This window comes from Maritalea porphyrae (assembly GCF_027213965.1).
GTDB classification, from domain to species: domain Bacteria; phylum Pseudomonadota; class Alphaproteobacteria; order Rhizobiales; family Devosiaceae; genus Maritalea; species Maritalea porphyrae_A.
This window is the reverse complement of sequence record NZ_JAPWGX010000006.1, coordinates 114,269-166,361: the sequence shown is the minus strand read 5'-3', so window position 1 is coordinate 166,361 and position 52,093 is coordinate 114,269. Positions and strand designations below refer to the sequence as shown.

61 protein-coding genes and 2 tRNA genes (1 of these 63 only partly in view) are annotated in these 52,093 nt (G+C 50.6%); 32 read left to right on the top strand and 31 right to left on the bottom strand.

Translation table 11 applies throughout. From position 1 onward, the window contains the following. Positions 1–259 precede the first annotated feature (259 nt). Both O4H47_RS16685 and fumC read left to right on the top strand, forming a co-directional pair. On the top strand, positions 260–667 hold the full coding sequence (locus O4H47_RS16685; RefSeq protein WP_269395147.1) for a hypothetical protein: 408 nt from the start codon (positions 260–262) through the stop codon (positions 665–667). A gap of 8 nt (positions 668–675) precedes the next feature. Further along, the gene (fumC, locus tag O4H47_RS16680; protein WP_269395146.1) at positions 676–2,067 is read left to right on the top strand and encodes a class II fumarate hydratase; all 1,392 of its coding nucleotides are present in this window, start codon (positions 676–678) and stop codon (positions 2,065–2,067) included. 8 nt (positions 2,068–2,075) lie between these two features. Here fumC and O4H47_RS16675 read toward each other — a convergent pair whose 3' ends face one another. Both O4H47_RS16675 and gloB read right to left on the bottom strand, forming a co-directional pair. Next, positions 2,076–2,348 (bottom strand): hypothetical protein, encoded by a 273-nt coding sequence (locus O4H47_RS16675; protein ID WP_269395145.1) that lies wholly within the window; start codon positions 2,346–2,348, stop codon positions 2,076–2,078. Positions 2,349–2,483: 135 nt separating this feature from the next. Next, entirely contained in the window at positions 2,484–3,248 is a 765-nt protein-coding gene (gene gloB, locus O4H47_RS16670; RefSeq protein ID WP_269395144.1) for a hydroxyacylglutathione hydrolase, read from the bottom strand. 119 nt (positions 3,249–3,367) lie between these two features. Here gloB and O4H47_RS16665 point away from each other — a divergent pair, with 119 nt between their 5' ends. The 3 genes from O4H47_RS16665 (at position 3,368) to O4H47_RS16655 (ending at position 6,262) form a co-directional block, all read left to right on the top strand. Further along, the gene (locus O4H47_RS16665; protein ID WP_269395143.1) at positions 3,368–4,114 is read left to right on the top strand and encodes a class I SAM-dependent methyltransferase; all 747 of its coding nucleotides are present in this window, start codon (positions 3,368–3,370) and stop codon (positions 4,112–4,114) included. A gap of 115 nt (positions 4,115–4,229) precedes the next feature. After that, a complete protein-coding gene (gene hisC / locus O4H47_RS16660; protein WP_269395142.1) occupies positions 4,230–5,315 on the top strand; it encodes a histidinol-phosphate transaminase in 1,086 nt (361 codons plus the stop codon). A gap of 14 nt (positions 5,316–5,329) precedes the next feature. Then, entirely contained in the window at positions 5,330–6,262 is a 933-nt protein-coding gene (locus O4H47_RS16655; protein WP_269395141.1) for a prephenate/arogenate dehydrogenase family protein, read from the top strand. A 15-nt stretch (positions 6,263–6,277) separates the two neighbouring features. On the opposite strand, the gene O4H47_RS16650 is transcribed toward O4H47_RS16655, so the two are convergent. Then, complete coding sequence (locus O4H47_RS16650; RefSeq protein WP_269395140.1) at positions 6,278–7,225, bottom strand: DUF2125 domain-containing protein; 948 nt, start codon at positions 7,223–7,225, stop codon at positions 6,278–6,280. A 143-nt stretch (positions 7,226–7,368) separates the two neighbouring features. Here O4H47_RS16650 and O4H47_RS16645 point away from each other — a divergent pair, with 143 nt between their 5' ends. Continuing rightward, positions 7,369–7,905 carry a gamma-glutamylcyclotransferase gene (locus O4H47_RS16645; RefSeq protein WP_269395139.1) on the top strand — a complete coding sequence of 179 codons (537 nt, stop codon included), beginning with the start codon at positions 7,369–7,371 and terminating at the stop codon, positions 7,903–7,905. Here O4H47_RS16645 and O4H47_RS16640 read toward each other — a convergent pair. The 4 genes from O4H47_RS16640 to ftsE form a co-directional block, all read right to left on the bottom strand. Next, on the bottom strand, positions 7,902–8,255 hold the full coding sequence (locus O4H47_RS16640) for a hypothetical protein (RefSeq protein WP_269395138.1): 354 nt from the start codon (positions 8,253–8,255) through the stop codon (positions 7,902–7,904). The genes O4H47_RS16645 and O4H47_RS16640 overlap by 4 nt on opposite strands. 136 nt (positions 8,256–8,391) lie before the next feature. After that, positions 8,392–9,180 carry a lysophospholipid acyltransferase family protein gene (locus O4H47_RS16635; RefSeq protein WP_269395137.1) on the bottom strand — a complete coding sequence of 263 codons (789 nt, stop codon included), beginning with the start codon at positions 9,178–9,180 and terminating at the stop codon, positions 8,392–8,394. 15 nt (positions 9,181–9,195) lie between these two features. Next, complete coding sequence (locus tag O4H47_RS16630; protein ID WP_269395136.1) at positions 9,196–10,128, bottom strand: cell division protein FtsX; 933 nt, start codon at positions 10,126–10,128, stop codon at positions 9,196–9,198. After that, the gene (gene ftsE / locus O4H47_RS16625) at positions 10,115–10,774 is read right to left on the bottom strand and encodes a cell division ATP-binding protein FtsE (RefSeq protein ID WP_269395135.1); all 660 of its coding nucleotides are present in this window, start codon (positions 10,772–10,774) and stop codon (positions 10,115–10,117) included. Before ftsE ends, O4H47_RS16630 begins: the two co-directional genes overlap by 14 nt. Before the next feature lie 139 nt (positions 10,775–10,913). On the opposite strand from ftsE, the gene O4H47_RS16620 reads away from it, so the two are divergent. The 3 genes from O4H47_RS16620 to O4H47_RS16610 all read left to right on the top strand — a co-directional run bounded on the left by O4H47_RS16620 (position 10,914) and on the right by O4H47_RS16610 (position 13,249). Further along, positions 10,914–11,927, top strand: a complete 1,014-nt coding sequence (locus O4H47_RS16620; protein WP_269395134.1) for a zinc-ribbon domain-containing protein — start codon at positions 10,914–10,916, stop codon at positions 11,925–11,927. 4 nt (positions 11,928–11,931) lie between these two features. Further along, positions 11,932–12,339: a response regulator gene (locus tag O4H47_RS16615; RefSeq protein WP_269395133.1), complete on the top strand. Its 408-nt coding sequence runs from the start codon at positions 11,932–11,934 to the stop codon at positions 12,337–12,339. A gap of 196 nt (positions 12,340–12,535) precedes the next feature. Beyond that, positions 12,536–13,249, top strand: a complete 714-nt coding sequence (locus tag O4H47_RS16610; protein ID WP_269395132.1) for a DNA helicase — start codon at positions 12,536–12,538, stop codon at positions 13,247–13,249. 36 nt (positions 13,250–13,285) lie between these two features. Here O4H47_RS16610 and lysA read toward each other — a convergent pair whose 3' ends face one another. After that, complete coding sequence (gene lysA, locus O4H47_RS16605; protein WP_269395131.1) at positions 13,286–14,554, bottom strand: diaminopimelate decarboxylase; 1,269 nt, start codon at positions 14,552–14,554, stop codon at positions 13,286–13,288. 3 nt (positions 14,555–14,557) lie between these two features. Then, on the bottom strand, positions 14,558–15,952 hold the full coding sequence (argH, locus tag O4H47_RS16600) for an argininosuccinate lyase (protein WP_269395130.1): 1,395 nt from the start codon (positions 15,950–15,952) through the stop codon (positions 14,558–14,560). Between the two features lie 24 nt (positions 15,953–15,976). On the opposite strand from argH, the gene O4H47_RS16595 reads away from it, so the two are divergent. After that, complete coding sequence (locus tag O4H47_RS16595; RefSeq protein ID WP_269395129.1) at positions 15,977–16,660, top strand: TlpA family protein disulfide reductase; 684 nt, start codon at positions 15,977–15,979, stop codon at positions 16,658–16,660. Here O4H47_RS16595 and O4H47_RS16590 read toward each other — a convergent pair. From O4H47_RS16590 to O4H47_RS16580, 3 genes are all read right to left on the bottom strand, one after another. Next, entirely contained in the window at positions 16,657–17,244 is a 588-nt protein-coding gene (locus O4H47_RS16590; protein ID WP_269395128.1) for a sugar O-acetyltransferase, read from the bottom strand. The two genes, O4H47_RS16595 and O4H47_RS16590, sit on opposite strands and share 4 nt — an antisense overlap. Before the next feature lie 85 nt (positions 17,245–17,329). Then, positions 17,330–17,797, bottom strand: a complete 468-nt coding sequence (ybaK, locus tag O4H47_RS16585; protein ID WP_269395127.1) for a Cys-tRNA(Pro) deacylase — start codon at positions 17,795–17,797, stop codon at positions 17,330–17,332. A 101-nt stretch (positions 17,798–17,898) separates the two neighbouring features. Next, positions 17,899–18,111 carry a hypothetical protein gene (locus tag O4H47_RS16580; RefSeq protein WP_269395126.1) on the bottom strand — a complete coding sequence of 71 codons (213 nt, stop codon included), beginning with the start codon at positions 18,109–18,111 and terminating at the stop codon, positions 17,899–17,901. Positions 18,112–18,312: 201 nt separating this feature from the next. On the opposite strand from O4H47_RS16580, the gene O4H47_RS16575 reads away from it, so the two are divergent. Genes O4H47_RS16575 through O4H47_RS16565 form a run of 3 tightly spaced genes read left to right on the top strand, consistent with a single transcriptional unit; the run spans position 18,313 to position 20,190 of the window. Further along, positions 18,313–19,008, top strand: coding sequence for a hypothetical protein (locus tag O4H47_RS16575; RefSeq protein ID WP_269395125.1), 696 nt, complete (start codon positions 18,313–18,315; stop codon positions 19,006–19,008). Next, positions 19,008–19,637 (top strand): GNAT family N-acetyltransferase, encoded by a 630-nt coding sequence (locus O4H47_RS16570; protein WP_269395124.1) that lies wholly within the window; start codon positions 19,008–19,010, stop codon positions 19,635–19,637. The genes O4H47_RS16575 and O4H47_RS16570 overlap by 1 nt, the downstream gene beginning before the upstream one ends. Next, positions 19,624–20,190, top strand: coding sequence for a TetR/AcrR family transcriptional regulator (locus tag O4H47_RS16565; RefSeq protein WP_269395123.1), 567 nt, complete (start codon positions 19,624–19,626; stop codon positions 20,188–20,190). Before O4H47_RS16570 ends, O4H47_RS16565 begins: the two co-directional genes overlap by 14 nt. Here O4H47_RS16565 and O4H47_RS16560 read toward each other — a convergent pair. The 4 genes from O4H47_RS16560 to O4H47_RS16545 are packed head-to-tail and all read right to left on the bottom strand — an operon-like array spanning position 20,187 to position 22,611. Then, on the bottom strand, positions 20,187–20,867 hold the full coding sequence (locus tag O4H47_RS16560; RefSeq protein WP_269395122.1) for a rhomboid family intramembrane serine protease: 681 nt from the start codon (positions 20,865–20,867) through the stop codon (positions 20,187–20,189). The two genes, O4H47_RS16565 and O4H47_RS16560, sit on opposite strands and share 4 nt — an antisense overlap. A 29-nt stretch (positions 20,868–20,896) precedes the next feature. Then, positions 20,897–21,472 carry a cob(I)yrinic acid a,c-diamide adenosyltransferase gene (locus tag O4H47_RS16555; RefSeq protein ID WP_269395121.1) on the bottom strand — a complete coding sequence of 192 codons (576 nt, stop codon included), beginning with the start codon at positions 21,470–21,472 and terminating at the stop codon, positions 20,897–20,899. A gap of 13 nt (positions 21,473–21,485) precedes the next feature. Further along, on the bottom strand, positions 21,486–21,680 hold the full coding sequence (locus O4H47_RS16550) for a twin transmembrane helix small protein (protein ID WP_269395149.1): 195 nt from the start codon (positions 21,678–21,680) through the stop codon (positions 21,486–21,488). 19 nt (positions 21,681–21,699) lie between these two features. Beyond that, the gene (locus tag O4H47_RS16545; RefSeq protein ID WP_269395120.1) at positions 21,700–22,611 is read right to left on the bottom strand and encodes a LysR family transcriptional regulator; all 912 of its coding nucleotides are present in this window, start codon (positions 22,609–22,611) and stop codon (positions 21,700–21,702) included. 101 nt (positions 22,612–22,712) lie between these two features. Here O4H47_RS16545 and O4H47_RS16540 point away from each other — a divergent pair, with 101 nt between their 5' ends. Beyond that, positions 22,713–23,690 (top strand): NAD-dependent epimerase/dehydratase family protein, encoded by a 978-nt coding sequence (locus tag O4H47_RS16540; RefSeq protein WP_269395119.1) that lies wholly within the window; start codon positions 22,713–22,715, stop codon positions 23,688–23,690. On the opposite strand, the gene gluQRS is transcribed toward O4H47_RS16540, so the two are convergent. After that, positions 23,687–24,586, bottom strand: a complete 900-nt coding sequence (gene gluQRS, locus O4H47_RS16535; RefSeq protein ID WP_269395118.1) for a tRNA glutamyl-Q(34) synthetase GluQRS — start codon at positions 24,584–24,586, stop codon at positions 23,687–23,689. The genes O4H47_RS16540 and gluQRS overlap by 4 nt on opposite strands. Before the next feature lie 38 nt (positions 24,587–24,624). Between gluQRS and O4H47_RS16530 the strand changes: the two genes are divergently transcribed. The 3 genes from O4H47_RS16530 (at position 24,625) to O4H47_RS16520 (ending at position 26,613) form a co-directional block, all read left to right on the top strand. Beyond that, positions 24,625–25,278: a DNA-3-methyladenine glycosylase family protein gene (locus O4H47_RS16530; protein WP_269395117.1), complete on the top strand. Its 654-nt coding sequence runs from the start codon at positions 24,625–24,627 to the stop codon at positions 25,276–25,278. 2 nt (positions 25,279–25,280) lie between these two features. Continuing rightward, complete coding sequence (locus O4H47_RS16525; RefSeq protein WP_269395116.1) at positions 25,281–25,958, top strand: alpha/beta hydrolase; 678 nt, start codon at positions 25,281–25,283, stop codon at positions 25,956–25,958. A 97-nt stretch (positions 25,959–26,055) separates the two neighbouring features. Continuing rightward, complete coding sequence (locus O4H47_RS16520) at positions 26,056–26,613, top strand: HNH endonuclease (RefSeq protein ID WP_269395115.1); 558 nt, start codon at positions 26,056–26,058, stop codon at positions 26,611–26,613. A gap of 132 nt (positions 26,614–26,745) precedes the next feature. Here O4H47_RS16520 and O4H47_RS16515 read toward each other — a convergent pair whose 3' ends face one another. Then, positions 26,746–27,249, bottom strand: coding sequence for a disulfide bond formation protein B (locus O4H47_RS16515; protein ID WP_269395114.1), 504 nt, complete (start codon positions 27,247–27,249; stop codon positions 26,746–26,748). Positions 27,250–27,274: 25 nt separating this feature from the next. After that, the gene (locus O4H47_RS16510; RefSeq protein ID WP_269395113.1) at positions 27,275–27,856 is read right to left on the bottom strand and encodes a YqaA family protein; all 582 of its coding nucleotides are present in this window, start codon (positions 27,854–27,856) and stop codon (positions 27,275–27,277) included. A gap of 132 nt (positions 27,857–27,988) precedes the next feature. Between O4H47_RS16510 and O4H47_RS16505 the strand changes: the two genes are divergently transcribed. Beyond that, positions 27,989–28,073, top strand: a tRNA-Leu gene (locus O4H47_RS16505). 43 nt (positions 28,074–28,116) lie between these two features. On the opposite strand, the gene O4H47_RS16500 is transcribed toward O4H47_RS16505, so the two are convergent. After that, positions 28,117–28,680 (bottom strand): NADPH-dependent FMN reductase, encoded by a 564-nt coding sequence (locus O4H47_RS16500; RefSeq protein ID WP_269395112.1) that lies wholly within the window; start codon positions 28,678–28,680, stop codon positions 28,117–28,119. 339 nt (positions 28,681–29,019) lie between these two features. Here O4H47_RS16500 and O4H47_RS16495 point away from each other — a divergent pair, with 339 nt between their 5' ends. Next, on the top strand, positions 29,020–31,032 hold the full coding sequence (locus O4H47_RS16495; protein ID WP_269395111.1) for a methyl-accepting chemotaxis protein: 2,013 nt from the start codon (positions 29,020–29,022) through the stop codon (positions 31,030–31,032). A 55-nt stretch (positions 31,033–31,087) separates the two neighbouring features. Here the strand turns inward: O4H47_RS16495 and O4H47_RS16490 are convergent, their stop codons facing one another. Next, positions 31,088–32,164: a serine hydrolase domain-containing protein gene (locus tag O4H47_RS16490; protein ID WP_269395148.1), complete on the bottom strand. Its 1,077-nt coding sequence runs from the start codon at positions 32,162–32,164 to the stop codon at positions 31,088–31,090. A gap of 151 nt (positions 32,165–32,315) precedes the next feature. Between O4H47_RS16490 and O4H47_RS16485 the strand changes: the two genes are divergently transcribed. Next, positions 32,316–32,897 (top strand): winged helix-turn-helix domain-containing protein, encoded by a 582-nt coding sequence (locus O4H47_RS16485; protein WP_269395110.1) that lies wholly within the window; start codon positions 32,316–32,318, stop codon positions 32,895–32,897. 85 nt (positions 32,898–32,982) lie between these two features. Further along, positions 32,983–34,080 (top strand): D-alanyl-D-alanine carboxypeptidase family protein, encoded by a 1,098-nt coding sequence (locus O4H47_RS16480; protein WP_269395109.1) that lies wholly within the window; start codon positions 32,983–32,985, stop codon positions 34,078–34,080. Positions 34,081–34,095: 15 nt separating this feature from the next. Here the strand turns inward: O4H47_RS16480 and O4H47_RS16475 are convergent, their stop codons facing one another. Next, positions 34,096–34,317: a tautomerase family protein gene (locus tag O4H47_RS16475; RefSeq protein ID WP_269395108.1), complete on the bottom strand. Its 222-nt coding sequence runs from the start codon at positions 34,315–34,317 to the stop codon at positions 34,096–34,098. A gap of 145 nt (positions 34,318–34,462) precedes the next feature. Between O4H47_RS16475 and O4H47_RS16470 the strand changes: the two genes are divergently transcribed. Further along, the gene (locus tag O4H47_RS16470; protein WP_269395107.1) at positions 34,463–35,146 is read left to right on the top strand and encodes a winged helix-turn-helix transcriptional regulator; all 684 of its coding nucleotides are present in this window, start codon (positions 34,463–34,465) and stop codon (positions 35,144–35,146) included. Here O4H47_RS16470 and O4H47_RS16465 read toward each other — a convergent pair. The 5 genes from O4H47_RS16465 to O4H47_RS16445 form a co-directional block, all read right to left on the bottom strand. After that, positions 35,143–36,198, bottom strand: a complete 1,056-nt coding sequence (locus O4H47_RS16465) for a bifunctional transcriptional activator/DNA repair enzyme AdaA (RefSeq protein ID WP_269395106.1) — start codon at positions 36,196–36,198, stop codon at positions 35,143–35,145. The two genes, O4H47_RS16470 and O4H47_RS16465, sit on opposite strands and share 4 nt — an antisense overlap. Positions 36,199–36,261: 63 nt before the next feature. Then, positions 36,262–36,477 (bottom strand): sulfurtransferase TusA family protein, encoded by a 216-nt coding sequence (locus O4H47_RS16460; protein ID WP_269395105.1) that lies wholly within the window; start codon positions 36,475–36,477, stop codon positions 36,262–36,264. Positions 36,478–36,482: 5 nt separating this feature from the next. Next, positions 36,483–36,947 carry a CAP domain-containing protein gene (locus O4H47_RS16455; RefSeq protein ID WP_269395104.1) on the bottom strand — a complete coding sequence of 155 codons (465 nt, stop codon included), beginning with the start codon at positions 36,945–36,947 and terminating at the stop codon, positions 36,483–36,485. 113 nt (positions 36,948–37,060) lie between these two features. Beyond that, positions 37,061–37,537 carry a DUF1203 domain-containing protein gene (locus O4H47_RS16450; RefSeq protein ID WP_269395103.1) on the bottom strand — a complete coding sequence of 159 codons (477 nt, stop codon included), beginning with the start codon at positions 37,535–37,537 and terminating at the stop codon, positions 37,061–37,063. 76 nt (positions 37,538–37,613) lie between these two features. Further along, complete coding sequence (locus O4H47_RS16445; protein WP_269395102.1) at positions 37,614–38,165, bottom strand: DUF924 family protein; 552 nt, start codon at positions 38,163–38,165, stop codon at positions 37,614–37,616. Between the two features lie 150 nt (positions 38,166–38,315). Here O4H47_RS16445 and O4H47_RS16440 point away from each other — a divergent pair, with 150 nt between their 5' ends. Beyond that, positions 38,316–39,662, top strand: coding sequence for an NAD(P)H-dependent oxidoreductase (locus O4H47_RS16440; RefSeq protein ID WP_269395101.1), 1,347 nt, complete (start codon positions 38,316–38,318; stop codon positions 39,660–39,662). Here O4H47_RS16440 and O4H47_RS16435 read toward each other — a convergent pair. Further along, positions 39,645–40,601 carry a zinc ABC transporter substrate-binding protein gene (locus tag O4H47_RS16435; RefSeq protein WP_269395100.1) on the bottom strand — a complete coding sequence of 319 codons (957 nt, stop codon included), beginning with the start codon at positions 40,599–40,601 and terminating at the stop codon, positions 39,645–39,647. The genes O4H47_RS16440 and O4H47_RS16435 overlap by 18 nt on opposite strands. A gap of 155 nt (positions 40,602–40,756) precedes the next feature. On the opposite strand from O4H47_RS16435, the gene O4H47_RS16430 reads away from it, so the two are divergent. From O4H47_RS16430 to O4H47_RS16405, 6 genes are all read left to right on the top strand, one after another. Then, complete coding sequence (locus O4H47_RS16430; RefSeq protein ID WP_269395099.1) at positions 40,757–41,578, top strand: metal ABC transporter ATP-binding protein; 822 nt, start codon at positions 40,757–40,759, stop codon at positions 41,576–41,578. Next, positions 41,571–42,383 carry a metal ABC transporter permease gene (locus tag O4H47_RS16425; RefSeq protein WP_269395098.1) on the top strand — a complete coding sequence of 271 codons (813 nt, stop codon included), beginning with the start codon at positions 41,571–41,573 and terminating at the stop codon, positions 42,381–42,383. Before O4H47_RS16430 ends, O4H47_RS16425 begins: the two co-directional genes overlap by 8 nt. Then, positions 42,384–42,779 carry a Fur family transcriptional regulator gene (locus O4H47_RS16420; RefSeq protein ID WP_269395097.1) on the top strand — a complete coding sequence of 132 codons (396 nt, stop codon included), beginning with the start codon at positions 42,384–42,386 and terminating at the stop codon, positions 42,777–42,779. A gap of 8 nt (positions 42,780–42,787) precedes the next feature. Beyond that, on the top strand, positions 42,788–43,441 hold the full coding sequence (locus O4H47_RS16415; RefSeq protein WP_269395096.1) for a 5-formyltetrahydrofolate cyclo-ligase: 654 nt from the start codon (positions 42,788–42,790) through the stop codon (positions 43,439–43,441). Between the two features lie 124 nt (positions 43,442–43,565). Further along, on the top strand, positions 43,566–44,522 hold the full coding sequence (locus O4H47_RS16410) for a sensor domain-containing diguanylate cyclase (RefSeq protein WP_269395095.1): 957 nt from the start codon (positions 43,566–43,568) through the stop codon (positions 44,520–44,522). A gap of 198 nt (positions 44,523–44,720) precedes the next feature. Beyond that, positions 44,721–46,565: a DUF4214 domain-containing protein gene (locus O4H47_RS16405; protein ID WP_269395094.1), complete on the top strand. Its 1,845-nt coding sequence runs from the start codon at positions 44,721–44,723 to the stop codon at positions 46,563–46,565. A gap of 41 nt (positions 46,566–46,606) precedes the next feature. Here the strand turns inward: O4H47_RS16405 and O4H47_RS16400 are convergent, their stop codons facing one another. Beyond that, positions 46,607–47,038, bottom strand: a complete 432-nt coding sequence (locus O4H47_RS16400; protein ID WP_269395093.1) for a hypothetical protein — start codon at positions 47,036–47,038, stop codon at positions 46,607–46,609. 111 nt (positions 47,039–47,149) lie between these two features. On the opposite strand from O4H47_RS16400, the gene O4H47_RS16395 reads away from it, so the two are divergent. Continuing rightward, the gene (locus O4H47_RS16395; RefSeq protein ID WP_269395092.1) at positions 47,150–48,892 is read left to right on the top strand and encodes a DUF4214 domain-containing protein; all 1,743 of its coding nucleotides are present in this window, start codon (positions 47,150–47,152) and stop codon (positions 48,890–48,892) included. Positions 48,893–48,938: 46 nt separating this feature from the next. On the opposite strand, the gene purU is transcribed toward O4H47_RS16395, so the two are convergent. Further along, on the bottom strand, positions 48,939–49,823 hold the full coding sequence (purU, locus tag O4H47_RS16390) for a formyltetrahydrofolate deformylase (RefSeq protein WP_269395091.1): 885 nt from the start codon (positions 49,821–49,823) through the stop codon (positions 48,939–48,941). A 124-nt stretch (positions 49,824–49,947) separates the two neighbouring features. After that, positions 49,948–50,024 (bottom strand) — tRNA-Arg (locus O4H47_RS16385). Between the two features lie 164 nt (positions 50,025–50,188). Between O4H47_RS16385 and O4H47_RS16380 the strand changes: the two genes are divergently transcribed. Both O4H47_RS16380 and O4H47_RS16375 read left to right on the top strand, forming a co-directional pair. Next, a complete protein-coding gene (locus O4H47_RS16380; RefSeq protein WP_269395090.1) occupies positions 50,189–50,962 on the top strand; it encodes a thermonuclease family protein in 774 nt (257 codons plus the stop codon). Between the two features lies 1 nt (position 50,963). Further along, a protein-coding gene (locus O4H47_RS16375; RefSeq protein WP_269395089.1) for a M48 family metalloprotease crosses the window boundary here: on the top strand, positions 50,964–52,093 show its 5' portion. The gene runs 322 nt beyond the window's last position; only the first 1,130 of its 1,452 coding nucleotides appear in the window; its start codon is at positions 50,964–50,966; its stop codon lies off the right edge, out of view.

Here is a 52,093-nt window from a genome sequence, read left to right as displayed (position 1 = left end):
GCAAGGGGATAGAAGGGTTTAGCACCTCGGGGTATTTCAGTTTTAAGGCAAAAGCCATTTCACGCGAGGCGTTTAACCTCTCATTCTTACTACCAAATAACACGAGACCTTAATCGCCTCGCGTGTCTGCAAAATTGTAAAACTCCTTACGAAACTATCGTAAGGGGATATTGGCGTTGCTCTGGTTTGCAATTGCCTTGCGTCGTCGCGCGAATAGGGAAATGATGGGGCACAATTTGATCCCATAAAGGACAGTCCAATGATTTGGAAAATCCCGCTGCTTGCGCTTCCCCTTCTCATTTACAATCTGGTGGCGTTCGACATTGTTGGCGACAAGGCGAACGGATGGGCCTCGCCGGTAATGTCTTTGGACATGGTTTCGGGGGCTGTGTGGACCCTAAGCGTTGGCGATTTGCTGGTGGTGTTGGCGCTAGCGCTTTTGTTTGTTGAGGTGCTCAAGTCCACCAAAGTGGGTAGCGCATCGATTGTTGATCATATGCTTTCAACCCTTGTCTTCATTGCCTATCTGGTTGAATTCTTGCTGGTGCCTGCGGCGGCCACCTCCTTGTTCTTTACTTGCATGGCCATGTCGCTGGTGGATTTGGTTGCAGGCTTTTCGGTTTCCATTCGGTCTGCGTCACGCGACGTTAATTTTGGCGGCCACTAGGAGTTTGCATGAATTATCGCATTGAAACCGATTCAATGGGCGAGATTGAAGTGCCCGCCAATGCCTATTATGGGGCGCAAACCGCCCGCTCTATGATGAACTTTAAAATTGGTATCGAGCAGATGCCAATTGAGGTGATCCAAGCCTTCGGGGTGCTCAAAAAGGCGGCGGCATTGACCAATTATGAATTGGGTAATCTTGAGGGTGAAATCAAGGATTTTATTTGCGCGGCTGCCGACGAGGTGATCGCGGGCAAGCTTGACCAGCATTTTCCGTTGGTGGTGTGGCAAACCGGGTCTGGCACCCAATCGAACATGAATGTGAATGAGGTTATTTCAAACCGTGCCATTGAAATGGCGGGCGGTGAGATGGGATCAAAAGCCCCAGTGCATCCCAATGATCATGTGAATAAGTCACAAAGTTCAAACGATACGTTTCCCACCGCCATGCATATTGCTGGGGTTACGATGATCGAGCGCCAGCTTATCCCCGCCATCACAGATTTACGCAATGTGCTTGATCAAAAGGCCAAAGATTCTTCAGACATCGTGAAAATCGGCCGCACGCATTTGCAGGACGCAACGCCCTTGACCCTGGGGCAAGAGATGAGCGGTTGGGTGGCGCAACTTGATTTGGCGCTTGAAGCGATTAAGGCGACCTTGGGGCAAATGCACCAATTGGCGCTTGGTGGCACAGCGGTTGGTACAGGGTTAAACACCCATCCGGATTATGCGCCAAAAGTGGCAGCAAAAATCGCTGAACTGACAGGTTTGGATTTCAAAACAGCAGATAATAAATTTGCCTATTTGGCCGCGCATGATGGGCTTGTGGGCACCCATGGGGCGCTCAAACAATTGGCTGTGGCCTGCATGAAAATTGCCAATGATGTGCGTTGGCTCGCCTCTGGTCCTCGTTGCGGGCTTGGCGAGTTGAGCTTGCCCGAAAATGAGCCGGGTTCGTCGATTATGCCGGGCAAAGTGAACCCCACCCAGTGTGAAGCGCTAACAATGGTGTGTGTGCAGGTGATGGGCAATGACGCGGCGATGGGGATTGCGGGCAGTCAGGGCAATTTTGAACTAAATGTCTATAAGCCCCTAATGGCCTATAATCTTATTCAATCGGTGCGTTTGCTCGCTGATGCGGCGCAAAGCTTTACCAAAAATTGCGCGGTTGGCATTGAGCCAAACCGCGATAAGATTAGCGATCACTTGAACAATTCATTGATGTTGGTAACAGCGCTTAACCCCCACATTGGTTATGACAATGCGGCAAAAATTGCCAAACATGCCCATAAAAAGGGTCAGACGTTGCGCGAAGCAGCGATTGAACTTGGGATGATGAGCGGCGAAGCGTTTGATGCGGCGATAAAGCCCAATGAGATGGTTGGGCCGAAGGCTTGATGTTCGTCTTAAGCGCTTAGCGTGCGCAAATAGCCCATGGGCATGCGGATGATTTTGCGTTGGTTGTTCTGCTCATAAGCCGTCTGCGCTTCACCAACACTGGCACGGCGCTTTGCGCGAAACATGGGGGCGTTGGTTTTGCCCGCAATCACCTGGGCAACAAAGGACGCGTCTGGGCGATAATTGGCATTTGAAAACCGACGACGGGGCGCTGGCTCCAAAACCAAAGGAAGGTTTTGTGCCGAATTGGGTCGAGATGTGCCGTTTTGGTCGTAACTCATGACGCGCTCCGTTAAAAACAGCGAGCCATGTTTCATTTTGGTACAGAATTGGTGGCTCACACCCATATTATTGCAATGAGCGTGCCAATTATAAAGGATTTGTTAACTTTTAACCCCAGAATTGGGGCGATATGGTTAAAATTGGTCTTTAGCCTTCCGCAAGGCGGCAAAGGTTGCGACAGGGTCAGAACCGTCAAGTCCAAGCGCATGAGCGATCCCTATTTGATCTGCGCGCAAGAACGGATTGGTCAGCTTTTCGTTACCTAGCGTTGTGGGCAGTGTTGGGCGGCCATTGTCGATTTGAGTTTGGGCCTGTTCGATCCGGGCCAGAAGCGCCTTGTTGGTGTGGTCGATGGTTTGGGCAAATGCGCCGTTCGATAGCGTATATTCGTGACCGCAATAAAGTTGGGTGGCGTCTGGCAATTCGCGTAGGCGCTTTAAACCAGCCCACATTTGGTCCGGCGGCCCATCAAACATGCGCCCACAGCCCAAAGAGAAGAGCGCATCGCCCGCAAAAAGCGTAGGCTGCTCAACAAGGAAATAGGCAATATGGCCAAATGTATGCCCGGGGGTGGCAATGACGTTAAGATGGCCATCGCCAAATTCAAGCATGGCGCCGGGTTCTACCTCCATATCCAATTGACCGATTTGTTCCGCTTCGGCTTTGGGGCCATAAATGGTTAAATCAAAATGCTCACGCAAAGGGGCAATACCATCCACATGGTCCCAATGGTGGTGGGTGACGAAGACTTTGCTTGGGGTTAGCCCCAGTTCTTTGCACGCATTTAAGATGGGCGGGGCGTCGGGCGCGTCGATCAGCGCCACTTCGCCGGTCGTGGTGCATTCAAGGATTAGGGCAAAATTTGTTTCTAACGCTGGAATTTGATGGATTTTGAACATGCGTTTAAACCTAACCCTTGGTGTTGATGTTTGCGTTCTGAATTCTGACTTTAATAAAGCGAAAGATGAATGCATAGTGTGCCATGCTGCACCTAGCGCAAAAGTGAAAGTCATAATTGATGTTTGTCGCCATTGACGAATTGCTGCAATTCTATCGCTCACCGTTGGGGCGTATTTCACGCCGTCTGATCCAAGATGTGATTGCGCAAATGACGGATAGTGCGTCGGGGCATCGTGTGCTTGGGCTTGGGTATAGTGCGCCCTATTTGAAGCGGGTGACGCAGAATGCTGAACGGGTGTTGGCATTTATGCCGGCTCGACAGGGAGCGCAAGTTTGGCCAAAAGACGGGCCAAGTTGCACCGCTTTGGTTGATCCGCTTGAACTTCCATTGACCGACAGTGCGGTTGATTTGGTGATTGCCAATCATTTATTTGAGTTTGCGCGCGAACCAGAAGAATTGATGCAGGAACTATGGCGAATCACAGCGCCTGGTGCGCGGTTGGTCATTGTTGTGCCCCGTCGTAGAGGACTTTGGGCGCAGCGAGATAATACCCCGTTTGGGCACGGCCACCCATTTTCACGCAATCAATTGCACCGCTTGTTACAAGACCATTCTTTCACTCCAGAAATTTGGCGTGAAGCCCTCTATTTGCCGCCGAGCAATTTCGGCCCGCTTTTAAAGTCCGCACGCATTTTTGAGGGCTTGGGGCGATTCGCAGGTCCGGCCTTTGCTGGGGCGCTGGTTGTTCGGGCACGCAAGGAAATGTTTCCTGCGGTGCCACGAAAACGGCGTATTCGTCAGTTGGTGAAAATGCCAGAATTTGTGACCCAGCCGGCCTATCCAGCACAATCAAACAAGAACTAGGCTTAGCAATTGGTCAAAACCGTACGGATTGATGCTGGTTTGCTTTGCGCAAATGCTCTGCTGTCATTAAGGTGCGGCGCTGCGAATATAGTTCAACAAAAAACGAGCAGTAAAAGTGACAAACCGTCCTGAGGTTAATCCCTCCATATTGGAAATCGCTGCTTACGTACCTGGCAAGTCTAAAGCTGCGCCGGGTATTGAGCCGATTAAATTAAGTGCAAATGAAAGCCCGTTGGGCGCGAGCCCGAAGGCGCAAGAAGCCTATCGATATCATGCACATAATTTGGCGATTTATCCGGACGGTGCTGCGACCCAATTGCGTGAGGCGATTGGTGAAGTGCATGGGCTTGATCCCCAAAAAATTGGCGTTGGATCCGGGTCAGATGAATTGTTGCACCTGATCGCGCAGCTTTACCTTCAGCCCGGTGATGAAGCGGTGATGAGTCAGTTTGGGTTTCTGGTCTATCCAATTGTGACGCGCGGTGCAGGTGGCACCCCCATTTTTGCGGCTGAAACCGATTTGAAAACAGACGTAGATGCCATGTTGGGGGCGGTGACTGAAAAGACCAAGGTGGTTTATTTGGCGAACCCCAACAACCCAACGGGCAGCTATTTAACGGCTGACGAATTGGATCGGTTGCACGCGGGCTTGCCCAAAAATGTGCTGTTAGTGATCGACGCGGCCTATGCTGAATATGTGGATGCGGCGGACTATAAGTTGGGCATTGATCTGGTCGATGCGCATCAAAATGTGGTGGTTACCCGCACGTTCTCCAAGATCGGCTTGGCGAATTTGCGGGTGGGCTGGCTTTATGGGCCGGATCATTTCATGGATGGGTTCAACCGATTGCGCGGTCCGTTCAATGTGAATGGGGCAGCCATGAAAGCTGCGGAAGCTGCGGTGCGCGATGTTGAGTTCACCGCGCAGTTGAAGGCGCACAACAAGCGATTACGCAGCCTGTTGGAGGCGGAGTTGCAGTCCAATTGGTATCGTACGCGGCCAAGCCAAGGTAATTTTGTGTTGACCGAATTCTCCGAGGAACCCGGCCATACGGCAAAGGACGCTTTTGAAGCGTTGTTGCAAGAGGGCTTGGTGGTGCGTGAAATGGCATCTTATGGATTGCCAAACGCGTTACGGATTTCCATCGGTCATGAAAAAGATATGAAAAAACTCATGCAGGTGCTGCAGAGTTTGAACTAAGAATTGAAAATTAAATGTTTGAAAAAATCGCATTAATTGGGATTGGGCTTATTGGCTCATCCATCGCGCGCGCTATTAGAGAACAAAAGCTCGCGCCCCATGTTGCCATTTCAACCCGCTCACAAGTAACGCTTGATAAGGCTGAAGAATTGGGGCTGGGCGACAGCTATTCTGTTGATCCAACCGTTGTGGTCCAGGATGCAGACTTGGTGATCATTTGTGCACCTGTTGGTGCTTATGAAGCGATTGGTAAAGCCATCGCCTCACATTTGAAGCCGGGTGCAATTGTGTCGGATGTGGGCTCAGTAAAAGAACATGTGGTTAAAGCGCTACAGCCGCATTTGCCGGATAATGTTCACTTTATTCCTGGTCACCCGATTTCGGGCACTGAGAATTCTGGTCCAGAAGCGGGCTTCGCTTCTTTGTTTGAAGGTAAATGGTGCATTTTGACCCCGGTTGAAGGCACTGACCAAACGGCCTTGGACAAATTGACCGCACTGTGGCGCGCATTTGGCAGCGACGTAGAAATCATGGACGCAAAGCACCATGATATGGTCCTAGCAATTACCAGCCACGTGCCGCATTTGATCGCTTACAACATTGTGGGCACGGCAGACCATTTGGAAAGCGTGACCAAATCTGAAGTGATCAAATTCTCGGCCGGTGGTTTTCGTGATTTCACGCGGATTGCAGCATCGGACCCTGTTATGTGGCGTGATGTCTTCCTCACCAACAAAGAAGCGGTGATGGAAATGCTTGGTCGGTTCTCTGAAGATTTATCGATGCTGCAACGTGCGGTGCGCTTTGGGGATGGGGAAATGCTTGAGGAGCTATTTACCCGCACCCGCAATATTCGCCGCTCGATCATTGATGCGGGGCAAGAAACGGATGCGCCAGATTTTGGCCGTCATGTGTCTACGCCCGAGGAAGCTGAAAAAGAGGCTTAGAACGCTGCGCAATATCTAAAATAGTGCTGGCACAAAAAAGAGGGGCGCGACGCCAATACTCACCGTGCCAGCGCTTGCTTGCCAAAGCGATTTATATTCACCATCTGCATTGGCCACACCAAAAATGGTTGGGGCTAACAATCCATAGGCTTGAGGGTCAAACAGTTCGACAAGGCCTTTGGATTGGGTGGTCACTTTGCCATTGAGTTGGCCTTGGGCGTCCAAGTTGAGTGTGCCATTTGCGGTGAAGCGCATATCTTTGGCGGAAAAATCAAGGGCATGAACAACCAGTTCGCCGTTGGCCATTTGCCATTGGCGCAGGATGTCTGGATATTGCCAGCTGTTGATGCCCCGGATTAAGTTGGTGGCCTCAAGTTCAATTGCCAGATTGGCGCTTTGCGTGGCCAAATCGATATGGTTGGCGTCGCTGATCCTAAAGAATGCTTGCAGGCCCGTGTCGGCATTTTGGGTGGCGATCAGGTGCGCTTCGATGGTCTTGGCATTGGCCAATTGAATGGGGGTGATTACCGTGTCCGACAATTTAAGGTCTTCGGCAATGGCCGAAATCCGTTCGATTTCCAAATTCCAATTTAGCCGGCCACTGATCTGCATGCTCGAAAATTCAAGTTCGCGTTCGCTGCCGTTAAAATCGTCTTTCCAAAATAGGGGGCCATCGGCAAAGGCAATAATGTGGGTGGGGCTATAGACCCGCACGGTTGCTTTGACGTTTTTGACGCTGATGTGCTGATCCCCATCGTCCACCGTGGTGTTGGCGCAGTACAGATCATAACGAAACGGGAACCCGGTAATCGAGCGATTGATGCATGAAATCTGAGGCTGTGCGCCAGCAGTTGCCAGCTGATCCAGCTCGTTGCCAAGGCGATTTGCGCCATAAAACCACGCGGCCGTGTAGGCAAGGCAGACGAGTAAAACGGTGATGATCAGTACTTTGAATTTGGTCATAAAAACGGTCTAGCGTGGCTTTGGTTGCTTGTCACCCAAAATGGCATCTTGTGTTGTGAAATTCGGGTTGTTGCCGCTTGGCTTCTTGGGTCTTATAAGAACCTCAAGGTAGGTTCATTTCTGATGAAAATTATGGTCACATTATGAGTTATTGGGTGTTTGGCTATGGATCGCTGATTTGGCGCCCTGGCTTTGATTATGTGCAAGCGCAGCAAGGTTTGGTGCGCGGGTTGCATCGTCAATTGTGTGTTTATTCATTTACGCACCGCGGCACAGAAGAACACCCCGGTCTGGTGTTTGGGCTAGATCAAGGCGGCGCATGCCGTGGCATGGCGTTTGAAGTTGAACCTGGTATTTGGGATGAAACCCATGCCTATTTGCGTGAGCGTGAACAGGGCAATAATGTCTATAAGGAGAGTTGGCGCAAAATTGCTTTGGCCGATGGGCAAGTGGTTGAAGCGCTGACATTCGTCGCTGACAGAACACACCGCCAATATGCGGGGCGTTTGCCGCGTGAAGAGCAATTGCGATTGGTGCGCCAAGGTGTTGGTCATTCGGGTGAAAACCCGGAGTATGTGATCAATACTTATGCGCACCTAGCCGAGATGAACATCAAAGATGATGCTCTGAAATGGCTACATGATGCTTTGATGAAGGGTGATGAGGCCGCTTTATCTTAAGCGGCGTGGCGCTCCGGGTTTCGGTGAGCTGCCTCCAAATCCCAAATCATGGTCAAAGGGGGCATTTCATCATCTGCCAGCTCAAGCACATAAGCCTCTTGTGCCACGTGCACCGCTTTCAAAAAGGCGCGCCGGCTTTGCTCATCATGGATTAGGTTATCACCTGTGCCCACCCACAAAGCATCTTCGCCGCTATCGCTATGTTGGGACAAAAGGCAGAGCTGGTTGCCCGCCATGTTCATATCGGTCAAACTGGTTCTTTTGAGGGCGTAGACACGACCCGTACGGCCCTGCCAATCCACGAGTTGGTTGGAATTGGGTAGGCTCATTAGCCGAATTGCTTCTGACATTTTACATTCCCCGATTCTTAGCTATTCTTTCTAAGAAGAACAAAAATAGAACAAATAGCGCCATCTGTCAATGCGCCAATCGGCGTCCAACCACATATATGGGTTTGTAAGGGGTAGATGTCAATATATGGTGTATTTATCGACGATGGGCATCAATTCTGGCTTGCAGTGCTTTGTTGATCGGACGGGCAATTCCTTTGTCGATATCTTCCATCAGCATTTTCGTGGTTTCAGGTTCAATGCGCTCTTGGATGGTTTCGTGAAATGTATCTAAATCCAAACCAGAAGGGATGGGCTTTAAATATTTGGCGCGAGCGGTGCCGGGCCACAGGATGAGCGAATTGCGCGGCCAATAAAGCCCAGACGTTAGGGCGACAGGCACAACGGGCACATCAAGTGCTTCATACATTTTGGCGAGGCCCCATTTGTACTTGGGCTCATCCAGTGGTGGACGGCGTGTGCCTTCGGGGTAGATCACCACCCGGCAGTCTCGCGCAATGGCTTCTTTGCCTTGGGTGATCATTTGGGGCAAAGCAGCGCCGCCATTTTTGCGGTCAATCCTAATGGTGTGAAAGTTTTGCATACACCAGCCAAAGAAAGGAATATCCAAGAGTTCCTTCTTGGAGATGAAGGTTGGCCGCCCCTTGGTCGCAGGCAAGAGCGCAAAAATGTCCCAGTCTGACATATGTTTGGAAGCAATGATAAAAGGGCCATCTGGCAGATTCTCTTGCCCAGTGATTTGGGTTTTGATGCCAACCACCCAGCGCAACAAAAACAGATTGCCCACATACCAGGCTTTGACCACCCACCAGCCGGTCATCTTAGGGCCGAACAGCGAATAGATGCCGAACGGAATGGCAAGCACTGCAGTATAGCCGATAAATAGCGCGTAAAAAATCATCGAGCGGATGGCTTGGATAATCATTAAGTGGGCCTTTGATTAGGGAGCGATTTGAGCCAAAAAGCGGTGCACAGTGACCCGAGACGTAATTGCGGTCAATATAGCAATAGTGACCACCACTAGAATTAGTCCAAACAGACCCAGCCACCCTAGGGTGAATTGGCCAAATAGCAATTCAACTTGTGTGGCGCTCTGGTTCGGCAAAATCGCGCTGGTGATGGTGCTTGCGACAAAAAAGAACACAATGGCCATTGCGCCACCCGCTGCGCCACCCTGCATGCCGATGGCCAAAAACCGTTCTTGAAAGGCGCCCGCGATATAGGTGTCTGAGGCACCTATAAAGTGCAAGACGTCGACGATTTCTCGGTTGCTTGCCATGGCGCCGGCTGTTGCAAAAACAATGGCAAGAACTGTGGCGGTGAGGATGAGTATAAGCGCCAGCGCGCCGGAAAGCACCACGGTGCCTGCCATGGCGTTGAGTTGTTGTTGCCACAATTCGTGGGTGTCTAAACTGGCCTCGGGGATCGCGTCTGTAATTTTTGCCTTTAAGGCCTCAAGGTCAAATTTTGCTGGGTCAGCCAGCTGCACAACAACCAAACGGGGCACATCAAAAGCGCTAATGTCAAACTGTTCACCAAGCCAAGGGCTAAGCAGTTCTTCGCTGTCTTTGATCGTCAATTCAAATGCGCGGGCGACACCGGGTGATTGCTCAGAAAGGCTGATTGCTGTGCGGATATCGGACAACATTTGCTCGTCTTCAACCTGCTGCAATTGAATGGTGAGTTCGCGCCCCACTTCAGACGACCATGCAAGGGTTGAATTTTGCACCAAAAATACAGCGCCAAAGGTCACGCAACTCAAAAAGGTCATGATGGCAACAAGCAATGCCAAGGTGCGCCCGGCAATGGACTGAATTGGAACAATGGGAAACGGGGTTTTAGGCTTGGGCAAAAATTGACTAATTAGAGACATTGATGCCTCCATCTTTGAGTTGCAAACGCGGGAACTTGAACTTGTTGAGCAAATGCAATTCGTGGCTGGCCAAAATAATGGTTGTACCCATGCGATTGAGTTCGACAAAAAGATGCAACAAGCGCTCAGATAACTCCGGGTCCACGTTGCCGGTAGGTTCATCTGCCAACAAGAGATCCGGCTTTGCGATTACGGCGCGGGCGATGGCGGCGCGTTGTTTTTCACCGCCAGACAAAAGCTCAGGGCGCACATGCATTTGATGGCCTAAACCAACCCAGTCGAGCAATTCTTCAACGTTGGATTTATAAGAGCTTTCTGGCTCACCGCGAACCACCAAGGGCAAGGCCACATTTTGAAATGTGGTCAAATGGTCGAGCAGGCGAAATTCTTGGAACACAATGCCAATATGCTGTCGCATTTGCATCAGCTCGGCTTTGCTCAAATTTGTGGTGCTATTGCCAAACATTTCCATCTCACCTGCGGTGGGGCGCATGGAGAGCAACAATAGGCGCAAAAGCGAGGTTTTGCCTGAACCTGAAGGGCCGGTGAGAAAATGAAATGACCCCGGATCAATGTTGAAATTGAGGTTCTTTAAGATCTCTGGCCCGGCCCCATAATGAAGCCCGACATTTTTAAACTTAATCAAGACCTGCTCCCGAATCACTATTTGGAAACCATATTATCAGCGATGCACAATTTGGCGCTTATTCGTTGTCCGTTTTTTCGGAGTGTTAACATAATCAGCGTTACATTTGGGGCGGAAGTTATGCATCGGTTCGCACTAAATGATAATTGTATGTCCAAATTGCAGCACGCGATATGAAGTTGCCGCGCAAGCGATCGGCGATCATGGCCGATCTGTGCAATGCGCCAACTGTCAGCGCTCTTGGCATGCGCAAGCCCTTGTAGAGGACGACTTTGGTGCCCTTTTGGGTGATGCTCTGAATGAGCCACCAAAAGAGAAAAAACCCAAGGCAAAAAAAACAACGCCCGCTGATGAAGACGAAATGGATGTGGCGTTTTCAGCTGAAGAAGACAATGCAGCATTAGATAAGGGTGATGATTCGAATCGCATAGGCGATTTTGAATTGCCCGACGATGATGACCCATTTGGCAATGATGACGATGGCTCCATGAGCGCCCGCACGGCCGTGGGAAGCGCCATTGATGCGGCGCAAGACGTGATGAATGCGATCAATGAGGACAATGAAGTTGAGTTGTCCTCATATGCGGCGCGGCGGCGCCAGCAGATTGAGCGGATGAAGCGCTCGCGGCGAATTGCAAAGCGGCGACGGGAAATTGCCCGCGCTTTGCCCATGGCTAAATTGCGCCGTAACATCAGTTTTGGGGCGCTTGGCGTCTCCTTGTTGTTTATTGCTGTGCTGTTTGGATTTAGTACCCGCATTGTTCAATTCTACCCCGATATGGCGGGCTTTTATCGATTGTTTGGCCAGTCGATTAATGTGGTGGGGCTTGAATTTGCGGATGTGAAAACCGATCGCGTTTGGAGCGACGGGCACGAAGTGCTGACGGTGCGCGCAAAAATTGAAAATGTAACCGAGCGCATGATCTATTTGCCGCCAATTCGTGTGGCGCTGCTCGATGAGAATTCGAGCGTGATTTATGAGTGGAACACCACCCCGGGATTGGCCGTGCTTGAGGCAGGTGGGTTGTTTGATTTTAAAGCAGAACTGTCGTCACCACCAAACGATGTGCGGCGGGTAAAACTAAAATTCTTGGATTGGCAAAATGACACGTCAAAACCGTCTATGCTCAACCAAGTCAGTGCAGGAGAGTAGCGCAATGGCAAAGATTTTATTGGCAGAGGACGACCCCAGCGTTCGTGGTTTTGTGAGCCGCGCTTTGGAAATGGACGGCCATGATGTCACTGTGACCGAAGATGGTGGCTTGGCCGCAGAAGCGGTGCTTGAGCATGAAGGCAATTTCGATTTGCTGCTTTCAGACATCAAAATGCCGGTGATGGACGGGATTGCCTTGTCCCTTAGCGTTGCGGCACAATATCCAGACATTACGATCCTCTTGATGACCGGTTTTGCCGATCAGCGTGAACGGGCACATGGGCTTGATGCTTTGGTGCATGATGTGGTGCCAAAACCGTTTACCCTCGCCGATATTCGCGCCAAAGTGGCCGAAGCGCTCGCAGGTGGTGAAGTGGTGAAAGAAACGTTGGCGAAGAAGTTCGGGGCGTAAGTCTGCATCGGCAGCACCAAAGGACTTACAAGAATCAAAACTGTTTGCTAGATTTTGGTGCGGCCCGACCCGTGCCACCTCCCTCCATCCGGGAAAGTATTTTGCATATGGGGTATATTGTTTCTCAAATCTTATAGTTGGGGCATTCGCATAAGGGGGGAAATGCGTAATTGGTCCGCAATTATGAGGTTTTGAAATGAAACTTTCTGCACCCATTCATCAATTAAAACGCCAAGCGAAACTGCTCGCTCGCCAAGATAATATTGCCCTTCATCAGGCGCTTGACAGAGTTGCTGCATCTGAAGGGTTCGGCGGCTGGAGTTTGCTGATCTCTAAATCCAACAACATTTGTGCAGCGGAAAACTTTGCGAAAAGCTTAGAGCCCGCTGACATGGTGTTGCTCGGTGGTAGGCCCGGACATGGCAAAACTGTAACCAGTTTGGAAATCGCATTTGCCAAACTGGCGGCCGGGCAAGACGCCTATTTCTTTACGCTTGAGTATCACGCCAGAGAGTTGAATGCGCAGCTAGTTGAAATGGGTTTTGGTGAACTGATGTCTGACGCAAAGCTGGTTGTTGATACATCAGATGAAATTTGCGCAGAATATATTGTTCGCCGCATGGATGGAGCGAAAACTGGCTCGGTTGCTGTGATCGATTATCTGCAAATCCTTGATCAGCGCCGCACAACGCCTACGCTGGACGCCCAGCTAAGGCAACTGCATAGCTTTGCTCGCCAAAACGGCGTGACCCTCTTGCTTATCTCGCAAGTTGACCGGTCGTTTGAACAGTCAGGAAAGGCCTTTCCAGAATTATCTGATATTAGGCAACCAAACCCAATCGACTTAGACCTGTTTAACAAAGCCTGCTTTGTGCACGATAAACAGATGCGCTGGAACAAAGCGGCCTAGGAAAACCGGGTGAGCGGGGGCAGATGCCCCGCTTCCCTATTCCAACCAATCCGGTATGCTGTCTAAATCAATCAGCGCGTCCAAGTTTTGGCGCTCGCGGATCACGTGGTAACGGTCGCCGTCAACCAGCACTTCGGCGCATAAAGGCCGCGTGTTATAGGTGCCGGACATGACCGCGCCATAAGCGCCGGCGCTCATGATGGCGATATAGTCGCCCTCTTTGACTTCTGGCAACCTGCGGTTGCGGGCAAGATAGTCGCCTGTTTCGCAAACGGGGCCAACGATATCACCACGCTTTTCTTGCAACTGATGGTCTTCAATCAGCGGCATAGTTTCGTGATAGGCTTCGTACAATGTGGGGCGGATCATATCGTTCATGCCCGCATCGACAATGATGAACCTGCGTTCTGCGCCTTCTTTGACATATTCAACTTTGGTGACGAAAATGCCTGCGTTGCCCGCAATCATGCGGCCCGGTTCAAGCACCAATTCACAACCCAAATCCTTGACGTTTTTGAACACCACTTGAGCATAAGCCATTGGATCTGGCGGCACGTCGTTTGAGCTGGAATAGGAAATGCCCAAGCCGCCGCCTACATCAACGTGGCGGATGTTGTGGCCTTCTTGGCGCAATTCGCCCACAAGTTCGGCAAGCAGTTTGAATGCATTATCAAACGGTTCAAGCTCGGTGATTTGAGATCCGATGTGCATGTCGATGCCGGTGGCGTCTAAGTGTTCGAGTTCTGCGATGCGTTTGTAAACCGCGCTGGCGCGTTCAAACGGAATGCCGAATTTGTTTTCCGCTTTGCCGGTTGAAATTTTGGCGTGTGTTTTGGCGTCCACATTTGGGTTGATGCGCACGGAAACGGGTGCGATTTTGCCCATGGCTTTGGCCACCTCATTGAGGCGCTCAAGTTCTGGTTCGCTCTCCGCGTTAAAGCATTTAATGCCCGCTTCTAGCCCCAGTTCCATCTCTGCGCGGGTTTTCGCCACGCCGGAAAAAACGATTTTGCTGGCGGGAATACCCGCTTTAAGCGCGCGTTTGAGTTCACCCAGGGAAACCACATCTGCACCTGCGCCCATTTTGGCGACAAGTTTGAGCATGGCTTGGTTCGAGTTGGCTTTCATGGCGTAGGCAACCAGCGTGTCGACGCCCTTAAAGGCTTCCTGCATCACTTTGATATGGCGGGTGAAAGTGGCGGTTGAATAAACATAAAATGGCGTGCCCACGTCGCCTGCCAATTCGGTCAGGTCAACGTCTTCGGCGTGCAGTTTGCCGTTGTGATATTGGAAGTGATGAACCATTGTCTATTCTTCTTCGCCTGCAGCCAATTGTTCACGCCAGCGCGCAACTTGGGCGCGCACATTGTTTGGCGCGGTGCCGCCATAGGAGGTGCGCGATTTCACGGAGTTTTCAACGCTTAGAACTTTGAACACGCGGCTGTCGATACGTTCATCAACTTGCTTGAAATCCTCAATGGTCAGGGCATCAAGGTCGCAGCCTTTTTTCTCAGCCAGCGCCACAGCAGACCCGGTGATATGGTGCGCGTCGCGGAACGGTACATTGGCTTCGCGGACCAGCCAATCGGCCAAATCAGTGGCGGTTGAAAAGCCAGAACCTGCCGCTTCACGCATGGCGTCACGGTTGACTTTGAGATCGTTGATCATGCCGGTCATTGCGGCAAGCGCTAGGCCCAAACTGTCAAACGCATCGAAGGCGACTTCTTTGTCTTCTTGCATGTCTTTGGAATAGGCGAGGGGTAGGCCTTTCATCACGATCATCAGCGAAGTGAGTGCGCCCATGATGCGGCCAATTTTGGCGCGGATTAGTTCAGCAGCGTCTGGGTTGCGCTTTTGCGGCATGATCGAAGAACCGGTTGAGAACTTATCGGACAGGGTCACGAACTTAAATTGAGCGGTTGACCAGATCACCAATTCTTCGGAAAGGCGGGACAAATGCATTGCGCAAATTGAAGCACAGCTTAGGGCTTCAAGCACAAAGTCACGGTCGGCTACTGCGTCCAAAGAATTGGCGGTTGGGCGTTCAAAACCAAGCGCTGTTGCAGTCATGTTCCGATCAATGGGGAACGAGGTGCCCGCCAAAGCTGCGGCGCCCAATGGGCATTCGTTTAAGCGTTTGCGGGCGCCATGAAAGCGCGATGCGTCGCGGCCCAGCATTTCCACATAGGCCATCATGTGGTGGCCAAAGGTGACAGGCTGTGCGCTTTGTAGGTGCGTAAAGCCAGGCATGACTGTGTCAGCTTCTTGTTCGGCGCGGTTGATCAATTCCAATTGCAGGGTTTTGATCTGGGTGATGAACATATCAATGGTGTCGCGCACATAGAGTTTGAAGTCTGTCGCCACTTGGTCATTGCGTGAGCGGCCTGTGTGCAAGCGACCCGCAGGTTCGCCGATCAGGTCTTTCAAACGTGCTTCCACATTCATGTGAATGTCTTCAAGCGCACGCGAAAAAGTGAACGATCCGCTATCGATTTCTGATTGGACCTGATCTAGACCTTTAACGATTGCATCCTTATCTTCACTTGTAAGGATGCCCGCGGCAGCGAGCATTGTGGCATGGGCTTTTGAGCCTTCTATATCTTGTTTATAGAAGCGCTTGTCGAAATCGATGGAGGCGTTTATTTCCTCCATGATGGCGTCTGGCCCAGAAGCGAACCGGCCGCCCCACATTTGATTGCTCATACTGACCTCTCTTTAGGAGAAATTATGTCTCAGGAACCACAAAATGAACCCGCAAAACCACATCAAAACAAGTGGCGTTTGGGCGTAATCGTGGGCGTTGTGGTAGCTATAGCGACAGCAGTTTGGGTTAGCAATGGTGCGAAGCTGCAAAATAGTTCGGCTGATGGTGCCGCTTATGCACCTCAACCGGCCATTGCGATCGCACTCGATGAAGCCGCACAGGGCGAGTTGGCGGCGTTTCGCGCAACGGCTAAGGGCGAGGGGTACCCCGAAATTCGTTTCGTTTCCGATCAAGGCGAACAGGTGGGCTTTGACCATTTTGACGGCAAAGTGACGCTTGTGAATTTTTGGGCCACATGGTGCGCGCCATGCCGGGCGGAAATGCCCGCGCTTGATGCGCTGCACGCCAAATATGCAGATCAAGGCTTTCAAGTGGCCACGATAAATTTGGACGTGGGCGAAGATGGGATCGAAAAAGCCAAAGCCTTTATGGATGAGGTTGGGTTGAAAAACCTTCCGCTACACGCTGATCCAACATTTGAAGCCTTTGAAGTTCTGAAAAAACGCGGCACCGCGCTTGGTTTACCAGCAACCATTTTGCTTGGTCCAGACGGACACGAATGGGGTGTGTTGGCCGGGCCGGCGGAGTGGCACAGCGAAGACGCATTTGTGTTGATTGAAGCTGCATTGGCGGCGGCGAAGAGTTAGAGCTTTTTCACCACGCGGGCCGGGGAACCTACTGCCACGCAATCTGAAGGGATGTCTTTTGTCACCACGGCGCCCGCGCCAATGGTGGTGCGGTCGCCAATGGTGACGCCGGGTAGAATGGTTACGCCAGCACCGATCCAGCAATTATCGCCAATGGTGATGGGCGCGGCTTGGTTGACAAAATTCATTTGATCTGGGGCGTCTGGATAAGGATAAACACAACGCTCATCTGCTCGAATGGGGTGCCCTGCGGTGAGGATTTGCACGTTTGGTGCGATTAAGGTTTCGCATCCGATTTTGACAAAGTGATTGTCCATAATGGTGCAATTGCGGTTGATAAAACTACGCTCACCAATTTGCGTCATTTCGCCATATTCAACATAAAATGGGCTTTCAACCCAAAATTCCGTCGGCGCTTTGCCCAGAACACTGCGCAACAAGTCCATACGATTTGGATCGTCATATTCAATCGTGTTGAATTTGTGGATAATCGCGCGGGTGCGGCCAGCTTGGGCGATGAGATCAGGATCGCCTGCCAAAAATGGCTCGCCAGCGAGCATGAGTTCTTTTGCTGATTTTGACATATCATCGCCTAAAGGACTTTAATTGGTATTGTTTCGTTCTAGGCGCTATTGGGTGATTTGAAAAGGTCTTTTTGGATTGTGTTTCTTAAGTCAGCGAAAGCACTTGGGCGTTGCACGCCGTGATGAGGTCATGCGGTGCGATTTCAATTTGCAGGCCACGTTTGCCCCCGTTTACCAAAATCGTTTCGTGGTCAAACGCGCTTTGATCTAAGAAGGCCTTTGCGGGCAGTTTCTGACCTATTGGGCTGATGCCGCCGATCACATAGCCCGTGATTTTTTCGGCTTGGCGTGGATCCAGAAGATCGATTTTCTTTTCCTTGAGAGCCTTGGCTGCTGATTTGAGGTTCATTTCAGCACTGGTGGGCACAAGGGCAAACGCTTTTGCGTTCGCTGAACCAAACATCAAACATTTGAACAATCGAGCTGGGTCAATGCCAAGTGCTGTGGCGGCATGTTGGCCGATGTTCTTGGCTTTGGGGTCGTAGGCATATTCATGCAGTTGATAGGCAAAGCCAAGCTGATCGAGCTGTTTGGTGGCGGGTGTTGCGGACATATGCGTGCTGAGTTTGTTGGTGTGCGGATGTGCAGAATGAACAACCCACGCAGATTGTGCAAGGGACTAACTGTTGGCAGTTTTAAGAAATTTGGTTTGGTTTAGGCTGACTTATCGACCACAGAGCCCGTACCCGGTGCTGGCATCGCTTTGGCGTTGGCGAGGCCTTTTTCGAGCATATTGACGGCTTGCTGCTGCATGTCGTTTGCAGCTTTCACCATCATAAGCTCAGCGCTCTGCTGGCGTTGTGCGGCTTGCATCCCAAGCGATTGGGTGATCATCGACATGTCCATCTGAAACGCCTTTCTAGCCATTCAGTTGCACCCATTGTCGCCAATTAGCATTAATGGGGGGTAAACAGGATCATTAGAATTGTTGCGAATGGGGTGAGCTTGCCCGCAAAGCATCATTACAGCTGATGTATTCATCATCCCAAAAAGTTTGACCCTCCCCTTGAAAATCGTTCAAAACCCACATAAATAACTGACCAGTAAGTTATTTATGTGGAGTGAAAGATGACTAAGAATGAGCATGGGAAAATGGAAGCCGGGGCAGGTGCCCCAAATGGTGAAGTTGGAACAGAAGGTGTCGAACAAAAAGATGAGGGGCGCGGCATGTGGGTGAACTGGCACCCCCCCAAGCCGCGCGCTGGTGGTTTTGGGGCGTGGGACAGATTTGTTGGCCCTGGTGCGACCGGGGCCGAAGAAAACTTGCAACTGATTCTTGGCGGGTTGATTGCTGTTGGCGGGGTGGCCCTGTTTTGGCTGTTGCGAGGTGAACCCGCAACTGTTTGGCAGTGGCTATTTGTGGTGGTCTTGGCCTTTGATATTGGGGGCGGCATCGTGACCAATTCAACTTCTGCTGCGAAGCGCTGGTATCATCGGGCTGAGCACACCAAGCTAAAGCATTTTGGGTTTGTCGCTACACATCTGGTGCATATTGCTTTGCTCGCTTTTTTGTTCAGCCCCAGCCCATTTGCTTACAGTTTTGCCCTCGGCGGACTGTTGGTTTTGGCCACTCTGATTTTGCTTATAACCCCACTTTACCTGCAACGCCCAATGGCGGTGGGGTTGACGATGTTGATCATTTTGGTTGGGCAGTTGCCTTTGTTTGATCTTGCCGGGCTGAATTGGTTCATCCCCGCTTTGATGTTGAAATTGCTCCTGGGACATGCGCTCAAGGAAGCGCCGTTTCAGCCTGGTGATCGATAATGAGGGCGGTAAGTATTCGACGCTTGGTGGTAGCGGACATAAGTGCTGCCACTGACATGTTGGTTGATAGTTTTTTGGATGATCAAGGCATGGTGGTGCTGTTTAGGGATCAAGGCCTTGCCAAATTGCATAGGGCGATGCGGGGGTGGTTTTTGGCGACGCTGGATATGTGGCTTGAGCAAAAACAACATATGTACGTGGCGTTTGATGGCGATCAATTGGTTGGAGTTCTGATTGCAGGTCACACTAGAAATACGGTAACCGGATTACAGCAACTCAAATGGGCGTGGCGGGTTGGTCTGAGCTGTGGCCTGACCCCGATATTGCGTACAGCCCAACATGATGCAGAGCGGCGCGCGCATTTTAAGGGGCAGGCCGCACATATCGTTGAATTTGTTGGCGTGAGTGCAAAAGCACGCGGTAAAGGCGTAGGTCGGCAATTGTTTGACCAGTTCCATGCGAAGCTTGAAAAAGGTGCAACCGTATGGCTTGAAACAACGCGGGATGAAAACCTGTCGATATTTGCAAAGCTCGGCTATCGGCAATGCGCTCAATCCACTAGTCTTGGTGTGCGTTTTACACAAATGCTGAAACAGCCAACAAAAGAGAAAAACATTGCCGCGCCCTGACCGCTCAAAAGAACGAATAGTGCAAATCTTGGGCGCCGCAGCAAAGGTGTTTGCGCGGGACGGCGTTCAAGGCGCGCGCATGGAAGATGTGGCGAAAGAAGCTGGGCTCTCAAAGGCGGCGATCTATCTTTATTACAAAAACAAAGATGGGTTGGTGTTGGCTCTGCTTGATCAATTTTTCAGTGCCAATTTGGACGCGTTAAAGCTCATTCCGATTGGCGAAAATGCAGCAGAGCGAATTTGCAGTTGGATCGATCTGGTCAGCGCTGCAATGCAACAAGGCGCTCATTTTCAAACGGTTGGGTTTGAGTTCTTGGCCCTTGCTGGCCGCAATGAAGAAGCGCGAGCGGTAGTTTTGGATTTTTACCAACATTATCAAAGTGCCATAGCCGACTTGTTGGTGCAGGATGGTGTTTCACCAGAAATGGCCACGCAAAAAGCGCAAGAGATTGTCGCCCTTTTGGAGGGTATTAATCTGTTGTGGATGGCGCAATCGGGCAAAATGGATTTTGCGAAACTGGCGAAATCTGGCGTGCGGGCGCTCTTGAGCTAGCGCCCGAATAGGTTGACCGTACTTCTTTTCATAAAGAACACCAGCGTCGCCCCAGCGATTAAACCGCCAATATGCGCCCACCATGCGGTTGGGCCACCATCGGGGAACAGCACAAAGAACAATTGCATGGCAATCCAAAGTCCGAGAACCCAAAGCGCTGGAATGGGGATGGGCAGGGGCACAATGATTTTGGCCAATACATATACCCGTACCTTTGGAAACAGGATAATGTAGGCGGCAATGACCCCTGCGACAGCGCCCGAAGCGCCCACCAGTGGGGCAGTGCTTGTTGGGTCAGCCAGCATATGTGCAAACCCGCCCGCAGCGGCACAAGCCAGATAAAAGACGAAATAGCGCACATGCCCCATAGCATCTTCGATGTTGTCGCCAAAAACCCACAAGAAGATCATGTTGGAAATGACATGCATCCAATCGGCGTGCAAAAACGCGTAGGTCACCAAGGTGGTTTGGTCTGGCAGAAACGGCACTTGGTCAATCAGCGGTTCGTTCAACCATCCAGGCACGACGGCCATGGTGATCAGCACAAACTCTTCGCCAGATGCAGGCAAAATATACTGGATAGCAAAGATGATGAGATTGGCAATGATTAGGGTTTGATTGACCCACGGGCGCTCAACATAGACTTTGGGGTTCTGATCGTAGAGTGGAATAAACAATGAAAATCCCCAAGATTAAGACCGCGCTACTATCGATGCTGTCCGGGCTGCCACAAGACGTCGCGGGCGCCATTATCATTTGTGACACGGCTTAGAACAAACAGCAAATCAGACAAGCGGTTGAGATATTTAACCGCAATTATGTTGGTTTCCGGCTCTGCATCCAACAAGGCGACACCAATACGTTCGGCGCGGCGGACCACGGTGCGCGACAGGTGCAGGTGCGCCGAGAGCGCGCTGCCGCCGGGCAGGGTGAAGCTTTTGAGTGGTTCAAGCTTTTCATTGTAGGCGTCAATTGTTTGTTCGAGCCAATCCACTTGGCTTTGCACAGCGCGCAATGGTTCGTAACTCAAGCCTTCATCGGGCCCCGGGGTTGCAAAATCTGAACCTACGTCAAATAAGTCATTTTGAATGCGGGCAAGAGTGTCGTCTAGATGGTGGTCGCTGCCCGTATGTAAGCGCACCAGGCCGATGGTTGAGTTGGCTTCGTCAATGGTGCCATAGGCTTCCACCCGAATATCGGCTTTTGAGCGTCTTGGGCCCGACACCAAGCCGGTTGTGCCATCATCGCCAGTGCGGGTGTAAATCTTGTTCAGTTTGACCATGAGAATAGTCCTCTTAGCGCGGGGCGAAGAAGAAGGCCGCAACCATCAACAAGATGATGGCCACAAATTGGGCGATCACCCGGGCGCGCATGAGCTTTTGGGACAGGTTTGGGTTGCCGCCGCGGAACATATTAAACAGCCCAGCAAAAAGAATAAGTGTCACCACGCCAAGGGCGACGAAAATCAGGATGTTGATCGGTTGGTTCATCATAATCGAATCTCGTTTTTCACGAATTTGCGCGAGTATAAGCGGTTAGCTCCTTTGCTAACAGGTCATAAATGACGCGGATGCGATTTGCTTTGTGGACCTCGCGGTGGGCCACCAACCACATTTCCATCGCCGGGATTTTGAGGTCCGGTACAATGTGCACCATGCCCGGCGTTTTTTCGATCAGATTGAATTGGGCAAAGCTGACCCCGAGCCCTTGTTTGACCATCTCCCAGATCAGCGTTTGGCTGTCTGTGCGCAGTTTAAAGCTCTTCCTTTCAAGCGGAAAGCCAATGGCTTTGGCGACGCGAATAATATCGTCTTGTCGATCAAGCCCAATGATTTCGTGGTCATACAGGTCTTGTGGGTTTTGTGGGGTGCCATGCTTATCCAGATAGGACTGATGGGCGCAAGCGCGCAACGGCACATCGCCGATCTTTTTACCCACCACATCCAATTGGCCAGGGCGGAACATGCGAATAGCGATATCGGCTTCACGCAAAAGCAAGTTTTCAACCGCGTCTGAGGGGACTATTTCCAGTTCGATCATCGGATATTGTTCGCGCGCCTTCATAAGGATTGCGGGCAAAATATTGTGCGAAATGATCTGCGAAGCCGTGATGCGCACAGTGCCATCCAAAACTTCTGTGGCACCGGTTACGGCCAATTGGGCTTCGGCAAGGGCCGACTTTGCATTGCGCACCGGCTCAACAAGTTGGTGGGCGATGGGGGTGGGTTTGAGGCCCCGCCCAGTTCGGTCAAACAAAACCGCACTGAGGCAGTTTTCCAACTCTTCAATATGACGGCCTATGGTGGGCTGTGACGCACCCAGTGCGCGGGCGGCCGCGGACAATGACCCTTCGTCCATGACGGCCAAAAAGGAGCGCCACAAAAACCAATCCGGTTCTGATGGGAGGTTTGTTTTATTCATTATTGAATATCTCAGATGCGATTTTGGCCAATTTCAATTTGAATATGAATGGATGTGTTGAGGGCAGTCAAGTGAAACAAATGATTTTGAGGAGCTACAACATGGCAGACACAGTAACAATTTTGGGCATCAATGGTCGTATCGGCCAATTTGCAGCCAAAGCATTTATTGAAGCGGGGTGGAACGTTGTTGGTTTTGGTCGCTCGAACAAAACAGCGTTTGATGGGTTCAGTTTTGTACAAGGGGATGCAATTCAGTTGGAAGACGTTAAACGCGCAATCAAAGACGCGGATGTGGTCGTGCATGCGCTGAACCTGCCCTATGACCAGTGGGAGGGCGAAGCGGAGCGCTTAAACGACGTTGTGATTGAGGCGATGAAGGGCACCGGAAAAACCTTGGTTTTTTCTGCCAATGTTTACAATTTTGCAGCAAGCGTGGCCAAAATGACCCCGGACGGGGTGCAAAACCCTGAGACACCCAAAGGGGAGATCCGCAAACGCATGGAAGAGGCGCTAAAAGCAGGCGCGCTGAACCACGGCTTTAAAGCCTTTATGCTGCGGGCCGGAGATTTTTATGGTCCAGGGGCTGAAGGCAGTTGGTTTGACCTAGGCTTTGCGATGAATTTCAAAAAACGCAAGATCACATTGCCGTGCGACGGGCAGACCAAACACACCTGGGCCTATTTGCCCGATCTTGGCCGAGCGTTTGAGAAAGTGGCTGCAAAACGTGACGAGCTAAACACATTTGAGAATCTCCATTTTCACGGGAACTTCGTAACCGGAAATGAGATTGCGGATGCCATTCAACGGGTAGTGCCGCAGCCCTATAAGGTGGTCAACCTACCTTGGTGGTTGTTCAGTGTGGTCGGAGTTTTTCAGCCGGTGATCCGCGAAGTGATCAAAATGCGCTATCTGTGGAAATCACCACAGGAATTGCTGGACCCCAAGCTGGATGCGATTTTGGGCGCAGGGTTTGGCACACCGTTTGAGCGTGCCGTAGCCGAGACGACTTTGGCCCTGCTGCCTGCGGCGGAATTGGAAAAGCTTAAAACCATGAAACGCACGTCGGTATTGGCTTAGTCTTCTTCGCCCAACTCAGTTTCGGGCTCTTCATCATCTTCTTCAAACCCCAACTGGGCGCGGACTTGTTCTGGTGTCCAGTCTCGCTTTTTAAGGGCAGCAAGGCTTAAGGATTTCTTCGACTTTGAAAGCTTATTGCCCTCATCATCAAGGATAAGCCCATGATGCATATATTTCGGTTCTGGCAGCTCAAGCAGCTTTTGCAAAACGCGGTGAACGGCGGTTGCAAAATATAGGTCTTTGCCGCGCGTCACGTGGGTAATGCCTTGGTCCGCATCATCGACCACAACGCTGAGGTGATATGAGGTTGGGGTATATTTGCGCGCTAAAATAACATCGCCCCAAGCCATTGGGTCAGCGGTGATGGTTTCAGTTTCGCTCAGGTCTTCGCTCATTTCCTGCCATGTGACCTCGCCAACCTTTTCCAATGCCTTCTTCATATCAAGGCGCAGGGCGTATGCGGCGTCGCTGTTGATGCGTTTGTCGCGATCATAAGGGCTCATATGCTTGCAGGTGCCCGGGTATTTTGGCGCGCCATCGGGGTCTTTTTCACCGGTGGCATTGGCTTTGATTTGTGAGCGCGAGCAAAAGCAGGGGTAAAGCAACCCATCAGCGTGTAAGGCGTTTAGGGCCTTTTCGTAATCGTCAAAATGGGCGGATTGACGGCGGGGTTCTTCGTCCCATGAAAAGCCGACCCAATCCAGATCATTGAGCATTTGCTCAATGCCTTCATCGGTGCAGCGAATGGTATCGATGTCCTCGATGCGCAACAATAATTTGCCGTCAGCCTTTTGCGCCAATTCTTGGGTCAAAAGGGCGGAGAAAGCGTGGCCGAGATGCAGCTGGCCGTTAGGGCTGGGGGCAAAGCGGAAAATGGGTTGATCGTTTGTGTTCATAGCGCTCTAGTTGCCACGAACGAACAAGAAAGACAAACATGAATCACAACCCGCTGATTAAACGTTTGAGAAGTGAGCCCGTTTTGGCGGCGCAATTGGCCGCGCTGGTTGAAAGCGACCCTTCTTTGCGCACAGTATTGGATTTGTGTGATCCGGTGCCCTTGCGCGCTGAAACGGGTGGATTTGAGGGTTTGTCACGCATCGTAATCGGGCAGCTTTTGTCCGTGCAATCAGCCGCTGCGATTTGGGATCGGTTTTGCGACACATTGGGGGTGGTGACGCCCGAGCGATATTTAGAGCTGGGTGAAGAGGGGTTGGTGGGGGTCGGCCTGTCCCAAGCGAAGTATCGGACCATTCGGTCTATCGCCAATGCCGAGTTGGGACGCACCTTGCGTTATGATTTGGTGGCGGATGCGCCGATTTTTGAATCAATGAAAATGCTGACCGCGATCAAAGGCATTGGGCCGTGGACGGCTGAGGTTTACCTGTCGTTTTGTGTGGGGCACCCGGATGTTTTTCCCGCCGGAGATTTGGCGTTGCGAAAAATAGTTGCGCACCATATGGGCCATAATGCTACACCAAGCATTAGCGAGACCATGAAAATGACGCAAAAATGGTCGCCTTATCGAGGCGCGGCGGCGCGCCTTATGTGGCGCTATTATGCGGTGACAAAAAATAAAGAAGGCATTTAAATATGAGCGAATTGTTTGGCCCGAAATTGGAACCTGCGAATGGCAATCCGCCAAACAAGCTTGTGATTTTACTGCATGGCTACGGCTCGGACGGCAAAGACATGATCGGGCTTGGCAATTTTTGGAACCAAGGCTTTCCCGATGTGGAGTTCTTGGCGCCAAATGCGCCAAAACCGTGTGCGGTCAATCCGTTTGGTTTTGAGTGGTTTCATTTGGATCTGGAGCGTGGCGATACCAATTATGAAGCGGGCGCGGAACAGGCCTATCCCCAAATCCGAGATTATGTTTTGCAACGCACCGCTGATGCTGGGCTTGAACTTAAAGACGTGGTGCTTGGTGGGTTCAGCCAAGGGGCCATGATGGCGCTTTATACTGGGCTGCGGTTTGAAGAGCCTTTGGCAGGCATTTTATGTTTCTCGGGCAAAATGGTAGATGCGGAAACGATTGGTGACGAGATGGAGTCTTCGCCGCCTGTTTGTTTGGTGCATGGGGAAGATGATGATGTGGTGCCGGTTGCGGGCAGTCTTGAAGCCAAAACGGTACTTGAAGAATTTTACGTCAATGTGTCGTTAAAAGTGACGCAAAAAACCGGCCACTCTATCGCGATGGATGGGTTGCAGTTCGCCACCGGGTTTTTGAGCCATGTGTTTAAGCCTGACGATCAGATCGAAGTCGAATAGGTAAAGAGATCGTTAACAAGCCTTCACACAGGTGACATCTTAAGCCACAATGATGGGGTTAATTTTAGTGGAGTGATTCTCACCAAAGGAGGAAGGTGTGACAATCCATGTGTCACCCGAAGCTCTCCCGGCGCTTGTGTTGAACGCGGACTTTCGGCCGCTGAGCTATTATCCATTGTCCTTGTGGTCTTGGCAGGACGCGATTAAAGCGGTGTGCCTAGACCGCGTAAATATTGTCAATGAGTATGATCGGGTGATCAAAAGCCCGAGCTTTGAAATGAAGCTGCCCAGTGTGGTTGCGCTCAAATCCTACATTAAACCCGCGAGCAACCCTGCATTTACGCGGTTTAACCTATTTTTACGTGACCGATTTGAATGTCAATATTGTGGGTCAAAACACGATCTGACCTTTGATCATTTGATTCCGCGCGCTCGAGGCGGGCGCACCACGTGGCAAAATGTGGTTGCGGCTTGCTCCCCTTGTAATTTGCGCAAGGCAGACAAGATGCCACGCGATATTGGCATGTGGCCCAGCCAAACCCCATTTCAACCCACGGTTTATGATTTGCAAGCCAATGGGCGCAAGTTCCCCCCCAATCATCTGCACGAGAGTTGGATGGATTATCTTTATTGGGATATCGAACTGGAACCCTAAGATGATCTTCATATTTGGTCTGCAAATGGCGTGGTTTTGTGCTTCCAGTGCTCACGTACTCTTAGTACGCTGCGCGCTGGTTCGCAAACCTTACCATTTTCGACTCAATTCTGAAAATCATACCAGTGTTGGTTATTTCTTGTTCGAGTGGAAATTCAGGTGACCTGCATAAAGTGTGGCGCAGGTGAGGAACAGTGAAACAATGGCGTTCATGCCCGCAAAGCTGAGGCCGAAAAAGCGCACTTGCGCGCGATCACACGGAATTACGACCGTATCGTTGATGTTTTGCAGATCAGCAAAATCTGCAATGCCAGCACCAACACCAGTGCAGGTGTCGGGGCCCGGCCACCAGCTCCATTCAACACCTGAGTGATAGCCTGCCATCCAAGTGCCATAAGCAAAAATCAGCGCGACGATGCCGAGTAAAATGGTGCGGTAGTTGGCGTTTAGCCGGTCCCAGATAAACAGGGTTATCAACAAAAGCGGGATCGTTATGTAATAGGGGTTGCGTTGTTCGTAGCACAAATCGCATGGAATATAGCCACCGATATATTGAAAGCCGTACGCGCTGGTGATGGCGGTTGCCGCAAGCGCTGTAACACCTACGGTTAAGTTTTTTGCATTCAACTCAATCACTTTATTCCCCAATTTCAAAAGGCAACTAAATCAAAAACTTGATTGCCACGAAGCCACCAACAAGTAGCGCGCAACCGATGAAGAACATCAACCCGAGGCGTTTTTCGATGAAATCCTTAATAGGGGGTCCAAAGAAATACAAAAGCCCGGCGACGATGAAGAATCTCAGTCCGCGTGCAACGATAGAGGAAAGGATAAATATGGGCAGATTAAGGCCCGTCGCGCCAGAGGCAATGGTGATCACCTTATAGGGGAACGGGGTGAGGCCAAACACGAAGACAATTAGCAGTCCCCATTCATTAAAGGCCAATTGAAAATCTTCAAATTTGTGCCAATAGCCGTAAAACTCAAGAATCGGTTTTGCTAGTGTTTCCAGCAGTGCCCAGCCAATATAGTAGCCCAATATGCCGCCCAAAACAGATGTGATGGTGCATATAAGCGCAAACCACCACGCTTTTTCACGTTTGGCCAAAACCATTGGGATCAGCATCACATCTGGCGGCATGGGAAAAAATGAACTCTCCGCGAAGGAGATGGCGCCAAGGGCTTTGGGGGCATGTTTGGATGCGCCAAGCGCTAAAACCCAGTCATATAGGCGTCTAATCACGTCACTTTTCCTCAAATTCTGACAAGGACAAGCCGCCCTTTTGGTCCACAGATGTAATCAGTTTGAAATTCGTGTCAATCAGTGATTGACGCGGGGGTGTTTTTGAGTATATTCCGCCCCCATCACCTTAGTGCGGGTGTGGCGGAACTGGTAGACGCGCGGGATTCAAAATCCCGTTCTTTCGGGAGTGGGGGTTCGATTCCCTCCACCCGCACCAAACAAAAACCCCGGTTGGCTTTTGCCAGGCGGGGTTTTGTTTTTTAGTCCTTAGCGTGCAGCCGGACCCATTTTTTCATGCCGTGGGCAAAAGCGTTCAGTCGCTGTTCTAAGTCGGGGCTAATTGGTTGGTCTGGTGTTGGCAGTTGGCTTTTGATGTCGTTCACAAACACCATTGGTCGTTGCATCGTAAAGGCTCCCATTGCAACGAGGGTGTGGCGCAAACTTGCTTGGGCATATCGGGTGCCCCAGATGCCTGTGGTGCCGCCCAAAATGGCAACAGGCTTTTCATTTAGTGCCGGGCTGATTGAAATCCAGTCGAGTAAGTTTTTTAGAACACCTGGAACGGATTGGGCATATTCTGGTGTTGCTATAACCACACCATCGGCGTTTTCGATCTTCTCGCAAAGGTTTAGAACGGCGGCGGGGCGTTTCTCGACGGGTCTCATATCTTCATTAAAGAGCGGTATGGTTGAAAGACCTTGATAGATCTCTAGGTCGATTTGCTCCTGCGCTGTGCTTTTTTGCAGCGCTTCCAACAATTGGAAATTATACGAGTTCTGCCGGAGGCTGCCAGCGATGCCTAGAAATCTTGCTGAATGGGACACGTCGTTACCTTTTCGAAGTTTTCTTTGTTGTAGGGCGATTGAATAAAGAAAGCAATATCTTGTCTTATCTGAAGTGACTGCAATCGAAATAGGGTGCGGCGCACAGCCGCGGGACCTGCGGCAAAAAATCGCTAATGGTTTATGCTTACTTAACTGATTTTGAGGCACATTGGACCGTACATAACCGGCCAAGGGGCAGGTAAGTAGCATACTCGTTAGGGCGTTGTCGGGGCAAACGCGCGCTTCAAAAACGAAGATTGAACACACCCTTGGTCGAATTTAGCGCCTTGGACCACGCACATTGTGTGTGTTCCAAGACTTTAGCCGGGGTAACAAGGCATGCATAAACTCAAGATATCTGCACGAATTTATTTATTGGTGGCACTGTCCATGCTCACAGTTGGGCTGTTGGCTTATGTGAGCATTTCCAACATCAATAATACGCGCACAAATTTGCGCTCACAAGAATTGGTGTCACTCACTGATTCCGCAATTGCAATCGTGCAAGCCAACTTTGATCGAGCAGAAGCGGGCGAGGTAAGTGTTGCTGAAGCGCAAGCCGCGGCCCTGCGATCAATTGAGGACATTCGGTATCGTGGCGCCGAGTATTTCTTTGCCGTTGACGATAGCGGTGTGATGATTATGCATCCATTTGCAAAGCAACTTGTGGGCGGCAATCAGCTGGGGCTGAAAGACGTGAATGGCAAGGCCATTTTTGTCGACATGATTGCCATTGCCAAAAAAGATGGCGCAGGCTTCATGGAATATGTCTGGCCGCGCGGGAAAGAAAAGACGCCGGTCGATAAAAACAGCTACGTTTCTTACTTTGCACCTTGGGGGTGGATCGTTGGAACTGGCGTCTATATCGATGATTTGCGGGCCGCAAACCAAGAAACCATTATGCAGCAATTGGGGTTAACCGCTGCGATTGCTGGTGCGTTGTTGATCTTGGCCTATGTTATTGGTCGATCAATTACGAAGCCGATTGATGGCTTAACCCGGGTGATGGGAAAACTCGCCGCCCGAGAGTATGAGGTTGAGGTTGTTGGTGCAAACCGGCAGGACGAAATTGGCGAAATGGCCCGTGCGGTTGAGATCTTTAGAGAGAACGGTCTGAAAATTGACCAGTTGAGCGAAGAAGACACCGAACGACAGGCACAAACACGCGAAGAGCGTGCGCAAATGATGCAGAACCTGCAAACGGCATTCGGCAAAGTGGTTGATGCTGCTGGTCGGGGCGATTTTTCCAATCGTGTTGATATGGAGTTCCCAGATCCAGAGCTGAACACTTTGGGCACCAGCGTGAACGGATTGGTGGATACGGTTGAGCGCGGTTTGCGTGAAACGGGCGAAGTGCTTGCCGCACTGGCCAAAACTGATCTGACCCAGCGTGTTGAGGGCGAATACCAAGGCTCATTCCTTAAACTGAAGCAAGATACCAATGCTGTTGCTGATCGGTTGACTGAAATTGTTGGTCGTCTGCGTGAAACGTCAAGCGGTTTGAAATCTGCCACAGGTGAAATTCTCACCGGTGCGAACGACCTGAGCGAGCGCACAACTCGCCAGGCGGCAACCATTGAAGAAACATCAGCCGCGATGGAGCAATTGTCTGAAACGGTCGCCGACAATGCGCAAAAAGCACAATTGGCTACACAAAAAACCGCTCAGGCGTCTCAATTGGCTTCAGAAGGTGGGGAAGCGATGACCCATGCGACGGGTGCCATGGAGAAAATTACCAGTTCTTCATCCAAAATCTCCAACATCATTGGCATGATCGACGATATCGCATTCCAAACCAACTTGCTGGCGCTGAACGCTTCTGTGGAAGCGGCACGCGCTGGCGAGGCGGGCAAGGGCTTTGCGGTTGTGGCGGTTGAAGTGCGTCGTTTGGCACAGTCTGCTGCCCAAGCGTCTTCAGAAGTGAAAGTATTGATTGAACAAAGTGCTGGCGAGGTTGCCGAGGGAACAAAACTGGTTTCTGGGGCGTCGGCAAAGCTTGGTGAGATGCTTTCTGCGGTGCAAGAAAATGCGGCATTGATGTCTGAAATTGCACAGGCTTCAAAAGAGCAGTCAAATGCCATTTCTGAAGTGGGCACTGCCGTGCGCCAAATGGACGAGATGACTCAGCACAACGCAGCACTTGTGGAAGAAACAAATGCTGCGATTGCACAAACTGAAACTCAAGCCAGCGAACTAGATGAAATCGTTGATGTGTTTCGGATTAGCGGTTCAGCCTCATACGAAAAACCAGTTGAAGTTCGTGCTCCGCAGCAAAAGGCCGCTGCACCGGCAAGGGCTTCTTATGCCAGTCAAGGCAATGCAGCGATCAGTGAAGATTGGGCTGAATTCTAGCGCTCCTTATCGCGGCAATTGAAATAAGTGGGCGGGAAGGTTTTTACCTTTCCGCTCATTCCATTTTTAGCAATACGTCTTGAAATAGTGCACCAAATTTTGCTTCAGATTCTTCTATTGTGCCGGTGTTTGTGGTGAAGGCCGCGACGATGTCATGCTTAGGTTCAACGATCAGAAATGCGTACCACATGGTGTTTGAGCCATTATGGAAAAGCGCTTCGCCATCCAATGGCGTGCGCGGGGGGATGACGATCCAGCCGGCGGCATATCTTTCATTGTGTTTGGTCAACTCACTTGGGGTGTGCAAACGTCTTTCGGTCGTAGCTGACATAAATGGGGTGTCGCCTTTCATGGCGTCCAAATGCATTTGCCCATAGTGGGCCAAATCCCTTATCGACATATGAACTGTGCCCGCTGGGCCGATGATTGGTGTGTTATCAGAGCCAGGGCTTTGCGGGTCAGCGGCGCTGGTGAAGAGAAAGAACCTTGTCGCATGGCCCCACGGTTGTTCGCCCTTTGGCGCGCCAAAGCCCGCGCTTGAAAGCTGAAGGGGGGCGAACAATTCCTCTTGCACGAGCGTTTCCCAGCTTTTGTTGGTGGCTTGCTCTGCAATGTAGGCGGCGATGGTGTACCCCAAATTTGAATAAGCAAAGGTCGTGTTTGGTGCATTCTGCGGCGATTTGCTAAGTGCCCCCAAAACTGCTTTTTCTCGTGCTTGCAACAATGCGGTTTCATCGGCGAAACTGTTGTTGAGCATGGTTGGAATGTTGAAATTGCCTTTGGCGCCTGATGTGTGTTGAAGCAGTTCAATTAGTTTAACGGGGTACCAAGCGATATCGATTTGAGATTTCTGGTTGGGCAATAGCTCAGCAATTGTTGCGTCAAAGTCCAATTGGTTTTTGTCAACGAGGCGCCCAATCATGCTGGCGGTCATGGATTTAGTAATGGAGCCAATATGCCATTTGTCTGTCGACTGGATTTTGTTTTGCTTTCCTTTTTGCCGCACACCGCTTTGACTTTGCGCGATGATCTGCCCTTTGTGCATCACAATTCCCGCGTTGCCGAATTGGTCCGCAGCCTCCCGTATTTCTGGAAGTCTTTGCTCTAGAAGTGTTTGAATATCTGATTGCATGTTCACGGGTTGGGCTCGCGCGTTAGGGATGGTTATGGAAAAACTTGTGATTGAGAATATTGTTGCAACTGCAAAACGGTTTAGGGGCAAAAAATGTGGAAACATAAAGGTTAGGCTTTCACTATATTAAAACATATGAGATATATTTAATATGCCAAATGTCCCTATTCAAGATGCAGCAGAAGAATTTGTTCTAACGACACCTGAGCAATTGCATGCCTTGGGTGCGCCAGCCAGCCGCGCTCTGTTTCAAGGGTTGCTTGGCTTGGGCGAAGGCTCCATCAAGGAAATTGCGCAGAGCATCGGCAAATCGCCGCATTCGCTCTATCATCACATGGATAAATTGTTGGCTGTGGGTCTGGTGGTTGTGGCAGGCGAGCGCCGTTCTGGTGCACGCAATGAAAAGCTTTATCGCCCGATTTCGCACCTTTTGGCCACCGATCCGCTTAATCGCGATCCAGCCTATTTGGCCGCAATTGCTGACAATGGGGAGGCGGGCTATCGGCAGGCGGCGCGTGCATTGCGCCGCTCTTTGTTGGATGGTCGGGCGCAATTGGGCACAGAAAAACGTAACGCTCTGGCATTGCAGTTTACTGTGCCGTTGACCACAAAACAGCTCCAGGATCTGACCGCGCGCATTGATTCACTTGTGTTGGACTATACAAAGGGTTTGGAAATGTCGGAGGAGGGTGAATTTCACCTCATTACATTGGGTTTAAGCCCTGCGGACTGACGTTGGCCATCACTTTGCCTTAATGCATTTGCATCAGGCTGAACGTGTGGGTACAAGTTGGACACGTTTCAAAAGAAGTTGGGTAATGATGCGCGGATTGCGTCAGTTTTTCATCGCTGTTGTGGTTTTGATTGCGACCAGTGCGCCGGGGTTGGCTATTCCCCAGTTGCTGATCGACATGCAAAGTGGCGAAGTGCTTTTTGAAGAAGATGCGGGGGTTGCCTGGCATCCAGCTTCATTGACCAAATTAATGACGGCCTATGTGGCGTTTGAAGCCATTGCTGCAGGGCAGGTCAATTTGGATACGCCCGTTATAATGTCGGCGAATGCTCTTAAGGCGCCACCCAGCAAAATGGGCTTTCCTGTTGGCACTGCAATAACACTAGAGGATGCGCTCTATTTGCTGATTGTTAAATCGGCCAACGATGTAGCCATTGCGTTGGCGGAAACAATTGGCGGATCGGAAGGCAAATTCGTCACCCTAATGAATGCCCATGCGAAAAACCTGGGGCTCTCCAATACCTTTTTTGTTAATCCAAATGGCCTGCATGAAGGTGAACAGGTCACAAGTGCGCGTGACTTGGCCATTCTTTCTGTGGTGATCCGCAATCGATATCCGCAATATGATGGCATGTTTGACACGCGCACGGTTGAATTTGGAAAGGCCAAATTGGCCTCATACAATATTCTGCTCACCAAATTTCGTGGCACGACCGGCATGAAAACCGGCTATGTTTGTGCCTCAGGTCTAAATATTGTGGCCACTGCCGAACGCCAAGGGCGCAAATTGATGGCAATAGTGTTGGGCGCATCCTCGGCCCGAGAGCGTGGGGAGTTGACCGCTTTGCTGCTCGAGCGTGGATTTGACAATCGTTATAAGGGCACTGGAAAATCTGTCACGCGCGTTGCAAATTTGGCATCGGCGCCGATTGATATGCGCGAAAAGATTTGCGGCAAACAGGCAAAGGCCTATGTGGATGGACGCAAAGCGGCGTTTCCGTTCGGACTTGAGGGACAACCGACCTATTTGGGCGATGACGTTGTGCCAAAAAGGGTGAGGGTGCATACGCTGGGCAAACTTGTGGACGTTGATTTGCCAAGGCCGCGTCCGGCCTACAACTATGTGCCCAAGGTGGCCACTGTTGAGCTGCCGCGCCCAAGACCGCTGTTTTTGCGGCCCTAGGTGCACTGTTGTGGTTCAACCCGTGCCGCGGGCCATGTCTTGCACATCGCCTGATTGTAGCATTTGACCTCCAATCGCCCAGTCGCCACTTTTGACCTCTAAAATCCGAACCCAAGTGACCGATCGCAGGTTCTCCCCTTCGATGGCCACCACAGCGTCAGTGACGTTGGTGATGAGTTCTTGTTTCTGTTTAGGGGTGAAAACCCCTTCAATAACATTGATGTCGATTAATGGCATGGTTGCCTCCTTTTAGTTGATGGGGAAAGCTAGGCCATTGGATTGGATGCAAGCCAGTGTAGAAACTAGAGCAGATCTGGTACTTAGTCTGTACTAGACGGTATGGGTTATCGGTGCGCATACTCATGAAAGTGAGGAAGGCGTAATGTCCCAAAATAGCTACAATCAATTTTGTCCTATCGCTATGGCGTGTGAAATATTGGAGCCACGATGGACCTTGTTGATCATGTGCGAGATGTGGTCTGGGTCGATGCGTTTTAATGAAATTCGGCGCGGTGTGCCCCGGATGTCACCAACCCTATTGTCCAAGCGTCTCAAGGAAATGGAGGTGCATGGGCTGATCTCTCGGCGCGAGGATGGGGTTACTGGGGGCATAACCTACAAAATCACCCCTGTTGGAAACGAGTTGGGGCCAATTGTGCATGCGCTTGGGCAATGGGCGCATCGAAATGTTGATACAGAGGTGACATTAGAGCACTTAGATGCCCGGCTTTTGATGTGGAATATTCGACGCAAGGTGGATCGTCACGCGCTGCCGATGCACCAAAAGACAACCATACAATTTATGTTCCCCGAATTGGAAAATGAACAAACAAACTATTGGTTGATCGCCAAACCAGGGTGCGATGTTGATATTTGTTGGAATGATCCGGGGTTTAATGTGGATCTTTTTGTTAGTGCGGAATTGAAAGCCATGACTTCTGCGTGGTTAGGGCTTTCGCGCTTGGAAAAAGAGATTGATGATCAAAAAATTGACCTCATCGGTGATGAACACCTCGCAAGTACCATTGGTAATTGGCTTGTGCGTAGTTCATTGGCTTCGTGTTAACGGGCTAGATATTGTTGTTCCAGTTCGATTAGCTTTTGCTTGCGCCATAGGCCACCTCCATATCCAGTTAGTGATCCGTCAGCTCCAATAACCCTATGGCAAGGGATCAAAATGGCGATTTGGTTGGCCCCATTTGCGCGCGCAACGGCGCGGGTGGCTGTAGGTCTTCCAATTTCCTTTGCTAAATCAGAATAGCTTTTTGTGTGCCCGGCAGGAATGGTGCGCAAGGCGTCCCAAACGTTTTTGGTAAAGTCTGAACCGTGCAAAACAAGGGGGGTGTTGAACTGATCTGATGTGCCGGCAAAAAAGCGTTTGAGTTCTTCTTCCACCTGCTTTGTTGGGGCAGAGCGGCCAATGCCAATATTGCCTTTGACGGCTTTTGTTAGCTTTTTGAGTTCAGCGGGCAAGGCTTTGCGATCGGCGAACTCGAGCAAGTGCAGGGCGGTATTATCGCTCACTGCGATCATCGCGCCTAAGGGCGTATCAATCCAATCTGCTTTTAACATCGGATCTTTGGCGAGTTTGCCTGGCGCGAGCCCCAATAGTTTTGCAAAAGCTGTTCGAAAGGCACTGGGTGATGAGTAGCCTGCATCAAGCTGTGCCTCGATAACTTTGCCGCCTCCCGACAGGGTCGTGAAGCCATCGCGTAGGCGACTTAGGCGGGCCATTTCTAAAAAGGTGATGCCAAATTGGCGTTTGAACGCGCGGCGCACAGTGGATGGGTCAAACCCCATGCGCGCAACGTCACCTTCGCTCCAGCGATGTGCGGGGTTTTCTTCTAATGCCTTGGTGAGTGTTTGAATGGTAATGTCGCCGTTGGCTTCGGGCGCCAAGGGCTTACACCGTTTGCAGGGACGAAAACCCGCTGCAATGGCGCTCGCAACTTCAGGGTAGAAGCTGCAATTCTGCCGCTTTGGTTTTCTTGCGGGACAAGTCAGCCGACAAAAAATGCCCGTTGATGACACCCCCACGTAAACGCGCCCATCAAACGATGGATCGCGATCTAGAAGGGCTTGGTAGAGTGTGTCGTCATTTGGTGTTTGAAAAAGCATGCACATAAACTAGCCCAGTTTGTGAGCGCTGTCCGCTCGATTTCGGGCGTCTATTTGTTTGAGCTAAGCTTTTTCGATCTCAAAGCGCAACACATCTCCGGTTTGGCTCTTTGCGAGAAGCTTGTGTCCGGCTTTATTGCACATGTTGGGGATATCGATGGCGGCGAGGGGGTCGCTGGCCAAGAGCACCAATAGGTCTCCTGACGACAGGCTGCTCAGTGCTTTTTCCGCCTTAATGACGGGCAAAGGGCAATTCAGGCCAATGGTATCGATCTGCATGACAATTACTCGGTAACGATCAGCACCCAATGGGCACCATAGCTTGAATTGGCGTTATAATTGACGGCAAGCCCAGCGTTATTGGCGTCCGCGCGTAGCAGGGTTTTGGCGTCGCGGCTCGAGTTGCGCCAACCAGAAAATGTTTCAGCAAAATTGGTGTAGCCAGCACTAAATAGGGTGGCGCCATTGGTGCGTTCTGCAATCAATGCGGCTGCGCCATTATTGTTGCCATCTTTTGCATAGCGGGCAGCGGCCTGTGTGGCGACGCCGTTTAGTTCTGGGGTCAAGGTAAGGGGGCTTAAACGATTGGCCACACGATATTGATTGATCAGGCCAATGGCTTCTTGCTGGTCTAGCTGCGCGCCCGGGTGCGCCATTGAAGCGGTTAGGCCCGCAGGTAGTGGTGTCGTGGCACTGACACAGCCAGCGAGCGGCAAGAGTAAAGCAACTATGGCTAGAATCTTATGCATTTTGTCCCCAATGTCTTATCGTTTAAACCTAATAGCAGAGGCGTAAAAAAACAGCCAGAGCTATGCCTCTGACTGTTGCGTGATCCAATCAAATAATCAGGGCGAAATTGCGGTCAGCCGGCTCGGTCGATGCGCGTGGTGAAACATGTATAGCCCGCTGACCGCAAATGGATGAATTTGACGTCTGAATGGGCGAAGATCTTTGCTGCGACATTTGTGAGGTCTTGCACCTGAACGATTTGCCCGGTGCGGTAATCAATCTTTTCGTTTGCAGAATAGCCCCGGATTATGAATTGATCGCGTTCTGCCACTACTGGCGGTAATTGGTTGTTGTCACCAACAAAGCGCGCGCAGGGTTCGCCGCATATAAAAATTGGCCCCGTTTCCGTGAAATGGCCAGTGGAGGCGAAGGGTTTGTAGGCGCCCAGCAAAACAGGCTTTCCTTTTTCAATATTTCTAAGGCAATGTCGGCAAGGTGCTGTGCCGTCAGACTGACGCTGCTCGAGCGGTTGGTTGTAAGCATCAGTACCCCCATCCCACCAGCTTTGAGCGTCAGCGGTGGGAATGGGCGTGAATGTAATTTCAGTCATGCGGGTCTCCTTTTTTAAGGAAGACCCAACATCATCAAGCTAATAGTATCGACCCGGTTTTGACCGTTGCCTCGTCTTATTGGCCAAAACTATCGTGATCTCCAGACAAAAATGCATCTTCTTCAGTCGTGTTTTTGCGGCCCAAAACCTCATTTCGGTAAGGATAGCGGCCAAATTTTTCGATCATGTCGCGGTGTTTAATCTCATATTCTAGGCTGTTTTCGCCCGGCAGCGCGCCGAACAGTTTCATGGCTTCATCATGCACACTCAAGCTTTCGCTATGCATATAGGGCATATAGGCAAAAGAGCGCCAATCATCTGGCAATTTCATATCGTCGCCCCGGATCACCATTTCTTGGGCCAAGGTTAAAGCGATGGGGTCGCACGCAAAGGCGCGTGGGTCTTTGCGATATATTTGGCGGGTGAATTGATCCAGCACGATGATTTCGGCTAATCGATTTTCAGGCGATGTGCGCCACCAGAATAGTTCGCCTTTGTGGGCGGCGGCATGTGTTTTTGAGAATTTTTCAACAATTGCTTTGTCGAAATCTTCGCCGCCTGTGAACCAGTCTTTGGGGCCGTGGTCTTTGAACCAAAACTGGATGACGTCTTCTGGCTGTGCAATCATAATGGTCCTCAGGTTATTTTGATTTCACCAAGGTGAAGAGGCTTGATGCAAAGATCAAGCGATTGCTCATTACAATTTGTTGATGTGGCCTATCGCCAATCGGTCTATGCTCGGGTAAAAAGCGGCAAATAGTCTGTTTAAGGTCCATCCATGTTAAAATCAGCTTCGTCCATTTTTGCTATGCCCCCTTCAAGCCTTACTGGGCTAAGCCGAGATTTGTTGCGGCTTGAAGAGGCGGGCAAGGAAGTGGTGATTGGGCTGATTGGCGCGGGAGAGATGGGCACTGATTTGATTATGCAAGTGGCGCGGATGCGTGGTTTGCGGATTGGGGCGGTAGCTGTGCGCAATGCAGAAAATGCGCTGAAGGCCGTTGAGATTGCCTATGGTGACCGCAGCAATGCTGTGGTGTGTGAAAGCAACGGGGCGATCAGCAAAGCCATTGAAATGGGCAAAATCGCCATTTGTTGCGATGCGGCGCTGGTGGCAAACAATGAGTTGATCCAACAAGTGGTGGAAGCCACAGGCAAGCCAAGCGTTGGCGCCGATATTGGTTTGCAAGCGCTTGAAGCGGGCAAACACCTCATCATGATGAATGTTGAAGCAGATGTGACTGTTGGTGCTTATTTGAAGCGGCGTGCGCTAGAGCTTGGTCTTATCTATACGGTTGGCGCAGGGGATGAGCCGTCCTCCATCATGGAGCTCATCGATTTTGCAAATGCTTTAGGCTTTCCCATTGTTTCGGCTGGAAAAGGCAAAAACAATCCGTTGAATGTGGACGCTGTTCCCGATGATTATGAAGCTGAAGCCAAGGCGCGCAATATGAACCCGCGCATGTTGGTGGAGTTCGTTGATGGCTCAAAAACCATGGTTGAGATGGCAGCGCTGGCCAATGCGACGGGCATGGTGCCGGATAAACCGGGTATGCATGGTCCGCAAGCGACGCTTGATACGCTTGAAGATATTTTGATCCCTGAGTGGGATGGCGGCATTCTATCGGGTGTGGGGCGCGTGGATTATACCATTGGCCAAGGCGTCGCGCCGGGGGTCTTTGTGATTGTGAAAGCCCCGCACGAACGCATTCATGAGCGTATGGCTGACCTAAAAGTGGGCCGCGGGCCGTATTTTACGCTTTATCGTCCGTTCCATTTGACCAGTCTTGAAGTTCCATTGTCATGCGCGCGGGTCGCGCTTTATGGGCAAGTGGATATGCAGCCGCTTGATGTGCCTGTGGCTGAGGTTTGCGCTTTGGCGAAAAAGGATATGGCGGCGGGTGAGCGATTTGATGCGATTGGGCAATATTGCTACCGCTCTTGGACCATGACCGCATCTGACGCACGCGCAGCAAAAGCCGTGCCGTGCGGGTTGATTGAGGGCGGTGTTGCCACCGCCCCGATCAAAAAGGGTGATATGATCACCTATGCCAATTGCTTGCCAGATGCGACACAAGCGATTGTTGGCCTTCGTGCCAAACAAGATGCGCTATTGGGCTTGGTCTAAGCAGCCCACCATATTTGTGGTCAGCTGATTGATCAGATCAACATAAAGGGTTGTGCCGCTTTTAAGATTTGCGCCGAGCGGGTCCAGTTCCGCCGCCTTGACATTGGTGCCTTGGATCGCAAGATCCACCAGCTTTGCGTCGAACTGTGGTTCGGAGAAAATGCAAGAAATTTGGTTGCTCGCCAATGCGCTTTGCAGTTCCTTTAAACGTTTCGCGCCTGGTTTGATCTCTGGGGCAAGGGTAACCACGCCAGCGTTTTGTAGGTCAAAGCGGTTCTCATAATATTGATAGGCATCGTGGAAGGTCACAAAGCGGTGCGATCTAACGTTCGTTAGTTTTTCATTTGTGGTGCTGATGAGGGCATCGAGCTCTTTAATGAGGTTTTCTGCATTGGCGCGATAGAGGGTTTCGTGTTTGGGGTCTTTTTCACTTAGTGTTTTTGCGATGATATTGGTGATTGTTTTGGCGTTTTCGGGGTCGAGCCAAATGTGCAAATCATGTTCGCCATGATCGTGACCTTCGTGCTGGTCATGCCCTTCTTCTTCATGGCCATGTTCATCTTCGTGATGCTCGCCCTTTAGGTCCAAATCGCGGCTGTCGAGTATTCTTATGCCGTCTTGTTCAGCCAAGGTGATGGCGGTAGCGGCTTGGGGCAGGGTGGAAATGGCTTTTTCCAAGAATGTTTCAAAATGCTCGTCGATCCAAAAGATGACGTCAGCGTTTTGCAAATGCCGGGCATCGGACGGTTTGAGGGCATAATTGTGCGGGGAAGCATTGGCGGGCACCAAGTTTGTCACTTCAGCTTTATCGCCGCTGATATAGTGCACCAGCGATTCAATTGGGCGGATGGAGGTGACCACTTGTAATTTGTCCGCAAAAGCGGAGGTGGCGGATAGGGCTAGAATGTTGGCACAGGCTATGGCGGGCAAAAAGCGCATATTTGTCTCTAATGTGGTTGTTGATATGTTATATTATTACATGGATTGTGTTATGATATAACGTATGGCATAGAGAGTGACAACAGGGAAAATTGCGCCAATTGACTTTTCTTTTTCAGGGAGGTTTTGAGCGCCATAAAAGAGGTGCCGTGCGGGTGGCCAATAAAGATTTGCTGGTTTCGCTAAAAAATGTCGGCGTGGAACGCGACGGCAAATGGTTGGTGCGTGGCGTGGATTTTAATGTGCGGCGCGGCGAAATTGTAACTTTGATTGGGCCAAATGGATCGGGCAAATCTACCAGCGTTAAATGCGCGCTGGGGGTGCTGGACCCTACAGAAGGCACGGTGAAGCGGGCAGATAATTTGGTGGTGAGCTATGTGCCGCAAAAGTTCAATTTGGATTGGACGTTGCCCCTAAGCGTCAAGCGCTTGATGAATTTAACCGCCAAGCACGCTCACGCAGATATTGAAGTGGCCCTAAGCCAAGTGGGTATTGCGCATTTGGCCGATGCAGAGGTTGGCCAACTATCGGGCGGTGAGTTGCAGCGGGCGCAATTGGCGCGTGCCATGTTGCGCAAACCTGATCTTTTGGTGTTGGATGAGCCCGTGCAAGGGGTCGATTTTCAAGGCGAAGTGGCGCTTTACGAGTTGATCCAACATATGCGTGACCATCATGGATGCGGCGTTTTGCTGATCTCCCACGATTTGCATGTGGTGATGGCGGCAACGGACACGGTGATCTGTTTAAACGGACATGTGTGTTGTCGTGGTGCGCCGCAATCCGTTGCGGCAAGCGACGAGTACAAACGTTTGTTTGGTGCGCGCGCATCGGACGCATTGGCGATTTACGACCATAAACATGACCACACGCATTTGCCCGATGGGCGCGTGCAACATGCGGATGGCACCATTTGCGATGATTGTGAGCATAGCGACGGTGACCATGCCCACAGCCACAAGGAACACGATCATGCTTGATGATTTTTTTGTGCGGGCGATGGTGGCCGGTATTGGTTTTGCGCTGGTGACCGGACCGCTTGGGGCGTTTGTTGTGTGGCGGCGCATGGCCTATTTCGGCGATACAATGGCGCATTCCGCCTTGTTGGGCGTGGCGATCAGCTTGTTGCTCAACATCAATATGATGGTCGGGGTGGTGGCTGCCGCTTTGTTGGTAAGCGGCGCGTTGTTGGTTTTGGAAAAGCGCGGGGTATTTTCATCTGATGCGCTCTTGGGTATCCTTTCTCACTCAACACTTGCTCTGGGGTTGGTGCTGGTTGGGTTCATGAGTTGGGTTCGGATTGATTTGATGGCGCTTTTGTTCGGCGACATTTTGGCCGTGTCAAAAGGCGATATTGCCCTGATTTACGGATTTGGCGCACTAATCTTGGTGGGCATTGCATGGGCATGGCGACCCCTGATAGCGGCCACGGTCAACGTGGAACTGGCGCAAGCTGAGGGCATGCACCCGCAACGGGCGCGGATATTGTTGATGGTATTTTTGGCGGTGTTGATTGCAGTGGCGATGAAAATCGTTGGCATTTTGCTGATTACCGCCCTTTTGATCATCCCAGCCGCCGCCGCACGGCGTTTGTCTGCAAGTCCAGAACAGATGGTAGTGATCGCTTCACTCATTGGGGTGATATCAGTTATTGGTGGGCTAAACCTTAGCCTTGCTTATGACACACCGTCTGGCCCCTCCATTGTGGTGGCCGCATTGATTGTGTTCTTGCTTAGCCTTAGCCCCATCGCCGTCATTTGGCGCAAAAAACGAAAGGCGAGTTAAATGGCACAAGATCTAAAACTCACGAAAAATCAAAGTCTAGTGTTTGATAAATTGAGCGCTGCACCGGGCCCGTTAAGCGCCTATGATTTGCTCGACCAATTGCGCGATCAGGGCCTCAAAGCCCCGCTGCAAATCTATCGCGCGCTTGAAAAACTGCAAGAAATTGATCTTGTGCACCGGCTCGAAAGCATGAATTCCTTTGTCGCCTGCGCCCAACCCAATTGCCACGCCAAAACTGGCCTCGTCGCCTTCGCCATTTGCGAAAAGTGCGGCGTGGTTTCCGAGTTTTCCGACGAGGTGGTGCAAACTCGCTTAGCGGCTTGGGCTGATGAGCGCAGCTTCACCACGACCAAAACAAGCCTTGAGATTAGAGGGCTATGTCAGGGGTGTGGGTGAGATAAATCATGGCCTCATCCCCCACATGCCTACTCGAAGGCTTCAAAGAAAACTGGTGCGGTGAGCTGGTTGAATATGATGCTGGGGCGGCGAAGGATGTTGCGGTTTGGCGTAAGGCGGAGCGGCAGCGGCTGATTGAGTTTCGCCAAGCGATGAGCAATGATGAGCGCCAAGAACATGGGGCAATAGTTTGCGCGCGATTGTTTGATTTGATCAAACCAAATGCCGATCATGTGATTTCTGCCTATTGGCCGTTTAAGGGCGAGTTGGATTTGCGGCCCTTCATGGAAGAAGCGATTGGGGCGGGTGCAACCATTGTTTTGCCCGTGGTGGAAATACGTGCTGCGCCGCTTGCCTTTCGGCGTTGGACGCCTGAAGCAAAGATGGAGCGCGGGATATGGAATATCTTGCAGCCCATTGACCCAAAGGTTTTTCATCCCAATGTGGTGATTGCGCCGTTGGTTGGGTTTGACGAGCAGGGGTATCGTTTGGGGCATGGGGGTGGATATTATGACCGCACCCTAGCGACATTTGACGTTCAGCCGTTCAAAATTGGCGTTGGGTTTAAGGAACAGCGGCTAGAAACTATTTATCCACAGCCCCATGACGTGCCCATGGACGCCATTTTGCATTCTAGTGATTTGTTAAACCTCAATAAATAGTTTTGGGGCTATGATTTTGTCCATATAGAACGTGTCAGTTAACACTTAAACAAAATGATTGGAGTTTCTTAACTTCAATCCAATAGGCTTAAAACCACTTAAGTGTTCGAGTATGTGAGACAATATGGAAGAGTTCGACCTTTTTGCGGATGATATTGACGACGTCAATACCATCGTTAAAACGCAAGAATCGCTGTTCGATACCGAACAGCGGTTGGGTGCGATGCTTGACGCCATGCCGATTGGACTATTGTTTCACACCCAGCAGGGCATTCTTTACGCCAATGATCAGGCTTGTCAGTTGCTGCGGGCGCAAAAATCTGAATTGGTTGGACGCCATTTTCTCGATTACATTCGCGAAGCAGAGTTTTTGGAAGCCAATTCGTTGCTCCAATCTGCTTTTGAAGCGGGGCAGAAAGCGGTGGAAACTGAAAGCGTTATTGCTTGTGGCAGTGGCCCAGACAAATTGATCAAAATCACCGCCAGCCGCTTACCGTGGGAAGGTACCCCGGTTATCCAAGTGCTATTTCAGGACATTACCGCGCAAAAACGAGCCGAACAGTCGTTGCGCAAACTCTCAATTACGGACGAGCTAACGGGTGCATTTAATCGGCGCCATGTGTTTTATGAAGCTGAAAGCTATTTACAGCAGGAAAAGCGCCCCCCCGTAACGATTGCCATGCTTGATGTGGACCATTTCAAATCGGTAAATGACACCTATGGCCACGCGTTGGGTGATATGGTGCTTAAAGAAATAACCCGCTTGGCGCATGGTTTTGTGCCCACCATCAGCAATTGCAAATCGGCAATGTTTGCGCGCATTGGTGGGGAAGAGTTTTTGTTTTTATTGCCTGGCGTTACCAAAGAAAATGGCTTCGCCATTGTTGATGAATTTAGACGAACCATGATGCGGCTGCGTATTCCAAGTGATGATGGTCGATTGGTCAGCATTACTGCAAGCTTTGGCGTGGCTGAATATCGAGAAGAAGATAAGAGCATCGACAAATTGCTCAGCCGTGCTGATGCTGCTCTTTATGAAGCCAAAGCAAATGGGCGCAACCAAGTTTGCCAAGCCAAATAGTTCAGGTATTTCCCTATTCGCCACAATCGCACAGGCAAAACTGTCACAGTTTTGCCTTTTGTTTTGACTAGAATTTGATCTATACAGTTGATGATCAGGTGACTTGCTTGAAGGTTTGCAGCTGCAAACTAATAAAAGAGCTTTCGCCGGGTTGTCATAGCATTTTAGACCCAAAAAATTTAATCTATTGAGAGACATATGGCCAATTACGACGCTTGGAACAATTTATCCGCTGCTGAGAAACTTACGGTACTGGATACAAGTGTTGTACACGTAATTAGTGGTGCAAAACACAGCTCATCTACAATTACTTACAGTTTCTGGTCGCAAGACTATGACCGTATCGATCCATCATCGGTGCCGACCGGAGAAGTCGCTGTGTTTGAGCGATTCTCTGCATATGAACGCGGTTTTACTCGATTGATATTAGATTATCTTGAAGGATTTCTGGATGTCGATTTTGTAGAAACTACCGAAACTTCGGCGACGCTTGGGTTTGGCAAGCATAATATGATTCCAGGTGGATACGCTACCTATCCTTACGGCGGTCAGCAAGAAGTTTACATTGATAGTGGGAAGTCAAACGGCCGGATCGGCGATTTCGGTCTTGGAACTATTGTGCATGAATTGGGCCATGCCTTGGGGTTGAGCCATCCAAATGACTATATCACTGGTGCGGCTGAGCGATTAGACCGTGATCTGGACACCACAATGCTCAGCATCATGTCGTATAATAGTGCATGGTACAGCGACGCTTTGACAGACCCGGACGTGGATAACTATTTCACGTTCTTTGGATTGCTCGATATTGAAGCACTTTTAAAGATTTATGGTGCGAAACCCACCTTTGAAAACAATACCTACAAACTCAATCTAAAGGGTGATGCCGGGAAATCTGGAACAGTATGGGATGTGCCGATTGCCATTCCATTCGTCCTTGCTGACAATGCGGGATATGACATTGTTGACGCCTCAACTCTGCAACTGCCTGGGCAATTGAGCAGTGTTTTGTTTGATTTCAGCCAGGGGCTATCCCTTGGGTTGGGACAAACGCTTGATGTTTATTCCAATAGTCTAGAAGAGTGGATCGCCCTTACAACAAGTGACAAAGTTCCTCATCTGCAAATTCATCACGATACGACCATCGAAGAGTTTGTCGGCACGTTATTTGCTGAAACAGTGTTGGGCAATGGTGCGGGACAAACCGTGCGTGCCGGGGCCGGCAATGATATTATAATGGGGGCCGGCGGCAGTGACGTTATTGACGGCGGCACTGGAGAAGACACGGCCAAATATGCTGGTGAGCGATCTCAGTTTTCGCTGAGCCTGACAAAATCAGGGGTCACTAGTATTGCTGACCGTCAGGGCGTGGAAGGCACGGATTTTGTTTCAAATGTGGAAAATATAGATTTTGCAAGCGGCAAGGACATCAATCTGGATCAGTTGGATGGGGTGGTAAATGTTGCACCTGCGGATCTAACTGTGTTTATCGAAATGTATATTGCCTATTTCAATCGTGCGCCGGATGCAGAGGGTCTGTTTTATTGGGGCACGCGCTTGAATGATGGGATGGAACTCAGCCAAATTGCTAAGAGCTTTTTTGTGCAACCTGAAACGGTGGCGCTTTATCCAGACCCCAATGACACAACGGGTTTTGTGACGTCGGTTTACAATAACTTCTTGGGCCGTGCGCCGGACACCGCTGGCTTTAATTATTGGGTTGATGAGCTGAACTCGGGTTCTGTGTCACGCGATATTTTTATGCTGGCCATTATCAATGGCGCAAAGGCTGCAACAGGCAATCCGGCAGATGTGGACTACATTACGGGCAAAGCCAATATTGGTGCATACTTTTCCGTCATTAAGGGCATGAGCGAAGTGAGCAATGCCAAGGCTGCAATGGCACTATATGATGGCAGCGATGCGGGTTTGGCTGCGGCCAAGAACGCTGTTGATGGCTATTACGCATCTGCGCTTAATGCGAACAATGGCGAGTTTTTGATTAATCTTGTTGGGGTTATGGACGATCCATTTGCCGTTTAGATTGTGACGCTGCACCGATTGTTTTCTTTGTCGGTGTAGCGCTAGCGCAAATCTACGATTTTGATTTCTATCTCGTCACCAACACGACAATCTGGCACGTGGACCTGAGATGATGTTTTAATCTCAGACCATTCCATTCGATCCTCGTTTTGAAGAAACTTATATTTTACCTGATAATAGGTTTGGACGTCCGCAATGCCCCAGGGCGTGACGGTCAAGTCTAGCGTTTTGTTTTGGCGGATATATTCATTGTTGATCGGCTGAACGATCCAACTATTGCTTGCTTCATCTAACCATCTTATCCCAAGAATGCTCACCCAGTGTGAGGAGTTGTTTGCGATCAAAATGGATTGGGCCGCACAGATATTCATTTGCTGTTCCGTTGCATTTATGGGGGTGAAATTGGCGACGTAAATGGCCAGGGCAATGCCAAAACTTCTGGTTATGCGTAAAAGTCGTTGCTGGTGCTTCATTATGCCTATCCAACGCAAATGGACCCAAGGGCGCCACAAACCAGTTGCCAACTTGGGTTTTCTGATCCAATTTGTCGTTAACATGTTTTGCATTGCGAGGGGACAAATACAATGGCAAACTTTGTGGTGGTGGATGCAATTCCATCAAATGATTTTGTTGCTGGATTGACGACAGAACCAAATAACCCAAAGCCGGTGAAGTGGGAAACGGGCGCAACCCTAAAGTATTATTTTGACGACACTGGCGCACGGGCTTGGAGTGATGCGGAAAAAACGCAGGCGGCGGCGGCGTTTGCCGAATGGTCAAATGTGGCCAACATTGATTTTGCATTGACAACGGACCGGGCGCAGGCTGATTTCATTCAAACACTCAATGAATCAGAAACGGTGCTGGGCGAAACAACCGCGCCCGCAGATGGTGTGAACCCGCCTACAATTTTCTACAGCGTAACGGGAACAAACTTTGACAATATCACGCCTGGTGGCAATACTTTTGCAACGATGGTGCATGAAATCGGACATGCGATTGGCTTGTATCATCCGCACAGTGGTAAGCCGTTTCCGGGGGTAACGGTTGGTCAAGATCAGGAAAAAGGCACAAATAATCTCAATCAGCAAATCTGGACAGTCATGTCTTATGTTGCGGGTTGGGAAGGTCAGCAAAATACAGGTCCTAGTTTTGGTGAAGCCGCCGGTGCGATGACATTTGATATTGCTGCCATTCAGATGCTCTATGGCGCGCGGGATGCGCAAACCGGCGACAATACTTACACATTGGCAACGGCCAATCAGGTTGGTACTGGCTGGGATGCCATTTGGGACACTGGCGGCACAGATACCATTACGGGCGCTGGTTCAAATGATGCAATGACCATTGATTTGCGTGCTGCAACGCTGGAAGGCGCGAACGCTGGGGGACATGTCTCTTGGATCGGGGGCATTCAAGGCGGTTTCACCATTGCGCAAAATGTTGTCATTGAAAACGCTATTGGCGGCAATGGTGCTGATACGATCATTGGAAACAGCGCTGCAAACGGTCTAACAGGTAATGGCGGCAATGATACGCTTGATGGTGGTGCTGGAACAGATACAGCTATTTATGCTGGCGAAGCGAAAAAGTTCTCTTTGACCATTACAAAAGGCGCTGTAACGACTGTACAAGACCGGACAGGGGCAGAAGGCACTGACAGTCTGACTGCCGTTGAGAAAATTGATTTTCAAACTGGCACTAAGGATGTGAATCTGGATGTGCTTGACGGGGTGGTGAATGTTTCATCTGCGGACCTTTCAGCCTTTATTGAAATGTATATCGCCTATTTCAATCGTGCGCCGGATGCCGAGGGTCTGTTCTACTGGGGTACACGCTTGAGTGAAGGCATGGGCAAAGAGCAAATTGCTAAAAGCTTTTACGTTCAGCCCGAAACCCAAGCGCTTTATACGAACCCTGATGATACCGAAGGATTTGTCACCGCTGTTTACAACAACTTCTTGGGCCGGGCGCCTGACGCAGAAGGATTTGCCTATTGGGTCAATCAGCTAAACACTGAAGCAGTTAGCAAACCGATCTTCTTGTTGGCGATCATCAACGGTGCTAAGGCGGCCACAGGCAGCCAAACTGATGTGGATTACTTCACCAACAAGGCCAACATTGGCGCCTATTATTCCGTGATTAAAGGCATGAGCAATGTGGATAACGCCAAAGCTGCAATGGCGCTTTATGATGGCACTGCAGGTAGTATCACAGCGGCAAAGAATGCGATTGATGGTTATCACACCGCAGCCCTTGATGCGAACAACGGCGAACTCCTCATCCACCTTGTGGGTGTGATGGATGATCCATTTGCTGTTGCTTAAGTTGACAAATTGCCGCCCGGTTCGCCGGGCGGTATACTATAGGCCGTTATCCCATACGTTCTGAAGCATAGCTGTCTGGGCTGGCGGGGAACACGATGGTTTTGTTGCCGCTGATGAAAGCACGGTGATGAATGTGGGCGTGGATAGCGCGCGCAAGAACTTGGCTTTCAACATCTCGGCCCAGCGCCACATAGTCATTTGGGCTTTGGGCGTGGGTGACACGCGCAATATCCTGTTCAATAATCGGCCCTTCATCCAAATCTGAGGTAACATAATGGGATGTGGCCCCTATAAGCTTCACGCCCCTTGCGTACGCTTGCTTGTAAGGGTTTGCGCCCTTAAAACTCGGCAAAAAAGAGTGATGGATGTTGATAATGCGGCCTGACATTTTTTGGCACATTTGGTCGGACAATACTTGCATATAGCGGGCAAGAACAATCAGTTCAGCGCCGGTTTCTTCAATGATGGCAAGCTGCGCGGCCTCTGCTTCGGCCTTGTTTTCTTTGGTCACTTTGATCAGATGAAAGGGTATGTTGCGGCTTTGCACAAGCTCTTGATAATCATCGTGATTAGAGATCACCGCCACAATATCGATCGGCAGTGCGCCAATCCGCCAACGATAAAGAATATCGTTTAGGCAGTGGCCAAACCGTGAAACAAAAATGGCAACTTTCATCTTTTTGGTTTCGTCATGAAATGCGAATTTCATTTGATGAGCTTGCGCAACCTGATCAAAGCCTTTGCTTAGGCCCTCCATTTTCATTTCCGTCGCGCACGTAAAGCTGATGCGCATGAAAAAACCACCATTTTCGAGATCGTCATATTGTGCGCTGTCGGTAATGTTGCAGGCGTTGTGTGCCAGATAGGTTGCAATTGCGGCGACAACCCCGGGCTGGGATTTGCACTCGACAGTAAGGGCGAATTTGTTCATTGCGACATGATCTCGTTGAGGTGAGGGTGTTTTGGTTGGGCAACCTAGTGGTTTTTTGCGCGATTGGGCAAGCCCGCAAACTCGGTTTTAGGTCTCAATGATTGTTGGGGTCACTAAAATGGCTTGGTGATCCCGACGCGATTCGAACGCGTGACCCCCAGATTAGGAATCTGGTGCTCTATCCTGCTGAGCTACGGGACCACTCTGGCGCAACATAGCTTGCGTATTGGCGCAAGAAAAGTCGGAATAGGTGATGATTTTTGCCTTATTTTCATGCAACATCGCGACTGAGTTTAAAAGTTGGCATTATTGGGGCGCGTTATTTCTTGGAATTCTTTCGGAATCGATTTTTCTTGGCGACAATTATGAGCATCACCACTTTTTTTGGCGGTGTCGCTTTTGCCTGTGAGACCTTAAAACCCGGCCCAAAGGGGCGGGTTGTCGAAGTTACGGATGGGGATACTGTTATTCTTGATAGCGGCGAAAAGGTGCGCCTGATTGGAATGCAGGCGCCCAAGTTGCCGTTAGGGCGAATTGGTTTTGACAAGTGGCCATTTGCTGATGAAGCGCAGGCATTTTTATATGATTTTGCCATGGGCGAGAATGTTCGGATTTATTATGGCGGCGCGCGCAAGGACCGGCATGGTCGGGTGCTTGGGCATATGTTTATTGATGATGATAAAAAAATGTGGGCGCAACGCGCGTTGCTTGAAGCGGGGCTGGCTCGGGTTTATTCCTTTTCAGACAACCGGCATTGTTTAGACGATTTGTTGTTGGCCGAACGTCAAGCACGTGTGGACACAAAGAACATATGGACCCACGATTACTACAAGTTGCGTGATGCCCATAAACCGCAGCAATTGGAAAAGCGGCAGGGACACTATGAATTGGTGGAGGGGCGGATTTTTGGTGTTGGGGACACAGCTTATCGGATATATTTGAATTTTGGCCGAGATTGGAAAACCGACTTTACAGCGGTTATTGATCGACGGGTTGTAAAACATTTCACCGAAGCTGGAATTAACTTGCTAGAATTGGACGATGCGTTGGTGCGCGTGCGCGGCTGGGTTGATGTGGATGATGGTCCGCGTATTGATGTGACTCATCCAGAGCAAATTGAAATTTTGGCGTTTAAGTAATATGCAGTTTCATCGGATCATCATTGCTGGTTTGTTGTGCGGTTCAATATTGGGCTGCACCACAATTTTTGATGGCGGGCCAACTGTTGGCGTTAGCCGGTTGGGCGACGGTGCTGCGGTGCCTGAAGGTACAGACCCAAGCGATCAAATCATTGGTCTGCGGGAACACCCAAAAATTGTTGCTTCTTATGGCGGAAGCTATGATGACAGGGCTGCGCAGATCATGCTGGCGCGATTGGCCAGCAAATTGCTTGTGGCCGCAGGGGAAGGCGATAGCCAGCTTACGGTCACGATTTTGGACAGTGAAGAAGTTAATGCGTTCGCTTTGCCGGGCGGTTATATTTATGTAACGCGTGGCATTTTAGCATTGGCCAATGATGAAGCCGAGCTGGCGGCGGTATTGGCGCATGAGATTGCCCATTTGACGCTGCGTCATGCGCGGGAGCGCTCTAACAGAGAGCGGACCAGCAAAATTGTCGACAGGGTGATTGGCGGCATTTTGGGGGCCAACCCTGAAACGGATCAATCTGCAGCGCGCTCAAAACTCTCTTTGGCTGCCTTTTCGCAGGCGCAGGAACTGGCGGCGGACAAAGAGGGTGTAAAAATTGCTGGGCGAGCGGGGTATGACCCTCATGCAGCAGCCCGTTTTTTAGGCCTTATGGCCCAATTTGCTGCCTATAAGTCCAAAGAGCAATCAGGTGATGATTTTCTATCTAGCCACCCTTCAACACCCGACCGTATTGAATTGGCCGTCAAAGCTGCACGTGGATTTGGTGCGCCGGGCATTGGCGCAACAGAGCGCGAGCGCTATTTGGATGCCATTGATGGGCTGGCATTTGGGCCAAACCCGAACAATGGCGCTATAGCGGGTCAACGTTACATTCACCCCAACCTTGGTTTTGTCTTTGCTGTGCCCAACAGTTACGAGTTGACGAACGCCAACGCATCGGTTGTTGGCGTGGCAAAAGACGGCACCGCAGTGCGCTTTGATAGCGTATTTGTGCCCGATAGTGTTTTGCTGGCTGACTATTTGAGATCGGGCTGGGTGGCAGGATTGAGTGAAAGCTCAATCCAAAAGACCACACGCAACAATGTGCCTATGGTCACCGCGTCAGCCCAAACCAAAGACTG

What these genes read in the sequence shown, in the direction of transcription:
- O4H47_RS16465 (WP_269395106.1), bottom strand. Translation starts at nt 36,198, where the DNA reads ATGCTTTTTCAAACACCAAATGACGACACACTCTACCAAGCCCTTCTA.
- O4H47_RS16610 (WP_269395132.1), top strand. Translation starts at nt 12,536, where the DNA reads ATGAAACTTTCTGCACCCATTCATCAATTAAAACGCCAAGCGAAACTG.
- O4H47_RS16400 (WP_269395093.1), bottom strand. Translation starts at nt 47,038, where the DNA reads ATGAAGCACCAGCAACGACTTTTACGCATAACCAGAAGTTTTGGCATT.
- argH (WP_269395130.1), bottom strand. Translation starts at nt 15,952, where the DNA reads ATGAGCAATCAAATGTGGGGCGGCCGGTTCGCTTCTGGGCCAGACGCC.
- O4H47_RS16650 (WP_269395140.1), bottom strand. Translation starts at nt 7,225, where the DNA reads ATGACCAAATTCAAAGTACTGATCATCACCGTTTTACTCGTCTGCCTT.
- O4H47_RS16495 (WP_269395111.1), top strand. Translation starts at nt 29,020, where the DNA reads ATGCATAAACTCAAGATATCTGCACGAATTTATTTATTGGTGGCACTG.
- O4H47_RS16420 (WP_269395097.1), top strand. Translation starts at nt 42,384, where the DNA reads ATGGCACAAGATCTAAAACTCACGAAAAATCAAAGTCTAGTGTTTGAT.
- O4H47_RS16405 (WP_269395094.1), top strand. Translation starts at nt 44,721, where the DNA reads ATGGCCAATTACGACGCTTGGAACAATTTATCCGCTGCTGAGAAACTT.
- O4H47_RS16545 (WP_269395120.1), bottom strand. Translation starts at nt 22,611, where the DNA reads ATGAATAAAACAAACCTCCCATCAGAACCGGATTGGTTTTTGTGGCGC.
- O4H47_RS16595 (WP_269395129.1), top strand. Translation starts at nt 15,977, where the DNA reads ATGTCTCAGGAACCACAAAATGAACCCGCAAAACCACATCAAAACAAG.
- purU (WP_269395091.1), bottom strand. Translation starts at nt 49,823, where the DNA reads ATGAACAAATTCGCCCTTACTGTCGAGTGCAAATCCCAGCCCGGGGTT.
- O4H47_RS16530 (WP_269395117.1), top strand. Translation starts at nt 24,625, where the DNA reads ATGAATCACAACCCGCTGATTAAACGTTTGAGAAGTGAGCCCGTTTTG.
- O4H47_RS16425 (WP_269395098.1), top strand. Translation starts at nt 41,571, where the DNA reads ATGCTTGATGATTTTTTTGTGCGGGCGATGGTGGCCGGTATTGGTTTT.
- O4H47_RS16590 (WP_269395128.1), bottom strand. Translation starts at nt 17,244, where the DNA reads ATGTCAAAATCAGCAAAAGAACTCATGCTCGCTGGCGAGCCATTTTTG.
- O4H47_RS16380 (WP_269395090.1), top strand. Translation starts at nt 50,189, where the DNA reads ATGAGCATCACCACTTTTTTTGGCGGTGTCGCTTTTGCCTGTGAGACC.
- gloB (WP_269395144.1), bottom strand. Translation starts at nt 3,248, where the DNA reads ATGTTCAAAATCCATCAAATTCCAGCGTTAGAAACAAATTTTGCCCTA.
- O4H47_RS16525 (WP_269395116.1), top strand. Translation starts at nt 25,281, where the DNA reads ATGAGCGAATTGTTTGGCCCGAAATTGGAACCTGCGAATGGCAATCCG.
- O4H47_RS16630 (WP_269395136.1), bottom strand. Translation starts at nt 10,128, where the DNA reads ATGTCTCTAATTAGTCAATTTTTGCCCAAGCCTAAAACCCCGTTTCCC.
- O4H47_RS16460 (WP_269395105.1), bottom strand. Translation starts at nt 36,477, where the DNA reads ATGCAGATCGATACCATTGGCCTGAATTGCCCTTTGCCCGTCATTAAG.
- O4H47_RS16615 (WP_269395133.1), top strand. Translation starts at nt 11,932, where the DNA reads ATGGCAAAGATTTTATTGGCAGAGGACGACCCCAGCGTTCGTGGTTTT.
- O4H47_RS16455 (WP_269395104.1), bottom strand. Translation starts at nt 36,947, where the DNA reads ATGCATAAGATTCTAGCCATAGTTGCTTTACTCTTGCCGCTCGCTGGC.
- O4H47_RS16550 (WP_269395149.1), bottom strand. Translation starts at nt 21,680, where the DNA reads ATGAACCAACCGATCAACATCCTGATTTTCGTCGCCCTTGGCGTGGTG.
- O4H47_RS16665 (WP_269395143.1), top strand. Translation starts at nt 3,368, where the DNA reads ATGTTTGTCGCCATTGACGAATTGCTGCAATTCTATCGCTCACCGTTG.
- O4H47_RS16395 (WP_269395092.1), top strand. Translation starts at nt 47,150, where the DNA reads ATGGCAAACTTTGTGGTGGTGGATGCAATTCCATCAAATGATTTTGTT.
- O4H47_RS16555 (WP_269395121.1), bottom strand. Translation starts at nt 21,472, where the DNA reads ATGGTCAAACTGAACAAGATTTACACCCGCACTGGCGATGATGGCACA.
- O4H47_RS16435 (WP_269395100.1), bottom strand. Translation starts at nt 40,601, where the DNA reads ATGCGCTTTTTGCCCGCCATAGCCTGTGCCAACATTCTAGCCCTATCC.
- O4H47_RS16645 (WP_269395139.1), top strand. Translation starts at nt 7,369, where the DNA reads ATGAGTTATTGGGTGTTTGGCTATGGATCGCTGATTTGGCGCCCTGGC.
- O4H47_RS16480 (WP_269395109.1), top strand. Translation starts at nt 32,983, where the DNA reads ATGATGCGCGGATTGCGTCAGTTTTTCATCGCTGTTGTGGTTTTGATT.
- O4H47_RS16450 (WP_269395103.1), bottom strand. Translation starts at nt 37,537, where the DNA reads ATGACTGAAATTACATTCACGCCCATTCCCACCGCTGACGCTCAAAGC.
- O4H47_RS16445 (WP_269395102.1), bottom strand. Translation starts at nt 38,165, where the DNA reads ATGATTGCACAGCCAGAAGACGTCATCCAGTTTTGGTTCAAAGACCAC.
- O4H47_RS16540 (WP_269395119.1), top strand. Translation starts at nt 22,713, where the DNA reads ATGGCAGACACAGTAACAATTTTGGGCATCAATGGTCGTATCGGCCAA.
- O4H47_RS16485 (WP_269395110.1), top strand. Translation starts at nt 32,316, where the DNA reads ATGCCAAATGTCCCTATTCAAGATGCAGCAGAAGAATTTGTTCTAACG.
- ybaK (WP_269395127.1), bottom strand. Translation starts at nt 17,797, where the DNA reads ATGTCCGCAACACCCGCCACCAAACAGCTCGATCAGCTTGGCTTTGCC.
- O4H47_RS16620 (WP_269395134.1), top strand. Translation starts at nt 10,914, where the DNA reads ATGATAATTGTATGTCCAAATTGCAGCACGCGATATGAAGTTGCCGCG.
- O4H47_RS16490 (WP_269395148.1), bottom strand. Translation starts at nt 32,164, where the DNA reads ATGCAATCAGATATTCAAACACTTCTAGAGCAAAGACTTCCAGAAATA.
- O4H47_RS16475 (WP_269395108.1), bottom strand. Translation starts at nt 34,317, where the DNA reads ATGCCATTAATCGACATCAATGTTATTGAAGGGGTTTTCACCCCTAAA.
- O4H47_RS16635 (WP_269395137.1), bottom strand. Translation starts at nt 9,180, where the DNA reads ATGATTATCCAAGCCATCCGCTCGATGATTTTTTACGCGCTATTTATC.
- O4H47_RS16685 (WP_269395147.1), top strand. Translation starts at nt 260, where the DNA reads ATGATTTGGAAAATCCCGCTGCTTGCGCTTCCCCTTCTCATTTACAAT.
- O4H47_RS16640 (WP_269395138.1), bottom strand. Translation starts at nt 8,255, where the DNA reads ATGTCAGAAGCAATTCGGCTAATGAGCCTACCCAATTCCAACCAACTC.
- O4H47_RS16575 (WP_269395125.1), top strand. Translation starts at nt 18,313, where the DNA reads ATGACTAAGAATGAGCATGGGAAAATGGAAGCCGGGGCAGGTGCCCCA.
- fumC (WP_269395146.1), top strand. Translation starts at nt 676, where the DNA reads ATGAATTATCGCATTGAAACCGATTCAATGGGCGAGATTGAAGTGCCC.
- O4H47_RS16410 (WP_269395095.1), top strand. Translation starts at nt 43,566, where the DNA reads ATGGAAGAGTTCGACCTTTTTGCGGATGATATTGACGACGTCAATACC.
- gluQRS (WP_269395118.1), bottom strand. Translation starts at nt 24,586, where the DNA reads ATGAACACAAACGATCAACCCATTTTCCGCTTTGCCCCCAGCCCTAAC.
- O4H47_RS16655 (WP_269395141.1), top strand. Translation starts at nt 5,330, where the DNA reads ATGTTTGAAAAAATCGCATTAATTGGGATTGGGCTTATTGGCTCATCC.
- O4H47_RS16440 (WP_269395101.1), top strand. Translation starts at nt 38,316, where the DNA reads ATGTTAAAATCAGCTTCGTCCATTTTTGCTATGCCCCCTTCAAGCCTT.
- O4H47_RS16675 (WP_269395145.1), bottom strand. Translation starts at nt 2,348, where the DNA reads ATGAGTTACGACCAAAACGGCACATCTCGACCCAATTCGGCACAAAAC.
- O4H47_RS16470 (WP_269395107.1), top strand. Translation starts at nt 34,463, where the DNA reads ATGTCCCAAAATAGCTACAATCAATTTTGTCCTATCGCTATGGCGTGT.
- lysA (WP_269395131.1), bottom strand. Translation starts at nt 14,554, where the DNA reads ATGGTTCATCACTTCCAATATCACAACGGCAAACTGCACGCCGAAGAC.
- O4H47_RS16570 (WP_269395124.1), top strand. Translation starts at nt 19,008, where the DNA reads ATGAGGGCGGTAAGTATTCGACGCTTGGTGGTAGCGGACATAAGTGCT.
- O4H47_RS16415 (WP_269395096.1), top strand. Translation starts at nt 42,788, where the DNA reads ATGGCCTCATCCCCCACATGCCTACTCGAAGGCTTCAAAGAAAACTGG.
- O4H47_RS16580 (WP_269395126.1), bottom strand. Translation starts at nt 18,111, where the DNA reads ATGGCTAGAAAGGCGTTTCAGATGGACATGTCGATGATCACCCAATCG.